The organism is Moorena sp. SIO3E8, from assembly GCF_010692445.1.
Classification (GTDB): Bacteria; Cyanobacteriota; Cyanobacteriia; order Cyanobacteriales; family Coleofasciculaceae; genus Moorena; species Moorena bouillonii.
Genome location: NZ_JAAHHM010000024.1, coordinates 57,672 through 100,132 on the forward strand (window position 1 = coordinate 57,672; position 42,461 = coordinate 100,132).

A 42,461-nucleotide genomic window follows, 5' to 3' on the forward strand; every position below is an offset into this window, starting at 1 on the left:
AACAGTGATTGATGGTTCAGACATAGATAAAGTTGTTATAAAGCTCCCTAATTGCTGTAATATTGCTATTTTTTTGTGTTAAATGCTGTTTTATTATCTTATCCCTGACGAGACTCAGATCCTTGGATCTATACTTGACTTAATAAAATAAGATAGATGGACCCTCATGACCAAAGCAGTATGTACCCTAATTCAGGAGTATTTTAAAACCTAAGTGACATTCTTGACTACAGTATTCAACTAGCTAGTCTTAATAAAACTATGGCGATAGAGTAATGTAAGCCCAGTGGAAATGAATCTAACAAACCGAGGGTGACTTGGATTAACCTCTTACTATAGAATATTGGTATTTCTAGCTTAGTAAATGAGCAGATCCCCTCAAGCATCTACTCCCGAATCCAACGATAACCTTCCGAAAAGGGCAACTGAAGCAGCAAAGAAAGTTGCGCCTGAGAATACTGACCATCGGACAGTGGACCGCAGTAAGCTGACACCGATGATGCAGCATTTTGCTCAACTAAAAGACCAATATTCCCATGCTGTGCTGCTCTACCGAGTTGGGGACTTCTATGAAACCTTCTTTCAGGATGCCAGGATAATTTCTGAAGCCCTGGAACTGGTCTTAACCAGCAAAGAAGCAGGTAAGGGAGTGGGACGGGTGCCAATGACAGGGGTTCCTCACCATGCTTTGGACCGCTACAGCACCATGCTAGTGGAAAAAGGCTATGCGATCGCAATTTGTGACCAAGTGGAAGATGCCTCAGTGGCAGCCAAAGAAGGACGTCAGGTGCGCCGGGAAGTCACCCGTGTCCTTACCCCCGGTACCTTGATGGAAGAGGAGATGCTCCATGCTCGTCGTAACAATTTCCTGGCAGCAGTAGTAATTGCTAAAAATCATTGGGGTTTAGCCTATGCAGATATTTCCACTGGGGAATTTCTGACTACTCAGGACCGAGAGTTAGACCTGCTGGTTCAGGAATTGATGCGCTTGCAGCCGTCGGAGGTATTAATTCCCACCAATGCTCCCGATTTGGGGAGTATGCTACGACCTGGTCAGACCTCTGAGAGTTTACCGGATTGTTTACCAAATTCATTTTGTTATGCACTCCGTCCCCAACGACACTTTACCTTGGCCGAAGCCCGACAGCGACTGTTGGAACAGTTCAGAGTGCGATCGCTAGAAGGGTTAGGGTGTGAACATCTCCCCCTTGGTGTCCGTGCTGCTGGTGGGTTGTTGGAATATCTCAAAGATACCCAAAAAGAAAATTATGTAGCGTTACAGATATTACGTACCTATACCATTGCTGATTATTTAATTCTCGACCACCAGACTCGTCGCAATCTCGAAATTACTGCCACTGTCCGAGATAACACCTTTAATGGTTCCCTGCTTTGGGCTTTAGATAGAACCAGTACAGCCATGGGAGGTAGAGCATTGCGGCGCTGGCTACTGCAACCATTACTAGAGATTAAGGGAATCCGGGCGCGACATGATACGATTGCCGAATTAGTGGAGAATACTGGACTGCGCCAGGACTTACAGCAGCTGCTTCGGAAAATTTATGACTTGGAGCGGTTGACAGGTAAAGCAAGTTCTGGTAGAGCTAATGCCAGAAATTTAGTCGCCTTAGGGGATTCTCTGTTGAGGTTACCGGAATTAGCTGACCTAGCGGCTTATGGCTCTTCTCCCTATCTGAAAGTAATCCAGAATGTACCGCCACAATTGGAAGAGTTAGGGCACACAATCCAGGAGCATCTGGTAGAGTCACCACCGTTGCATCTGACTGAGGGGAAATTAATTCGGCCTCAGGTCAACCAGCAGTTGGATGAAATGCGTGGTCAAGCCGAGGAGGATCAGCAGTGGATTGCCAATTTGGAAGTGACGGAGCGGGAAAAGACAGATATTCCCAAGCTGAAGGTAGGGTTTAATAAGACTTTTGGATATTACATTAGTGTCCCTCGTGCTAAGACAGCTCAGGTACCAGATAACTATATTCGGAAGCAGACCTTGGTTAATGAAGAGCGCTACATAACCCCAGAGCTGAAGGAACGGGAAGCACGGATTCTGACGGCGCGGGAGGATTTGAATCGTTTAGAGTATGAAATTTTTGTAGGTTTGCGCCATGAGGTAGCGCTGGAAGCTGACAGGATTCGGGGTGTGTCTCGGGCAGTAGCAGCGTTGGATGTGTTGTGTGGATTAGCAGAGGTCGCTGTTTATCAGGGATATTGTCGTCCCGATATGGATCAAAGCCGGGAAATTCGGATTATAGATGGACGGCATCCAGTGGTGGAGCAGTCCTTGCCCAGTGGCTTGTTTGTGCCGAATTCCGCGTCTTTAGGTCAAAACAAGTTGCAGGTTGACGGCGAGTTGAAGGTTGACGGGGAGTTGAATGTTGGAAGGTTGAAGGTTGAAGGTTCTTCTGAGTTTAACGTTGATGGGGAGTTTAACGTTGATGGGGAGTTGAAGGTTGACGGAGAGTTGAAGGTTGACGGGGAGTTGAAGGTTCAAGGTTCTTCCGAGTTGAACGTTGAAAATTCTAACGAGCAACCTTCTAACCTTCAACCTTCTAACCTTCAACCTGCTAACCTTGGCCAAAAGGCCACGCTACGCGAACAACCTTCTAACGAGCAACCTTCTAACCTTCAACCTTCAACCAACACTAACCTTCAACCTACTAACCTTCAACCTTCTAACCTTAAACCTGCCACCGAGACGGATAATCCTGATTTGATTATTTTGACCGGACCGAATGCGAGTGGGAAGAGTTGTTATTTGCGTCAGGTAGGATTGATTCAGTTGATGGCACAGGTGGGGAGTTTTGTGCCAGCATCGGAAGCAAGTTTGGGGATATGCGATCGCATTTTTACCAGAGTTGGTGCGGTGGATGATTTAGCAACAGGCCAGTCTACGTTTATGGTGGAAATGAACGAGACGGCGAATATTCTCAATCATGCTACTGATAAGTCTTTAGTGTTGCTCGATGAGATTGGCCGAGGGACCGCAACCTTTGATGGTCTTTCCATAGCTTGGGCGGTCGGGGAGTATCTGGCCATGGAAATTAAGGCACGGACGATTTTTGCCACCCATTATCATGAGTTGAATGAGTTAGCCTCGATTTTGCCCAATGTCGCTAATTATCAGGTGACCGTAAAAGAGTTAGCCAATGAAATCATCTTTTTGCATCAGGTACAGCCAGGAGGAGCTAACCGTTCTTATGGCATTGAGGCCGGACGTTTAGCGGGTTTACCAACCTCAGTGATTAAGCGGGCGAAGCAGGTGATGAAGCAAATTGAGAAGCACAGCAAAATTGCCCTGGGGTTGCGCAAGGGGATTGGCAAACAATTGTTAGCTAGGAAGACAACTGGCCAAAAGGTGAGCGACCAAGAGGTGACCATCGAGCAGTTGGATATTTTTGATGACTAAGCCACCATGATTGTGATCTGATTAACAGCAACACAGTCAACACAGCTGATCAGTTAACGCGGATGGGATGGGACCTAGGAGCCGCTACGCGAAAGCATTCCCGCCCCTGCCCTTACGGAAAAAAGATCCGATTGCATAAATTTTTAAGCTAGCCCTGATTAGTATATAGACCTTAACTAATCAATTTTGGGAGCAGCTCCGTGACTAGATACTACGCCACCTGTAGCTCTGGATAGGGATAAACCTTTAGTTTCTAAAGGGTAGCATCGTCGATTATAGCGCCATGTGAGCTATAAGTTTTGTGGATTTGTATTTTTTTTTAAGTTGTTGGATGAGCGAGGCTAATCATGAAAGTTAAAGACGTCTATCAGGATGAACAAGGAAATTCGCCTATCGACTATGGAGTTGATAATCTGATGGGGCTAGCCATTAGGAATGATTTAGGAAAGACACTGATCGGAGTTATTATTTCGATTCCCATGAGTTTCTTATTTTTTATGTTTTTAATTTCCGTTTTCGATGGCTTAATTACCTTAATTCCGCAGGTAGATACCAGTATTAAACAGATAGTTACTCAAGAAAATGGCTCTATTAGAATGATTATAGTAAATGAGTAGTTTAAAGGAGCGATTACCTCTTAAATAGCCAGGGATTCAATCAACTAAAAATACCTTGTCTTGATGCCAGGGCTATTTCATTGTAAAAAGTTGTTTAATCGTGTCTAGACCAAAAGAACAAGGTCGTTGTCTTGATGCAGTCCCCGATGAGACACTGCATCAAGAGATAGAATGGTTTTTTATAAATAACCCGTCCCATCAGACCTAGTCAGCAATAAGCGTGGTTTAATACAAACTATGTTTCGTAGAGCTATTAAATCACAGATAATTTAACGTTTTGATTCTAAATAAATTTTGAGTAAACAGTCACTATGAATATTCTCTCTAAACTTAAAAATCGGAAACTCGGATTAATAGAATTAATGTCAATGGGGTTTGAGGTTTATATAAAAAACTTAAAACCTATCCTACTGGTATTTTCTACAATTAATTTATCTTTCCTGATAATTATGTTAGCTATGCGATTTCTGCTTCCAAATAATCCTGAATTATCAATATTTGTTTTTAGAATATTTGGTTCTATAATATTTGGTTCTAGTTTATTTATATGCCAAATCATCTATTTTATACCCATAGCTATTATTACCAATAATTATGTTTATGGAAGACATAATAACTATCAGAGTGTAGTCAAAAAACTCTTAGCAAGCTTAGTTCCGTTGTTCTTGTTAAGTTTGCGATTTATTCTTAAAGTTTTTATGCTATATCTGGGAGCAATCATAACTGGTTTGTTATTATTTTTATTATTAAGTTTATTAAATTTGCAATTTCATATTTACTTTCATCCGGTATTTAGTGTACTTGTATCTCTGGTACTTATTGTACTTACTAGACCTGTTATAATTTATATTATAAATAATCAATACTATGGGCTTGCTTTTCTTCTGAGAGACCAAAGGGGAACAGCCGCTTTCGCTTACAGTCGCTCTATAGTTAAAGATAATTGGTGGAGAGTATTCTTCTTCAGTTTTTTAGTTATGCTTCTTGACTTTGGATTACAACAATTATTTTATATTCCTTTCATAATCGTACAATTTATCGCAATAGGTATTGTCATTGGGAGTACACTGCTATTTCTCAACTTAGATTTCCACAAAAAATTAGATAACTAATGACAGTGTCATCATGATTAGTTTTAACTAAGTTTTTCTTCAATTTTTTCAATCTTTAATTCAAGTTAATCAAGTTGACATGCTCCCAGTTACCGTCCTATTCGCTAATTATTAGACAGGTCAGGAACATCGTAAACCAATTTACTGAGTGGTGTTGATAATTAACTATTCCTTCCCTAATAAACTGGTGATAAAACGTAAGCATTCAGCCGTGAGCCTTGCCCAAAGGCCACCCTAGGCGAATGGCTCACCCTAATTGAGGTGTTTTGTAGCGTGCCCATAGGGCATCAGCTGATAACTGAGAGCTGAGAGCTGAGAGCTGAGAGCTGAGAGCTGATAGCTGACATAATTAAAACACCAAAAATTTACCTCCTAGCCCAACAGTGTGAAATTTTTTACCCCAGAAGTTGGTGGTATAGATACTGAAAAGGAAATAGTTTTGGTGACGAGTGTAGCTTTCGATCACTGGCTTAACTGCATCAGGTGGTAAAGGTTTACCGACAAAACAAGCTGCTTTTACCCCAAGAGGAAGGGATTTCTGCTGGCAGTAAGTATCATGTAAGTGCCATGACGCATGATCAAGATAAGCGTCTTTAGTGGGATTGGTGAGTGCCATAATGCTGGACACTAAAGCTAAGAAAACTGTGCTATTGATGCGCTGATACATAATTTTATCTTGAAAAATTGATTATTAGTAATCAGTAATTAGTTGCGTAGGGTGCGTTAGGGGCGGGCTTGCCCTCATTTTTCGCTCAAGCGCCAGCCTTGGGATAGTCCGCCCCGTAACGCACCGCCAGTGTTAGGTTGCTGCCCGGAAATTGAAACAGGCAAAATGCCCGTTCCACCAAGATGCCCGAAACAGGCAAGATGCCCGTTCCACCCACCGGGTCAAACTCAGCCATAGGATGATTAGTCAACTGGATTTAATCTAAGCTCGACCTAGGGAAAGCCCAGTTAAATTCCTTGGTTAAATCTTTTTTCGTTAGGTTGTGGGTCTATTCCGGAAAATCAAACCTCTTGATTGCTATTGCTGCTAAATCGGCTATTTTAAAAATGATTAACTGGACTTGATATAATTCTCTTTTCGCCGATATTAATTTACCCGTTATCTAGCTTAAATATGTTCGCGTAGCGTGCGCGTAGCGCATAAGCTTAAAATTCCAGTAAATAAAATATTTTTACACTTTATTTAGTGGTACAAATCAGTGGTTATTGAATTAGTACGAGGTTTCAATTTATGGCTCTTCTGGATTTATTGTTTATACTGTTACTATAAGCGACTAAAACGCCAGGGATACCTAAATGTTTTGCTTCAGTCGCTTATACTAAATTAAAATAATTTACCAAACTCTTGCTAGGAAACAATTTTACTATGTCGAATAACAAGAATGAAAATAGTGGATGTGGATGCGCAAATATTCCTATTTCTCTAATCTTACTGGTTTTAGGAGGTGGTTATTGGTGGTTGAACCATCAAGGAGGTTTCGCCATGATTAGCAAATTACCTCAAAATCTACCAATAGCTATTCCTCAAAATCTACCAATAACTATTCCTGGTTTAAATTCGACCACCTCCGAACCAGAACCTTCGGCTCCTACTAAGCCTCCTGTAACCACTGCACCTTCCTTACCAAATTCGTCAATTGTTAAACCTAATCATCAGCCAGCTTCACCAACACCAATAACAGCTCAAAAACCTCAAACACCTCAAACAGCTCAAAAACTTCAAAAACCTCAAACACCAATTGTTAAACCTAATCATCAGCCAGCATCACCAACAACTCAAACTCCTTTGGATAAAAAAGCAATCAGAGGAATTTATATAAGTCGTTATAACGTAACTAATAATGCCAGTGAAGAAAAGATTAGAAAACAAGTTCGTCATTATCATTCTCAAGGAATTAATACGATTATTCATGGTGTATGGGGTAATATTTGTCCTATGTACACTAGTGAAGTGATGCAAAAAACGTTTGGTTATAAAAGTTGTCCTAATCAGTTTCGCGACCGCTGGTTAACTTGGCTAATTGATGAAGCACACAAACACGGCATGGAAGTTCATGCTTATTTTGAAAAAGGTATCAAAATAGATAAAAATAGCCCGATTTTTGATTTAGCTATTGAACGGAAATGGGTTGTACCGGGCGTTGATCGCACCTATCCAGGAATCGAGCATTATATTCTTGATGTGGAAATTCCTGAAGTTGCTAATTTTTTTAGAGATATTTTAGTAGAATTTGTCCAAAAATATCCTAAAATTGATGCAGTCCAATGGGACGATTATCTGGGTTACCATGCCGAGTTGCCAGGTAAAGTAAATCGCACTAATAAGCTAACCACTTTTTCACAAGAAATGATCGGTGCTATGAAACAAGCTAACCCAAAGGTTAGTTTTGATCTTTGTCATCATAATCCTTATTGGGCTAAAAAATATTTTGCTGCTGACTGGCCAAAATGGAATGTAGATCGAGTTTTTATTCAAGCTTATAATGATAAAAATTTTACCAAAGAAGTAGATTATGCTGAAACCTATGATGGAATTGCTATTACTGATAAACAATTCCATCGCTTGCCAGAAATAGTTGCTAACAACAAAATTAAGGCTATTTTAGTATTTCCTGATCGGACAAATCCAGAGGACGTAGCGTCTAAGTTAAAGCAATTTTATGTTAAATAGACGTAAGCTCATATAGCGTTTATCATAGGTATGATGTACAGAATTTCGGGATTTTAGGGAACAGGGAACAGGGAACAGGGAACAGGCAAGAGAGAAGAAAGAAGAGGGAAGAGGGAAGAGGGAAGAGGGAATAGGGAATAGGGAATAGCGATGGGCTGCATCAAGAGGTGCGACCCGTGGCGAATTTAATTCTTAATAGGTCAAGCGCACCTAACAGGGAATCAACGTCAAAGAAGACTATACCTCATAACTGGCATAAACGCTATATAGCGATTTTTAATTAGGTGAGGTACAAATTTTTTGGCATTTTAGGGAGCAGGGAGCAGGGACTGAGGCCGTAGGCCACGCGGGGCGCGTTCGGAGCAATGAATTCATAAGAGGGAAGTCGGAAGTTGAAAGTCGGAAGTGGTAAAAAAATTTATGTACCTCATTAGAATAGAAATGCTATAGTAGTCGAAGTAAAGGTTAAAACATATTTCTGTTCCCTATTCCCAGATCCGCTGTTCCCTGTTCCCTAGCTATACAATGCCAAAATTTTCTCCTTCAATCACTGCTTCTGCTTGTAATGCGATCGCTCTCAATTTCTCTAAGGTCTCTGGTGCAACTGACTGCCACAATCCCCGCTGATTAGCTTCCAGTAACCGTTCTGCCATATCTCGCAATGCCCATGGATTCTTTTGTTGGACAAACTCTTGGACGTCTGGGTCAAATAAATACCCCTGAGCTACTCCTTGATACATATGGTCTGCGACACAATTAGCGGTAGCATCATAGGCAAACAAATAATCTACCGTTGCTGCCATTTCAAATGCTCCCTTGTAACCATGGCGCATCACTCCCTCAATCCACTTAGGATTCACGACACGAGAACGGTACACTCGGGCAATCTCTTCCTTTAGCTGTCGAACTTTGGGCTTTTCAGGGATAGAATTATCACCAAAGTAGGTTTGAGGATTTTTGCCAGTTAACCCCCGCACCGCTACGGTTAACCCCCCCTGAAACTGGTAATAATCATCTGAATCGAGTAAATCATGTTCCCGATTATCCTGATTGTGTAATACAACTTGCATTTGTTTGAGGCGCTGCTCAAAGGCTTCTGGGGCTCCCTTGGGGGAAGATGAGCTGTAGGCGTAACTACTCCAGTTAATGTAAGCGCGAGCTAAATCCTGCTCATCTTGCCAGTTTTGAGATTCAATCAAACCCTGTAACCCGGCACCATAGGCTCCTGGTTTTGAGCCAAAGATGCGGTAGTGCGATCGCATTTGGGCTTGGGACTGACTCAACCCTACCTGTAACCAATCGTCTGTTTCCTGTTTCACCTGGGCTGCGAGAGGATTGTCTGATGGTGATTCATCCAGGCTTGCCACAGCAACTACTGCATTGTGAAATAGGTCGATTAAATTGGGGAAACTATCTCTAAAGAAGCCAGAGATGCGCAGGGTCACATCCACCCGAGGACGTTGTAACACAGACACTGGCAATATTTCAAAGTCTACTACCCGCCGTGAGGACCCATCCCAAATCGGTCGCACTCCCAACAACGCTAGAGCTTCGGAAATATCATCTCCCCCGGTACGCATGGTCGATGTGCCCCATACGGAAATTCCTAGGGTTTTGGGATACTCACCATTTTCCTGGGTATAGCGCTCCACTAGCACCTCAGCTGCCTTTCTGCCTACATCCCACGCTGTTTCTGTGGGTATGGCACGGATATCAACAGAGTAAAAATTCCGACCTGTGGGCAGAACATCCGGTCGTCCTCTAGTCGGCGCACCAGATGGCCCACTCGGTACATATCTCCCCTCTAATCCCCTTAACAATTGGGTGAGTTCCTGATTAGTTTGTTGCAGTGCTGGTAACAGGCGATCGCGTATCCAATCTAATTCTTGTTTTGTTGTTTCAGTAATCGGTAATCGGTAATCAGTAATCGCTATTGGGGAATTCGTGATGATTTGTTCTACTAATTTAGACGCTTCTTCTTCTAATACTTCAACCAAATCACCAACAGTATATTTACCACTATAGCATTCCTCTGTTCCCTGTTCCTTATTCTCTGTTCCCTGTTCCCTTTCTATACTGCTTTTTGCTATCTCCTTAACCACTGAAAACTCTTCCGTTAGGGGGTCAAAACCCCAACCTAAATCCTGAGCTAAAGCACGAGTTAAGCCGATGCGATTCTTTCCTGGATGACGAGCAATTGCTACTATTAAATCCTGCAATTGACGTCCTTGGGGACATTGACTAAAGACATGTAATCCATCTCGAATTTGAGCTTCTTTCAATTCACAAAGATAAGCATCAATTTGATTAGTAATTTCCGATTCTCCAGCTTCGATGTCGTCTACCGCAATCCCCAAATCTTCGTGTAAATGCTCATCAAGGATAAGTCTAACAATGCGATCGCGAATAATTGGCAACCGAGATAAATCCAAACTCTGCGCTTCATAATACTCATCAACCAATCCCTCCAACTGTTGCAGAGGACCATAAAGTTCAGCACGAGTCATGGGAGGGGTTAAATGATCAATAATCACCCCTTGAGCGCGACGCTTTGCTTGAGCACCCTCCCCCGGATCATTGACAATAAATGGATACAAATGAGGCATGGCTGCTAAGGCCACTTCTGGATAACAGCACTCTGACAAGGCCAAACTCTTACCCGGTAACCACTCCAAATTCCCATGCTTGCCCACATGAACAATTGCTTGGGCACCAAAACACTTCCGCAACCAATAATAAAATGCCAAATACCCATCAGTGGGTTCCAAATCGGGAGCATGATAATTCAAAGCTGGGTCAAGATCATAACCCCGAGACGGTTGAATCCCTACAAACACATTTCCCAACTGAATCCCTGAAATGGGAAATCCCGAAATCTCGGTTATCTCTCCCTGGCCATTTTTGCGGTCTTTACCGTTACAGCCGTTTTCAGATGGATTGACCTCACTACCTTTAGCTGCAAGCCCCCTAAATCCCCCAATTCTGGGGGACTTTAACTCAATTTCCCCCCAAAGTTGGGGGGCTAGGGGGGCGAAACTTGCTGTAACATCAAACTCTCCCCAACGCTCACGGATTCCCTTTTGAACCCCTATCGGTAACCCTTGAAAATAGTCCCAATACTCCTGCCAACTCAACTCTTGTCGTACCAAACGTAACTGCCATCCTTCTGGATCATTGGTCACCCCAGCGGTCAACCACTCAATCAACTCATCCCCAGTTTCCGGAATCTTCTCAACCCAATACCCAGCATCCCGTAACCCTTTTAAAATCTCCACACAACTGGCCGGGGTATCTAATCCTACGCCATTGGCCAGCCTGCCATCTCGATTGGGGTAATTCGCTAAAATCAGAGCAACCTTTCTCTGATTCGGTAGGGTTTCTCGTAACCGTAGCCAATTCATGGCTAAATCTGCTACAAACTGAATGCGATCGCATACCGGTTCATAAACCACCACATCCGTTTCCAGAGCAGGATTCCACCGTTGCGCCGACTTAAAGGAAATCGCACGACTAATAATTCGCCCATCCACCTCCGGCAAAGCCACATTCATGGCAGTATCCCTGGGCATCAATCCCTGAAACCCAGACTCCCACTGTTCCACCGTGCCACTACTTAAAATAACCTGCAACACAGGCACATCCAGCCGTTCCCACAACTCCAACTGATGTACCTCAGCATCCAACTTAGCCACCGAGAAACTAGTCGTATTCAGCAACACTGCGATCGCGTAGCGTGAGCAAAGCTCAATCGCACTACTAGAGCTATCGGGAGTTTGGAAATACCCTAACAATTCCCTTTGTACCTCTAGATCCCGTAAAGAAGACACAAACACTGGCACCGGTTCCAAGCCCCGTTCTACCAAAGCCTGACATAACCCATCAATCGGTGCTGTATTTCCCGCTAAGTAATGGGCACGGTAGAACAGGATACCTACCTTCAACCTGCTAACCTTCAACCTGCTAACCTTCAACCTGCTAACCTTAAAGCTGTTAACCTTTATCCCCGATTGCCATGGATAAACCCCAACCCGAGGCACAGGTTTTGGTGCTGGTGGATTATTGGTTTGCTCCAGGCATACATCTGCCACAAATTTCAGAGCATTAGTGAAATTCTCTACACCGCCTTCTGTAAAGTAGCGCCATAATTGATTCACTATCGGAATAGTTTCTGTGGAGTGACTAGTTAAGGTAGGGTCTGGTCGGTCATCTCCTGGTAAAACCAATAACCTAGCACCAGTTTGTTCTACTGTCTCTTTCACCACTTCTAAGCCATAAGACCAGTAGGAGCGTCCACCCAATAATCTGATAATGATAATCCGTGCTTTGGCCAAGATATCCTCAGCATAGGTATCAATGGTTAGTTGTTGCTGCAACTGCAACAGGTTAGCGACTCGGATAGCTGGGAAATCTGGGGGAAGTTGAGATACCGATGCGGCTAGGGTTTGGATATCGGTGTCAGCAGCAGTCAGGAAAATAATCGGTGCTGGGGTTTGTTCGATGAAGATAACCCCTTCAGCTTCAGGGTTCCATCCTCCTGGAGTTGCGGCGATGCGATGCATAGTTTAGGGTGTGGCTCTAACCATTCTAGATGAGTTTATATGGACTCTGGGATATATGGCAAGGCTCTATTGTAACTCGTTAATAATCTCCAGGTTTTACCTGCCCATTGTCACCCTTTTAACATGGCTAGGGATGGCTGGGGTCTTGTTGGGTTTTGTCCTTCAAACCAACCTACGAATCGGCTTGATCATATCAAATCATTGAGTTATAAATTTAATTCCAGTTGTAATACCGTATTATTAGTAAATAAATTCATTGGTTGGCCTAAACACTGTGCTTGGTAAACTGCTTGAAGAAAACAGGCAATTCGATAAGCAAATTGTACAGGAACAGCGTTGCCAATCTGCTGGTGGACATGACGTTTATTTCCTCCATGAAATACCCATGAGTCTGGGAAAGTTTGAAGTCGGGCATATTCACGATTAGTAAAGCGTCGCAGACGGCTTGCACTGATACGCCATAGCTTTAAGCTAATATTTGGATTCCTTACAAATTGCCCATTGACGCGATCTTTTTCCTTTCTTTCTGCCACCACATTTCCCTGAGCCCACCCCCAAATAGTTCCAGTATCAATAGCAGGAAATGGGGCATCCAAAGATCTTATTGGATGTCCGTCAGATCCAGTTCGAGAGAATCTACATGGTACAGGGGTCTCAGTAGGATCAAATGCCTTTCCAGTCTCCTCATGAACACGGCTTTTGAACCCCCATTCAGGACAATGATTAGGAAGGGAAATGAATGGATTTGCAGCCAGATCAGCTAAATATGCTGATGCTGGTGTATCTGGCTCTGGCGTGGGCCAGTGAAAAGCTGAGGGAAATCGGTCGAAGCTGGCAATAAAAATAAATCTTCTTCTCGTTTGAGGCACTCCAAAACCAGATACTCTGAATACATTATATTTTATGTAGTATCCAAGACTCTTGAAATGCTCTGAAATTACGTCAACAAAAGGCTTTCCACTTTTGGGTTCTTTCATTGTCCTGAGATTGAGAACATTCTCAATTACGATAAAGCGAGGCTTCTTGATCTTTGCCATTCGGACAACTTCTTGAAACAGAAAATTCCTCTCGTCATTTTCCTTTCGATTCCCGCCCAGTGAAAAGCCCTGACATGGAACGCCTGCTAAAATTACATCACTATCAGGTAAATCTCTTTCTGATACTTCTCGAATATCAGCTTCTTCAACATCCCATTCAGGTCGATTATTACGGAGTGTTTTAACGCTCCATATATCAATATCTGTGGAGTAAAGATGTTTAAAACCAGCCATTTCAAAGCCGATATCTAAGCCACCTGCACCAGAAAAAAGACTTGTGAATGAAAGTTCCATATCAACGAAGAGTGACTGTTGGTCCTAAAGATTTTGCTGCACGAAAAACTTCAAATGTGTGTTTTTTTCCTGCGTTGGGATTATCTATATAGGAAGGTGTAAGCGTATGTTCAATCATATCAAAGTAATAACCCCTGATCAGCCTTGGAGTCTCTATACGTGTGATAGTACCCGAGTGTTTTAAATCTATACCACATTTAAAGCCAGTTGGAGCAATCAGAGTAACTTGGCGTTCTGTGCCATCCGTAAGGGCAAATGGTGTAGGTGCAACATACATTTTTCGGTCACGAATCATAATGTCTCCATAGCTACCGAAACCTTTAATATTCTTATTTTTATGGATATAAGAATGGTCTGCATTTAAGAAATTGCCATGACACATGACAAGATCATAGACTGGATAGTTCTTTTCCTTGGTTTTTGCTGGGTATCGTCCAAACACATAGTAAATTGTCCTGCCATTATGCAGACCTGAGGGCACTTGACTATTGCAGTCATAGTTTGCTTCCCTGCCTGGAAATCCTAATCCTTTTATCTCGAAGCCAAGGGGGAAATCAACAAGCCTGAAGTCTGGATAAGCATTTCTTGAAGGTTCATCGAAGTTCAAGGAAAGCCTTTCAAGACGAACAGCAAACCAATTTTGAAAGCTAAACTCTTTGTCCGTCGAAGAAACGCGACTTATCAACTCGCTGGCATCGATTGCGCGAACGCATTCTAAGAAAACCTTTGCTATGATTTGATCCATATTGATTTGTCTAGCCCAATGTTGCGATCGCTCTCACCTTTAGCTACACGCAACTGTAGTGCATTTGGTGCTTGACAATGGAAGCACATCCCAAAGACAAAGTCAATGTTAACAGTTCTGAAGACCATCTACTGATACTCAGCAAAGTCTAACGGCTAAGGTCAGCGGGGCGAAACCTTGCCATAAATGTCTAGAATTTCATTCACCGCAGCCTGGATACTTGCCTCATCGGTGATGTCCATACGCAGCGGGTGAGCACCCAACTCTCTAAGGTTAGCCATTTTCTCGACACTACGTGCCGCCACTACCACGGTCAGACCATCCTTCAGCAGAGATTTGGCCATTTCTTTGCCCATACCCGATGATGCCCCGGTAATAAGTGCAACTTTGGATTTACCATTTGCCATGATCTTGAAATTCCCTGTGTGTAGTGGACTCGTTAATATTAAACTGAGAAACTAGCAACCTTCACAGATTTTGTTAGTGCTACTGTCAAGCGATCGCGCTTAATACGGTCAATTTCTTTGAGAGTAAATGATGTTAAGTAACTCGTACCGCAACTAGGGCAGCTCACCATAGGTACATTTTCAATCACCAGTAGATCTTTTCCTTTCCCATAGGCTCGAGATCCGTAGCGAGTTCTAGCTTCAGGAAAACCACAAACATGGCAAACAGTAAAATCTTCAATTTCAGAGTGCATAGAGTTTGATGATTATAACCTTGCCAGATGAGCCTAGCTTAACAATTACTTCCACCAACTGCGATAAATCATAAAATTATGTAATGCTTGGCTTTTGCAACAGCCTTTGTCACACTTTCACTACCAAATACCTCCGTCGCCTGTGCCCCATGGATGGGGCACAGGCGACGGAGGTCAGAAAAAAACCCTAAGAGCGATTAGAAACTGACAGCCATCCAACCTATGGTTTCGGTTGTATGTTTTCCATCTGACAGAGCCTGCCTTGGACCACCCCGAACTAATTCGTTCATTTTGAACTTAAAGCCCTTCGTGGTTACATCTGCGATCCTGACACCAGGGGTATCTGCCCCATTAAAGGTTTGAACCATTGGAATCACGATCACATTTGAGCCTTCCCGAAATGGCTCTGCGAACAACACTTCTTTAAATGTGCTTGTGTCTTTACTTGCTGTTACCACTCGGCCTGGGGAAGACAGTTTAATAATGCCTGCTTGAATCGACGCATGAGCTGGGGTAGCAATGAGTACCAGTGCCGCCATCAAGGACATCAAAAATATCGCAACTCGCTTCATAATTTCCTCCTTAAAATGTGAAAAGCGAAAGAAGTCTTTTAGAGTTAACCTTGCTAAGAGTATCGTGAGCAGAACTGACACTGCCCATGTAATTTTGGCATGTTTTATGAAAAAAAAACGCAGAAATTGTTAAGTTATTGTTGCGTTATTACTGATTACTTTACCAATTTATGAATAATCATTAAGCTACTCTAAGCTCTCAGTGCCCTGTGAAAATTTGTCCCTACTCGCGAGGTCTAATGGTTGAATGAGCAACCAGCTTAACCAAAAGCTATAGCGATTTGCAACCTGCGCTAATTAAAATACCAAACAATAGTTCAGTTGCAGCAAATCTCAACATGTCAGAGGATACAGATACCAAGTCAGACTCACAGCAAACCCCGCTCTCCGCTTGGCGTGCCCAAGAACTACAACGACTCCGCAATAGTTTAAGACGGGGACAACAACCAATGGCCGACTGGCAAGGGGGAACCTTAGCTGTTTCTGCTGTCCCTGGTGCTGGGAAATCTACTGGCATGGCAAAAGCTGCAGCAATTGCGATCGCAAATTACCAACTCCATAGCAGATATCAATTGCTGGTAGTCACCTTCACTCGCTCTGCCGCTGCCAGTATTCGAGCTAAAATCCGCGATGACCTAAAAACCCTTAAGGTCCCACAAAATAGCTTTGTAGTCTATACCTTACATGGTTTAGCCCTCTACATTGCTAACCGTCATCCAGAATTATCGGGATTGAATCTAGACAGTAGTACTCTAGTAACTCCAAATCAAAGTCATCGCTTAATCCGTGCTTGTGTGGAACAGTGGATTGCTAATTATCCACGCCGGTATCTTACCTTGCTCGAAGGTCGAAGCTTTGATGGAGAAGAAACAGAACGGTTGCGCCGACAATCCGTATTGCGAACGGAAGTGTTACCTAACCTGGCCTACACCGTTATCCATGAAGCCAAAAGTTCTGGGTTATTACCAGCAGATTTGTGGCACCTCAGTGAACAGACAACGGATGAATATGGGATATTAGCGATCGCAGCAGGACTGTATCAACAGTATCAAACCATAGTGCGATCGCGTGAATTTATCGACTACGACGACATGATTCTAGCCGCGCTGAGAGTGCTACAAAACGATGCCATCCGTCAGCTCTGGCAAAATCAATTTTTTGCCGTCTTTGAAGACGAAGCCCAGGATTCCACACCCTTACAATACCGACTCTTGCAAACTCTAGCCACATTGCCAGCTAGTTCCGAACCAAACCTTGAACCTTGGCCTATTGGCCACGCTACGCGAACAACCTCCCAACCTTCAACCTCCCAACCTTCAACCAAACAACCTTCAACCAAACAACCTTCAACCAAACAACCTTTAACAAATCTGATCCGAGTTGGAGACCCCAATCAAGCCATTAACTCTACCTTTACCCCAGCTGACCCGATTTACTTCAATTGGTTTTGCCAAGAATGTCAGGCAATAGGACATTTAGCCACAATGGATCAAGCGGGTCGCAGTAGCCAGGTTATCATCGATGCTGCCAACTTTATCGTGAATTGGGTCAATAGCACCTATGGCAGCAAAAACTCTACCGAAACAGTACCACAGCCAGACTCTATCCCCCAAACTGAACCATCCACCGAGCTACCCTTTCGTCCTCAAACCATTCGTCGAGTAGATGCCAATGACCCTCAACCGGATGCCAACCCAAATCCAGAAGGGAAAGGCTTAGAACTTTACACTCCTAAGGACATTTACCACACAGTCGAGCTGATTGGAAAGCGAGTAGTAGAGCTATTTGCCAAAAACCAAAACCATAACGCTGCTGTGTTAGTGCGGGAGAATCGACAAGGGACGTTTGTGGTCGAACAACTGGAGTATCTCAAACGCCAGCATGGAATTGAAGTGTATGATGTCCAAAAACGCGATCGCGAATCCCACGTTCCCAGTCAAATCCTAACACTGCTGCAATTTCTCGACCGTCCCCATTCTCCGGATTACCTAAAAGCTGCCCTAGATGTCTTGGTAAAACGTCAGTTAATTCCCACCCAAGACCTCAATGCTCTATCGACTTATCCCGAACAATTCCTCTATCCTGGTCCATTGGATCCACCCCATACAAAACCAGTTATCAAAGCTCGCCGCTACTGCTGTGATTTACTACGTGCTCGTCTAGAACTCCCCAATTATCACCTCATTTCCTTTCTGGCTCAGACCTTAAACTATGACCAATCCGAGCTCGCCACAGCAGATAAATTAGCCGAACGGATAGCAAAACAGACCTTTGGCAACAGTTCTATCAGTGACACTCTAACAGTACTTCAGGAAATCGTTAGCTCAGAACGTTTTGAACCTGTAGACCCAGACAATACAGACTCCCCTTATCTGCGTTCCCATCAACTTACTGTAATCACCATGCACAAAGCCAAAGGATTAGACTGGGACTATGTTTTCTTGCCCTTTCTCCATGAAGACACCCTTCCAGGTAATCCGTGGGTACCTACTGCCGCTCAGTTTTTGGGAGAATTTACCCTAGCAGAAGTAGCCAGAGCTCAAATTCGTGCCCACCTTCACGGCAAACCCTTACCCATGGCACCTGAAGCTTGGGAACAAGCCGCACAGCTTAAGACTGCTGAAGAATTCCGCTTGCTCTATGTAGCCATGACCCGAGCTAAACGCTTGCTGTGGATGGCCGCCGCCGATTTGGGACCATTTCGGTGGAATACCTTTAGTGGTAAAGGAGATAACTTGCAGCAGAAGAAACCCTGTCCAGTATTGCCAGCATTGAAAGCTCAGTTTCCAAATTCTTTAATGGTTAATGATTAATGCTTAATGGTTAATTTAAAACTGACAATAGTAAAGTTTAAACTTTTCTAACCAAACCATATTTTAGATAAGCTTTCCTTAGTTGATCGGCAAGGTATTCGGTGGTTATTATCCCCTGAAATAGTGTTTTGGCTTTTTTTGATAATCAAAACAATCTAAATTTTAAAAACCTAACACCTTACCACAAATAATCAAAATTTCTATCCGAAAAAATTCGGATAATTCATTTTATTTTATCAGCCCATAAATCCCCAATCAAAATTGCCATTTTAAAAAAAAATGATTAACTTGTAAATGAAGATTGAATTTCACATCAATCAAAACCAAATATCTGATTTGCGTAGCTACTGTTTCTGCCTTAACCAGTATTGTGGCAACTACTACTGCAGCGTATAGTGCCACTATCGTTCAATCCGCATCAGTGCCACTGATGCCGACAAATATCACTGACGAGCTTCTGACACCTGTTATCAACCCCTTCGACACCAGTCTCGGTACCCTTGATGCCGTGACCATAGAATTTAACGGGCTAATGTCAGGGGACGCACGGAGCGAAAGCCTAGACGCAAAGCCAGCAACTCTGACTTGGAATCTGGAAGGCTTATTCACATTGGTCGGAGCAAATAATACAACCCTGTTCACACAGACAGCAAGAGTACGAGATTCAGCCGTTGTCGCTGCCTATGATGGCACATTAGATTTTCAGGGTGAGTCTGCAGTTTCATTTATCGGACTAACCGCTAATGTATCCGGTGAGAAGACGTTCACAAATGGTTCCGTGTTTAATGCATTCCTGGGCACTGAACCCGTAGACTTTTTCTTCTCTGCGGAAACCATATCCATTGTTAACGGAACCGCTAATATACTCAATGCGATCGCAACAAAAGCCCAAGCGGATGTTACGGTTACTTACGACTACACACCATCAGAACCAGAGCCAGTACCAGAAGCCTCGAGTGTCCTTGGCTTAGGTTTAGTCGCAGGACTAAAACTGTTCTGGAAACGAAAGGAATATTGTTAATTGTTAATATCCAATTTTAAAGTGCTTTAATTGATAGCTTTTAAAGCCACTTTATTAAGGCTGTTTCGGTTTCATTAGATGTGATTTAAAATCATCGATATAACGTTTTGATCCGGTATCATTCTTGAATAATTGATGGTTGTGGATTTGAATTATTTTACTAATATCATTCTGAAATTGCTCAGCCCTATATTGGCTTATGTCATTCTTATTGACTAGCCACAGGCGGCAAAATAAATGCTGATCAACTTCTCATTCTTCATTATCTAAAACATCAATAAGTGCTGAACCCTGATATTAATAAATTGTCCCTAAATCCAGGAGCGGAACCACATCCGCAGCTGATAACCTGACTCAGACAAGGGTAGACCTAAGTAAATTGGTAACCAGAATATAAAAGCTAGTACAACTACCAAGATGACAGTGAAACCAGCACTACGATACTGGTTTTTCTCACTGTGTAGCCAGCGGTCAACTAGCCACGCCAGTGCTAATCCAGAAAACACTGAAGCTCCCATGTAATGATAAAGAAACGTGCAGCGAGTCACTTTCGTCCAGGGCAATAGGTTAGCGGCGTAGTTTACGATCAAATAGAGGGTAATCCAGGTATAGGAGGTTGGTATAGATTTCCAGCCCACCCCTTCTAAGATGCGTTGGGTTAACAGCAGCAGCAGCAAAAAAATTGCTGTAGTCGAGAGCCACCATAGGAAAGGATTGCCCATGGCATGGACATCATAGATTACATTGCTCGCATCAGCCGATAAGAGGGAGTCAGTGGGAACAGCCTCAGGGCTGTGACTAGCAGTCTGATAGAAGTAAGCAACCGGACGCCACATTAACAGCCAAGTATACCACCGGGAACAGTAAGGATGGACATCAGTGCCACTGCCCACATTTTGATGGAAGGTTAAAATTTTGACTTGAGACTCCCAGAATCCAGGGCTAGGATTCATCAGTAAGTGAGGAATCCAAAGCAGGCTGTAAGTAACAACTGGTAAAATCACCAAGTTCAGCAGGATGTGCCCGATATTCAGTTGGGTCAGGTTTTGTAATGGATGGCGTCCCGATGGTATGGAGCGAGTACGGGTTGTCTGCCCAAAATAGGTTCTAAATAATTGCCATACCCAAGCCACAGCCCATACTATATAAATCCCTAACAAAAACCACAAGCCATTCCACTTAATCGCTGCGGAAGCACCAAAAAACACACCAGATAGGATTAGCATCAGCCAGGATTTGGCAGCCTGATGATTAAGAGCCAGCAGGAAAAACCACTGACCCAGTAATCCCAAGATCACTAAATATATATTGTTGAGGGCATAGCGGGATTCTACCAGGAATAAACCATCAGTAGCTGCGAACAGAGCAGCAATCAAGGCATAGCTGCGACGTCGATTGAGTTGATAAGCCAGAGCCGCCACTACGATCGGAATCAAAGAACCCGTCAGGGCATTCAGCCATCGGTAACTCCAGGTAGAGCGTAAGGAACCAGTCAGCTCGTTAACTGTATCCTGTCCAAAAGGTAGATGAGAGCCAATCCAGATGCCAATGGCAATGATGTACTGACTTAGGGGAGGATGGGGATTGAAAAAGGAAGTACCGGTTAAGTAGTTATTGGCAAATATAGCGTAGTAAACTTCATCGAATACTAGGCGATTAAATCGACCCAACCCCCAAAATCGCAGGGCGAGTGACAGTAAAACAATGGCAGTCATGCCAATGCTAAACCAGGGGATAGACGAATGAGACGGCTTTTTTGGCAAAATCATCACCATCGAGGCTTGGGTTATCGGTGAATGGCACACTCAATCTGGAGTAGAGGACACCTTGATCAGCAATACTTTTCTGGGGGAAGACTGGGAAGAGAGACAAGAGTGGAAAGACAACACTGCCCCTTTATCCCCCCTTGTCTACCTTCCCTAATTCCGAAAGTATAAAATATGCCCATTAAATGCACACTAGCTTAATCACCTGTAAGCTGATCACCTGCAACCTGTAACTTATACCTGCTCAGCATCTGTAGCTCGAATAAATGAAATTGGTATATAGCGCTACGCGCAAGGGCAAGAGGCAAGAGGCAAGAGGCAAAAGTTTACTACACAAGGTTTTGCTGCTTGTATCAATGTCCTAACTTTAATGCGTAGTGCTATAACTTCCCCCTCTTCTCCCTCTTAACCCTCTTCCTGCTATTAGCCCTTTCATCCCTTTAATCCCTTAATAGCTTTTGCGCGCCTTACCTCCCTTTGTGGCTGCATCTTGTCTATACAATTGTGATAACACTTGTGATATAACCAGAAAAATTGTCAGACAAGTATTCCGGATTTTCCTCTAAGTGGATTGAAAAACTAAGAATAAGCATCATCACTTGACCTTTCCTTATTATTATCAAATTCTTCACATTCTCCACACAAACTATCACTATTTTTAAACTGTTAGTAAAGATTGTTTATGGGAAATATTTTTAGTGTTAAAACCAATTTTATACTGAAAAAATGAGTTAGGATTTATCTGGTTTTTATGGACAAGGAGAAAAATATAGTTTTCTCTTTTAGGAGAGTAATTCCTGGGTGTGCTGCCACTCTAAACCCTCAGTAGCAGTAACTATTATTTTCTCGTTAATAGAGAAAAATATGCCTCTGCTCATGACTTAAAGGAAATGATTAAAACAATCAAAAACCACAGAGTTAGCACATACTAAACACTTATGAAAATCCGAGATATTAATCCACGAAATGTTAATCCACTACATGGCACAGACAAAGGGGACTGGCTCACAGGTACCCCAGAGCCAGATAATATCGACGCTCAAGGGGGGGCTGACACTGTATTTGGAGGTGGTGGAGGTGACTTTATCAACCTTGGTTATGATGATGATCGTGATCTGACCTGGTATAGTAACTTTTCCGAGAGGATGGACATCATTGAAGATTTCGATCCCAACGATGAAGATGTTGTGGTTATAACCTCTGGTTTCTTTTGGGATCTTTTTCACAACGAAGGTTTGAATTCAGATGCCAATGTTGGAGATTGGTTGACAATTGAGCAGTTTGGTTCAGATACTTATATTAGAGTAGATCCAGATGGTATTCAAGGGTACACCCCCTTCAGAACATTAGCTATCCTAAAAAATGTTGATAAAAACGATATAAATCTAGATATAGTTGATGGCGATTTTATCATCGCATGATTAACCACAGGTGATGCGCGGATTTTCACGATCAGCTTCGAGTTTAGGTGTGGAACCAATCAGCAATCTGGTCAGTCTTCAACCTAAGACTGTCAGATGGGTTAAGAGCGTCTACTCGGAAAAAATATCCACTTTGGAACTGGGAAGCATCTACCAATGACTAATCTCTAGTTCTCAACAAAGATAATCAATATGTTTGACCTTAAAAACTACAAGCGCTTCTCTTTGAGAACAGGTATTGTCAGCCTGATCGGTGTGGCCAGTCTATTTGATACTAATCCTGCCTCAGCCACCATCATCACTAATGGTAGTTTTGAAAATTATTTTACGGGCTGGGAAACATTGGGTAGTGCTTCTGTGCGCACTGCAGGTTTTGGTAGTCAACCTACTGACGGCAGTTTCTATGCCCAGCTAGATACATTCCTTCCCCAGGAACAAGAAAACTTCGTGGAGCTAGCCAATTTTCTAGAGCTGGACATTACAGTGCTGGATCAGATCGGCAAAGGAAAGGGGGAGGTGTTTGAAGGATCAGCAATCAGAACTACCTTTACAGCAGTTGCAGGAGATGTTCTTAATTTCGATTACAACTTCCTCACAGATGATTTCGGTTCTGAATATTTTAATGACTTCGCTTTTGTGGGAATTTCCGGTCAGTTGAATGGTTTGGCTGATACCTTCTCAGTATTAGCTGATTCCATGACACCGTTTGTGAATGAAACTGGTTTTAGCACCTACTCTCAGAAAATTGCTGGCTCTGGAACCTACACCTTGACCATAGGTGTAACAGATGTTGGGGATGGTGCCTTTGATTCAGGACTACTAATCGATAATGTCAATGTAGTCAGACTGGAACCAACTGATCCCCCCTCAGTGCCAACACCCACTGATCCCCCCTCAGTGCCAACACACACTGATCCCCCCTCAGTGCCAACACCCACTGATCCCACCTCAGTTCCAGAACCAACCTCTGTATTGGGGTTACTAGCCATTGGGGTTTTAGGGGTGAGAAGTCAGTTGAACAAACACAAACAAAAATGTGAGGGAACTAGTAAAACACAGACCTAGCTAATGGGGAAACCCGCGAAAAATGAAATACAGACTCAGACCAATGAACTAGAGCGATAAGCAGCGAGTTTTGGTTGCTCAGTAATTATAATCATGACAGAAGGCCATGGATGATTTATATTCTGCAATAGTTTCGCTTCACACCTATGCCAATGGCAGGACAATCTCTTTGTTTAGACTAATTACCTTAGACTAACCATTAGACTAACCATTAGACTAACCATTAGACTAACCATTAGACTAACCATTAGACTAACCATTAGACTAACCATTAGACTAACCATTAGACTAACAATGTTACAAATACTCATAAAATAAGAATTATGTTATTCTGAAATGATAGCTATTCGGCTAATCAGTCACCAAGGTAAAATCAATCTCCGCAACTTGTAATACCCTTGTAATAGCTCGGTGCTCTAGGGTCTGTGATCCTGGTTTTGTTATTTGAGATACTTTGATTAGATTTATTTGGCTTTCCCAAATCTTTTTAAAACTTAATATATAGTGATACCAAGTGGCGAGTACTCAGGTATCAGCTATTAGCCGTCAGCCCAGTTGCTCAGAACCGACCCTCAACCAATAAGCCATTTGCTCCGTGGGCAAGGCAAAATCAACCCCATTACTGCAACCCATGGAATGACATCAAGTAATGTGGTGTCAGTAGTCAGTTACCCAGTAGCAAAAACCCGAGAAAGCGTTTTCCCCTAACCCTAGTTTCGTAAATGTGCAAAAACTGTACTGTTGAAGCTTTAGAGTTAGGAATTATAATATACAGTGGGCGATATCTAAATCATATCCACAACCGCGCTACCACAAAGCCAAACATTTCTTATGGGGACAACTACAGTTTTACGAATAGGCGATCGCGTCATTAGTGCAGAAGAAATTGTTCCCCTGCTAGCTGGTTACCAATTGCTGCCACCGTTAATCCGTGAGATTATCATTGACGAGGCAGTGGCTACCGCAAGCTGCACACCAGAGGAGAAGGCTCAAGCCTATCAGCAGTTCTTGGAAAAAAATCAGCTCATTGACGAGACGGCTAAACAGGCTTGGCTAAAACAGCGTGGTATGAATCCAGCTCAATTAGAAGCCCTAGCGGTACGAAGTATTCTGATTGAGAAATACAAACAACAAACCTGGAGTCACAAACTGGAATCTTATTTTCTGGAACGGAAGGGACAATTAGACCGAGTGATTTATTCCCTGATTCGGACAAAAGACCCAGGGGTAGCCCAAGAAATATATTTCCGCATTCAAGAAGGAGAAGAGTCTTTTGCTGACCTAGCTAGGGAATATTCCCAAGGACCAGAAGCTCAAACTGGGGGATTAATCGGTCCAGTTGAACTGAGCGTACCTCACCCCGCCTTAGCCCAAATGCTTCGCCTGAGCCAACCCGGACAATTGTTCCCACCGACTCGCTTGGGAGAATGGCTGTTAATCGTGCGTTTGGAGAAGTTTATGCCAGCCCAGTTAGATGATTCGATGCGCCAGCGACTGCTGAATGAATGTTTCAGCACCTGGCTCAGTGAGCAACTGAATCAGCAATTAGCAGCGCTAGATTAACAACAAAACTCTAGAAATGAAACTAAACTCAAGAAACCTTAGACAGCGGCTTTGATTCCGGATTTGGGGGAACATGGGCGGGTATGGTCGTTCTCGGCATTATCATCTCGCGCCAGATGGAGAAGATTCCGATAAACCCGTCTAGCTTGGCATTTATGGTAATCCTGAAACTGTGCCGTGGCTAAATGATCATTAGTCTATGGTGATCGGGTAAATTTTTGTTGTTTAAGGCTAGTCTCAATAGATTTTCCCTATGCACCATCATAGCATAGCCAACTAGTTACATTTCTTAATGAAAGAAGCGCTAAGCAAGTCCTAGGGTGCTCTGCAGAGTCTTTACATAAAAAACCGACCTAATATTTATAGCATATCCTCATAAATACCCCATGAGAAGCTGTTATTAAATTTAAGCTAACTAATCTCACGCTCTTGCAAACTAATCTCAAATCCTAAGAGGCTCAATGACCTATACAACAACAATTCAAGAGTTTCTAGCTGGTATTTCGCCGTTCAATCAATTGTCAAGGGCAGCACGGCAAAAACTGTCCACTAGTTGCCAACTGTTGCGCTACCGCATGGGCCAGACAATTGTGGTCAGGGATAAAATGCCAGGCCAAATCTCGATTTTATTCCAAGGCAAAGCCCGTCTAATTGGCTATGACCAACGCCGTCAAACCCCCACAACCCTCAAATTACTACAACCAGGGGCGATTATTGGCTGGGTCAGTTTGGTCAGGGGCATACCGTGTGAAACTGCGATCGCATCGGTGGAAGCGGTTTGTGTCACCATCAATGTGGCTGACTTCTTAGGGCTGCTAGATACAGAAAAATCTTTCTCAGATGCCTTCAAAGCCCGTTGTGGTCTAGTGGAAATCTTTGATCTTTTGGGAACAGAGTTGGGGCGTCGGGCTGAGGCAGAGACTGACCTCAAAGCACTTGCCCTGTTAGCCTGGTCAGACGCTTTAGTTTATAACCTACCTCGGGGCAAGCAAATGTCAAGCCAACTCGACCCCAATCGAGTATGGTTTGTGAGTGGAGGAGCAGCCGCCAATTTACCAGTAGGGTCTTGTCTGAGTTCGGAAGCATTGTCTAGCTTACAGGTCAATGGTCATGGTGCAACGCGCTTGGTGGGAATTCCAGAAGCTATTTTCTCAGAAGCTACCGCTACTGACTCGGAAACCTTGGCTGAGCCTACCGATACAATTCGCACTATACCTCAAGACGATATTCCCCAGGCTCCAGACCGACCGGATGAGGCTCCCGAGACAATTTACACTGACCAGACTACTCCTACAAAATTCCCCTTTATACGGGGTAAAGGAGCGGTGCAGGAATCCTTGGCTTGTTTCCAAATGCTGAGTAAGTACTTTAAAATGCCTTTCCGCAAAGATAGTATACGGAAGGTGCTAAAAAACCAGCATGCTCGCACCGGTCAAATCTCCCTTCAGCACTGTGGTGCAGTGGCAGAACTGATGGGATTAACTGCCCAACTCGCAACAATACCAGCTAACGCTATTAAACGTTTACCGACCCCAGCGATGCTGTTGTGGCACGATAGCTTAGCTATTCTCTATGAAGCCAGTGAACGGCAAGTAGTGCTGGCGGTGCCACAGCTGGGAATTCAAAAGCTTAAACCTAAAGATTTTGAAGAAAACTGGGGAGAAGGCGGGCAGGTACTTCTGTTAAAACCGACCAAAGACACCCCTACCCAGCGCTTTGGTCTGAGTTGGTTTTGGCCTTCTATCGTTCGTTACCGCAAGGTATTGGCGGAAGTTTTAATTGCTTCTTTCTTTGTCCAACTGTTGGGTCTAGCCTATCCCTTGATTATCCGGGTACTCATTGACAAAGTGATATCCCAAAACAGTACCGATACCTTGCAAGTACTGGGAATTTTACTGTTGGTGGTGTCGGTTTTTGAGGGGGTTTTAATCACCCTGCGTACCTACCTGTTTGTAGATACGACCAACCGTATCGATATGTCTCTTGGTTCCGAGATTATCGACCACCTGTTGCGCTTACCCTTAAACTATTTCGAGAAACGACCCGTTGGGGAGTTGTCCACCCGCATCAATGAGCTAGAAAATATCCGCTCCTTTTTGACCGGGACAGCCCTAACCGTGGTGTTAGATTCAGTCTTTTCTATAATCTACATCGTGGTCATGTTCATGTTTAGTTGGGTGCTGACCGTGGTGACTTTGTCAGTGATTCCTTTGTTCATGCTCCTGACCCTGATCGTTTCCCCAATTGTCCGGCAACAGCTACGCAATAAAGCAGAACGGAATGCTCAAACCCAATCCTATCTAGTAGAGGTATTATCTGGTATTTCCACCGTCAAAGCCCAGAATATTGAATTGCGATCGCGTTGGAAATGGCAAGAGAAATATGGGCGCTATGTTAGTGAAGGCTTCAAGAATGTGCTAACCTCTACCGCCGCCAGTTCTATGAGCACCTTCTTGAACAAACTCTCTGGTTTACTTGTGCTGTGGGTAGGGGTCTATCTAGTACTAGATGGACAATTAAGCTTAGGGGGGTTGATTGCCTTTCGAATTATTGGGGGCTACGTTACCAGTCCCTTGCTGCGTTTAGCCCAACTTTGGCAAAACTTCCAGTCTACAGCCCTATCTCTCGAACGCCTCAGTGACATTGTCGATACACCGAAAGAAGTGGCTGAAGCAGACCAGGGTAATATCCCCTTGCCCTCTATCAGGGGAGACATTCGCTATGAAAATCTCTCCTTCCGCTTTGCCAAGAGTGGACCAATGCAACTGAATAACATTAACGTCGAGATTCCAGCTGGTTCATTTGTAGGGATTGTGGGTCAAAGTGGTTCCGGTAAGAGTACCATGACCAAACTTTTGGCTAGACTCTATGCTCCAGAGTCCGGTCGCATCATTGTCGATGGTTACGATATCTCGAAAGTCGAACTCTATTCCCTGCGGCGTCAGATTGGGATTGTGCCTCAGGAAACCCTGTTGTTTGAGGGAAGCGTTCAAGAGAATATTGCTCTGACCAATCCTGATGCAGACAGTGAGGAAATTATTCAGGCAGCAAAAATAGCAGTAGCCCATGATTTTATCATGGGTTTGCCTTTGGGTTACAATAGCAGCGTTGGCGAAAGGGGTTCAGGTCTTTCCGGGGGACAACGACAGCGTATTGCGATCGCCAGAACGATTTTGCAATCACCCCAGTTAATGATATTAGATGAAGCCACCAGCGCCCTCGATTATGACACCGAGCGGCAAGTGTGTTTAAATCTAGCGGAAGCTTTTCAACAAAGCACGGTATTGTTCATTACCCACCGCCTAGGAACCATTCGCAACGCTGATATCATTTTGATGATGGATCGGGGTTCAATAGTAGAGCAAGGCACTCATGATGAACTGATGGCTCAGAAAGGTCGTTACTATTGCCTCTACATGCAACAAGATGCTCAAATGTAGCTATGAAGGGTGAAGGATGAAGGATTAACCATGAAGGGTTAAGCATTAAGGATGAAGGGTTAAGCATTAAGTGTGTATTGTCTCGGTATTTGCTATTTGGTTTAACCCTTGGTGTCGGATAGACTAGGCTCAAGGATAAAAAAATACTAGTGGTCGGGTAGTTGCTTTTACAGCAAGCGTTTAATTGAGAGCGAGAAGTTTTTGCTAACTCCCCCTATAGTAAGTGATAAAAATGATCAATGAGTCAGTTTTTTTATTAGTTACTAAATTTAATTATTAAACCCGATAATTATCTCATTCGTCATCCTTTATCCTTCATTCTTTCTTTTTTATCCTTAATTCGTCATCCTTTATCCTTCATTCTTTCTTTTTGATCCTTGATCATTCATCCAATACCCAAGTATTAACGAATAGCAGGAGCTAATAACGATGAGCCAATATAATGGCAATGGTAATGGCAATGGTAATGGCAATGGTAATGGCAATGGTAATGGCAATGGTAATGGCAATGGTCCCAAACGAAATCCAAAAATCAACTTAGGTTCTGTGGGTACTATGAGCAAAACCACAGTGCCTCAAGACACCAGGGACAGACATCGTGCTTCTAATAGTCACCTCGAATTCGACCAGCCAGTTATTTTAGAACAATCGCCCCATTGGTCTCATGCCATTCTCTGGGCACTGTTGAGTCTAACAAGTTTTGGTATGGTGTGGGCTTACTTTGCCAAAATTGACTATGCGGTTCCCGCTCGGGGCAAGCTAGAGCCACAAGGTGCAGTTAAAGAAGTCCAAGCTCCTGTGGGTGGAGTGGTAACAAAAATTCATATTAAGGAAGGACAGCGGGTTAAAGAAGGGGATTTGCTCCTTTCGTTTGAGCCTAAGGCTACTCAGGCTCAACTGACTTCTCTCAATAAACGCCGGGCTACCTTAATCAGAGAAAACCAGTTTTATCAAGCTGCAATTAGTAATCCTAATTATCCACCTGTACCACCACCAGGTTTGGACATACAACTGTCCTCACAACTGCCTTCTCTGATCGCTAGTCGAAACACGGTACTGGCAGAAATTCGACTTTATCGCGCTCAACTGAGTGGAGGTTCTAAGAGCGCTAATCTTAGCCCTGAACAACGAATTCGTTTACAATATGGTACTTCTGCACTTGACGCTCGGATTGCTGAACTTGAGAGTAGAATTGGCTCCCTACAGGAACAGCTCAAACAAAATCAGATTCAACTTGCCAATGGCAGAGACATCCTAACAGTTGAGCAGGGTATTCTTGCAGATCTCAGACCCCTGTATGAACAAGGGGGCTTTTCTAAGATTCAGTTCTTGAGGCAGGAAAATGAGGTCAAAAATCGCCAAACTGAGATCAACTCTAGGATTGAAGAAGAACAACGCTTGCAAAAAGAAATTGCTGGGGTCAGAGCAAATCTACTCAATACTATTGCCTCTTCTCAACGAGAACTGACGGATTTGATGGCTCAGAATAATGAAAGAATTGATAGCATAAACACCCAAATAGCTAGCATTATAAGTCAATTAAATCAACGTATTGTTGATAACAATAAGCAGATGGCTGAAATTGATAGCCAGTTGCAGCAGGCTCAACTAACCCTAAGCTATCAAGAACTACGAGCTCCTGTTGATGGAACAGTCTTTGATTTGCAACCCTCAACTCCTGGTTTTGTTGCCAATACCACTGAGCCAGTGCTAAAAATTGTTCCGGGTAGCTCTCTGATTGCTAAGGTGTATCTTACTAACCGAGACATCGGGTTTGTGGAAGCAGGTATGGAAACCGAAGTCAGAGTTGACTCTTTTCCCTTTAGTGAGTTTGGTGATGTAAAAGGGAAGGTACTATCTATTGGTTCTGATGCCCTACCACCGGATCCTGCGGAATTGCGTCAAGACTATACTTTCCCTGCCAAAATCGAATTGGATAAACAGTTCATTCAAGCTTATGGCAAAGAAGTGCCATTGCAATCGGGTATGTCTATCAGTGCCAATATCCGGGTGCGTAAGCGAACAGTGATGAGTATTTTCACCGAGATGTTTTTGGATAAGACTGAAAGCTTGACCAAAATGCGTTAGCTATCAGCTATCAGCTATCAGCTATCAGCTATCAGCTATCAGCTATCAGCTATCAGCTATCAGTTATCAGCTATAAACTATCAGCTATCAGCTATCAGCTATCAGCTATCAGCTATCAGCTATCAGCTATCAGCTATCAGCTATCAGCTATCAGCTATCAGCTATCAGCTTTGTGGCACAGGCTTCTAACCTGTGCCACAAAGCTGTTTGGGTAGCGTGGCCAACGGCCAAGGGCAAATCCCCACACTTTTCTAGAACTATTAAATTCTCCCGTTCAAGGTTTATTTTAAGTAAGCTGACGGCTCAGGATAATTACCCTGTCTTGATGCAGTCGCTCATGGGGGAAACCCCCAAGACCGCGCTGCATCGCTTAATAAAAATCTCCCTATCTCCCTATCTCCCTATCTCCCTATCTCCCTATCTCCCCATCTCCCTATCTCCCCATCTCCCTATCTCCCTCTAATGATGGGTATTCAACCTGATTTGATATCAGCGATCGCTAATGGTTTTGGTTGCTGCCATTGGCGGCAACCACTCCTCAAGATTACGGTTCTACCGACTGCTGAGTTTAAGCACAGATGGGTACATTGATGGAAGTAAAGTACATAAAACTTTACACCAGGGTGATATTTCACCCACTGCTTAAATTCGGTAAGGTGAACCGGGGATGTTTGAACATTTTACAGATAAAGCGATCAAATCCATCATGCTGGCTCAGGAGGAAACCCGTCGCTTGGGACACAGCCTCGTAGGAACTGAGGAACTGCTGTTGGGTTTGATTGCACAAGGAACAGCTGTGGCAGCCAGAGTACTGAGTGATTTTGGTGTAACCCTCGAAGATGCTCGCTACTCGGTAGAAAACACTGTGGGTCGGGGTTCGAGAATGGTTAGCTCAGAACTTCCTTTCACCCCCAAAGCTAAACAAATTTTCCAGCAATCTTTCCAGGAAGCTAAGCAACTAGGACACAACTACATCGATACTGAACATTTGTTGCTAGCTATTATTCACTACAGGAATAGCGTTGCGAGTCAAGTACTGGTCAACCTGGGTGTAGACTTAACAGAATTACGCATCCATGTCATTAGTACGATAGCAGAATTAACAGCAGCAACGACTGCTAGGGGAAAAGGTTCCTCGTTTATGGGGAATACTCAAAACCAGAAAGCTACCTTAGAAGAATTTGGAACTAATCTGAGCAAGTTAGCTGCAGAGGGCAAACTAGATCCGGTGGTTGGTCGTCAGCAGGAAATCGAGCGGGTGGTTCAGATTTTAGGTCGTCGTAGCAAGAATAACCCGATCTTACTGGGGGAACCGGGAGTTGGCAAAACTGCGATCGCAGAAGGTCTAGCCCAACGGATTGTATCTCAAGATGTTCCAGACCTGTTGGCAGACAAACAAGTGATTAGCCTAGATATGGCTTTATTGGTTTCTGGTACTCGCTTCCGGGGAGACTTTGAAGAACGCCTCAAGCAGGTTGTGTCTGAAGTCCAGCAATCGGGGAATATTATCCTAGTAATTGACGAAATTCACACCTTAGTCGGTGCAGGCTCCTTAGAAGGGGGTATGGATGCGGCTAATCTCCTTAAGCCTGCTCTCGCTAGAGGTGAACTCCAGTGCTTGGGAGCTACTACTCTGGATGAATACCGGAAGTATATTGAGAAAGACGCAGCACTAGAACGTCGTTTCCAGCCAGTCATGGTCTCGGAACCCTCTGTAGAGGATACCATTGACATACTCCATGGTTTGCGATCAACCTACGAGGAGTATCACAAAGTCCAGATTTCTGACCAAGCGTTACTGGCTGCAGCTCAATTGTCAGACCGCTATATCTCGGACCGCTATTTACCTGACAAAGCCATTGACTTGATTGACGAAGCTGGGAGTCGGGTTCACTTGATGCACTCAAAGCCTTCCTCAAAGGCTAGAGCAGAATCAGAGTGGGAGAGTGAGGGAATTGAAGGTAAGTTATCCCCATCTCCAACTATTCCGATTGTGGATCAAGAAGACATTGCTCAGATTGTAGCGTCTTGGACTGGGATACCGGTCAATAAACTGACGGAATCTGAATCAGCTCTGCTGCTGCACTTGGAAGAAACCTTGCACGAGCGGATCATTGGTCAAGACGAAGCTGTTACTGCTGTGTCTCGGGCAATTCGTCGGGCAAGAGTTGGATTAAAGGATCCCAATCGACCGATTGCTAGCTTTATCTTCTCTGGTCCGACTGGAGTTGGTAAGACAGAACTGGCTAAATCCTTGGCTTCCTACCTGTTTGGGTCAGAAGACAAGATGATTCGCCTTGACATGTCGGAATATATGGAACGCCACACTGTTTCCAAGCTGATTGGTTCTCCCCCAGGGTTTGTGGGGTACGACGAAGGTGGTCAACTGACTGAAGCTGTCCGACGCCAGCCCTACTCGGTGGTACTATTTGATGAAATCGAGAAAGCTCACCCTGACGTTTTCAACGTACTGTTGCAATTGTTAGATGATGGTCGCTTAACCGATGCTAAAGGTCGTACTGTAGATTTCAAGAACACAATCTTAATCATGACCTCCAACATTGGTTCTAAAGTGATTGAAAAAGGAGGTAGTGCTTTTGGCTTTGAGTCATCAAATAACCAAGATGAGTCTAGGTACAACCAGATCCGCACTCAGGTCAATGACAATCTCAAAGACTATTTCCGTCCTGAGTTCCTCAACCGCCTTGACGAGATAATTGTCTTCCGTCAGCTCAAGAAGAATGAAGTTAAGGAAATTGCTGACATCCTGCTCCAGGAAATCTCTAGCTCTATACAAGAGCAAGGAATTATCCTGGAAGTCACAGAGGCTTTCAAAGACCACTTAGTCACAGCAGGCTACGAACCGAGCTATGGTGCTAGACCTCTACGACGGGCAATTATGAGCCTGCTAGAAGATAGCTTAGCCGAAGCCATGCTATCTGGTCAGATTCAAGAGGGTGATACAGCAATTGTTGATGTGGATGACCACGGTCAGGTTACCGTATTATCTGGTAACGCTCAAAAGAAGCTGCTGCAACCAGTTGGTGTTTGCTAGTGCCAAGTAGTGATGCCAAATTTCCTTAAAGCCTGGACTTTAAAGGCTGGATCTGTAGAGGGGTAGCCTTTAACCCCTCTAAGATATATCTACATCTACATATTTTTTATAGACGTAGATATATACAGCGCCATAGTTCACAAGGAAAAAGGCTCCCCCCCATGAAGTTAGTTATTCCCGTTGCTCTACCAGAACATTCCTATGATATTGCGATCGCACAACAGCTTCCTGATGGCAAAATGACCACAGGTGGCTTAGATGATATTGGGGTTTGGATGAGCCGTCTACAGTTGGGCAAAAAAGTTTTAGTGGTATCGAATCCAGCGATTTTCCGAAGATATGGGGAAAGAGCGATCGCAGCCTTGGAGTTAGTGGGATATCAGGTATCTAGCCTTACCCTCCCTGCTGGTGAACGATACAAAACTGTCAAATCTATCCAAAAGATCTATGATCTTGCCCTAGAAAACCGCCTAGAACGTTCCTCGACTCTAGTGGCATTGGGCGGTGGGGTAATTGGGGATATGACAGGATTTGCTGCTGCCACTTGGCTAAGGGGAATTAATTTCGTTCAGGTTCCCACATCGCTGTTGGCCATGGTTGATGCTTCAGTTGGTGGCAAGACTGGGGTCAATCACCCCAAGGGCAAAAACTTGATTGGTGCCTTCCATCAACCACGATTTGTCTTAATTGACCCTTCGGTATTAAAAACATTGCCAGCCCGAGAATTGCGAGCAGGGATGGCAGAAGTGATTAAATATGGGATTATCTGGGATGAAGAGCTGTTTGTGAAACTAGAGGAATCGAACCGACTTGACCAATTGCGTTACCTGAAGAAGGATTTATTAGAAACAATTCTCTCTCGGTCTTGTCAAGCTAAAGCGGATGTGGTCAGTCAGGATGAGAAAGAAGCTGGGATCAGAGCAATTTTGAACTATGGTCACACCATTGGTCATGCCGTAGAAAGCTTAACTGGCTACAAGTTAGTCAATCATGGGGAAGCCGTAGGGATTGGAATGGTAGCGGCAGGCCAGATTGCTGTGGCACTCCAGATGTGGCAGCCAGAAGATGCCGAACGCCAGGATGCTTTAATCAAAAAAGCTGGACTACCTACTCAGTTACCCAGTGGCCTAGATATTGATGCCATTATTGATACCCTGCAAACGGATAAGAAAGTTAAAGACGGTAAGGTCCGATTTGTTTTGCCTACCAAGATTGGTGAAGTAACCTTGACAGATCAGGTGCCAACTGATGTGATTAGGGAAGTGCTTCGGCAAATACAGCAATAGGAAAGGGAATAGGGAGTAGGGAATCGGGAATCGGGAATCGGGAATCGGGAATCGGGAATCGGGAGTCGGGAGTCGCTTACAAGGGTAGGTTTTTGACAAAGGGGCGAGTAGGTACTTTTATTGGCGTTGCGTCAGTCTTTGAATGAATAGAAGTAGAGTGGGCATCCTGCCCGCCCGAAAATAAGCATGAAACTGGCAAGATGCCAGTTCCACCAAGATGCCGATTCCACCAAGATGCCCATTCCACCAAGATGCCAGTTCCACCAAGATGCCCATTCTACAGGTGCGACCCGTGGCGAATTAAATTCGCTACAGGTCGCACCGCTCCCGACTCCCGACTCCCGACTCCCGACTCCCGACTCCCGATTCCCGATTCCCGACTCCCGACTCCCGATTCCCGATTCCCGATTCCCGATTCCCAACTCCCGACTCAAATGTCAAGGTTTGATAACTTGCTCTTAATATATATCGAAGATGCTATCAAACAATGGATAACTGGCTAAAGGGTATGACCCCTCATGTAACTCAATCCCTTACTGGGTAAGACTATCCCAAGGTTACCCTAGGGGGCTGAAACGATTTGCCCACACCATTATCCATAGCCATTAAGGAAAGTTCATCGAGAAATCGCAAAATTTTGAAAATGAGCTAGGGTAGACATTGGCACCAATCTAGTTTTCAATCTAGGGTTAGGTCGCCATTGACACACGAAAATTCCCCAAAACTATGGGCAAAGGGCTTATTGCCCCACGTTAAGGGTGAAATTAATTAAAAAATATGCGACCTTAGCAGTAGTGGCAATTTGTTGTAATTCGGTTCCAGTTGAGAGGCAATATTAATGAGTGATGGTATGGCATTCCTGACGGGGGCTGCCTTTGCCGGTATGGCAGCATTGTTTCTCCTCAAAGGAGGAGGCAATATGGTGGCGAATAACCTTCCCTCTTCCCAACCCTTCCAAATTTCCCCTAACAATCCCTATAATTCCCCTTACGCAGATCAAGCGCCAAACCAGGCTCTAGCTTCGCCGAACTTAAATAATAATTTAAATAATATGCTCAATGTTGAACAGCAGCGGCGGGACACTGAGCAGCTCAAAACTATGGTTGAGCAACAACGAGCTGAAACTGAACAGCTCAAAGCCCAACTTCACAATCAGCAGTTACTGCTAGACAATCTAACTGCTCAGGTTGATGCCAGTGTGATCAGGGCTCCTGAGCAACTAATCCCTAATCGTAAAACTAATAATGAGACGGCAAATACCCTGATGTCAGGGATACTTTGGGGACTTGGCGGTATGGCAGTAACCATTGGTGGTGGTGCCGTTGTGATTGGGGGGTTAGCCTTGCTATCACGACCACAGCGTCCTCCTCGTACAACTTATGTGGTGCAACACCCCTACTCTGGTGTTCCTCCTTCCCTACCAGCTAGACGGCGCTCTGAGTTTATGTCTCATCAATATGATGATAGACTTTATGACCGGATGGACTACGATTAAATTCTCCAAGTCTACTCATCGTAGTATAGGTCATCCTCATAGTCTAGGATTTTCCAGGATTGTCCCAAAAGCTGCCACACTAGAGGTGCGATCGCTCCCCCAAGAAGACCAATACCAACGCTAATAGCCAAGACAACACCGATTGGCAGATCAATCGACTCGAAGACTAAAAACTTCACGGATACTTCCGTGATATTTTGGATCGAAAAAATAGCGATCGCGCCAATCCAAATAGCAACTATCAGAGATGTCAGAAGTAAGCCAAGTCCTCTGATTAGGGAATAGTTCATGATGGTGACTAGTTTCTTGTGACTAGTTAGCTCTCTGTATTCTTTTTTCTAGCACATTCGCCAATAGCATCCTTTCCTCAACCCAACCTACAAGACTCTGGTGTAGGGTGGGCAAATAATTATAGTTTCACTATTTGATTAGTTATCATCCACCTTTGCCCACCCTACTGACTGACTCTGGTGTAGGGTGGGCAAATAATTATAGTTTCACTATTTGATTAGTTATCATCCACCTTTGCCCACCCTACTGACTGACTCTGGTGTAGGGTGGGCAAATAATCATAGTTTGACCATTTGTACAGTTTTCATGTCCATTTGCCCACCCTACTGACTCTGGTGTAGGGTGGGCAAATAATCATAGTTTCACTATTTGTACAGTTATCATCCACCTTTGCCCACCCTACTGACTGACTCTGGTGTAGGGTGGGCAAATAATCATAGTTTGACCATTTGTACAGTTTTCATGTCCATTTGCCCACCCTACTGACTATGTCACAATAGCCGGTAAGGATAGCCCGAGGTGAGAGGGATGCCCCCACTACTCGACCAAACCACCGACCAACGCATTGTTCATGATGGCACCTGGGAACAGTTTAAGTTCATCCAGAAGGGATTTGATGGTTCTCCTGGAGTACGGCTGTTCTACTATGATGGGATAATCGAGATTCTGATGCCAGGACGGGAACACGAAATTTTTGCCAGTATCATCGGTTACTTAATCACAACCTTTCTGACGGAAAAGGGTATTTTCTTTCAGCCAACTCGTTCCATGACTCAGGAAAAAGAGGGAGTCGCCTCTGCCCAAGCTGATGAGTCTTATTGCATCGGAAGTGTTAAGCCGATTCCAGATTTGTCCATTGAAGTAGTTTTTAGTAGTGGTGGCATCAGCAAGTTAGAACGCTATCAAGCTTTAGGTGTTCCAGAGGTTTGGTTTTGGGAAGATGGATTACTAAAGCTTTATCATCTTACTGATGGTAGTTATGTCCCAATTGAGCGTAGCTTGCTACCCGGACTGAGTGAACTAGATCTTGATTGGTTCAGACACTGTGTTTTGATGGCGGAAACCGATGCGGGAGAAGCCATTAGAGCATTTCGTCGGCAGATTTAGCTATCAGCTATCAGCTATCAGCTATGAGTTGGGTAGGGTGGGCAAATAATCATAGTTTCACCAAAAGTACAGTTATCTGTCCATTTGCCCACCCTACGCCACTTGCATCTTAAAATCATTCCATTATTAAGCAACGCCAATAATGATATAGCAATTCTTTTTCCCATGAGGTACAAACGGATCCCCCTAAATCCCCCTTAACAAGGGGGACTTTGAGGTTGATAAGTGTACCTCATACATGCAATCAACGCTATAGTTTTACCAAAAGATGAGTTATCATCCACCTTTGCCCACCCTACTGAGTAATATCATGTCCGGATAATTAGTTATAAAAAACCTTCTCCGATTAAACCTTACTCCTTTACTTCTGCCTTCTGCCTTCTGCCCTCTGCCTTCGATTCCCCAAAGTGTAAGTATTCAACCTGACATGATATAACCTCTAGACTGGCCCCACCACATGGCTGTCGTAAAAGCTAATTATGTTTCCTGAAGGTTCAGAGACATCAAACACACTGTGTATTCGGCCTTCGCGAATTTCGCTCGGTGCATAGCCAGCCTCTTGCAGGGCGACCTGTTGAGCCTTCAAATCATTAACCATCAGATCAAAACTCGCTTGTCCTGGTTCTGCTTCAGGTTTATTTCTAACCACCAGATGGGTTCCCCCTCTCAACTCCAGCACTGCTAAGTCTTGAAATTCAGCAACTTTTCGCATCCCCACAAACTTGAAGAAGTCGAGAGATTTTTTGAAGTCTGAAACGTTTATGCTAACATGCCCAATCCAAATAGGAGGGCGTTCATCTTGCTGTGGATTATTTGGGGTCATCGTTCTTACTCTAAAACTGTTGGATATTGTTCAAATCCCTGTGAAGTGGTGTAGGGTGGGCTGCGTCATGATAGTTTCACCATTTGAGCCGTTATGATATCCATTTGCCCACCCTACTGACTAGGGCTTCGCTAATATACTTCATCATGAGTACCTAAATTAAGCAACAAAATAGCTTCTTCTTGATCTTCTGAATTTTCGATAAATTCAAATAAAATACGGTAGCTGTAGTCAATTGAACATGACCAGATATTGGATAAATCACCTTTAAGTTTGTGGGTATGTAAGCTAGGATGAAAGGGATCTTCTGCTAACTGACGCAGGGTTTTTTCAATTAGCGGTCTAAAATATGGTCTTTTACGAATTATTCGTTTAAAACCTCTTAGGGATTGGGGTGTCCAAGCTATTTTCATGGTTGATCGAGTTCTTCTAGGAATTGATCAACTGAACCAAATGTTACTTTGCCTTCTGCTAATTCTTGGTGAATTTCTTGGATTTCTTGGGATATTATGGCTCTACGTTGTAGATGGAATCGTTTCAGAAGAATATCGAGTAATATCTCTTGCTCTTCTAAGGACAATTTTTCAACGGTTTCAATCGCTTGCTGAAAGGCTGAGGTTTTGAGCATGCTTTCTTGATCATTTGCTGGTTTTTTCTATTTTATCTTTATCAGTCATACCCTCAACCCAACCTACAAGATCGGCGTACGCACTCAGTCAGCAGATTTAGCCGTAGGGTGGGCTGCGTCATGAGAGTTTCATCCTTTGATCAGTGATCATCAACATGCAGCCCACCCTACAAAAGCGATTGGCCTACGGCCACGCTACGCGATCGCACTACAAAAGTGATCTGATCACCTTCAACCTGATCACCTTCAACCTGATCACCTTCAACCTACTAACCTTCAACCTGATCACCTTCAACCTACTAACCTTCAACCTACTAACCTTCAACCTGATCACCTTCAACCTGATCACCTTCACGCTAATTTCAACCTCATAACCCCAAAAAAAATAGCCGCAGAAATACTTTCCACGGCTAGGAATTTTCGCTTATGCACTCAATTTTCTCACCTATCCGATTTTGATCGGATCCTTTGTCCAGGGGGGAAACCCCCCCAGAAATTTAAGGTCTTAACGCTGAGGGGGCGACGAAATAATCTAAAACGCAGACTCTATAAGTAATCTAGCCCTTAGACCTCGTTGATAATACTTTCGTTGTCTTGATGCAGTCGCTCATGGGGGAAACCCCCAAGACCGCGCTGCATCGCTTATTAGGACCCACGTCTCATTAATTCGGTTACTAATTCTAGACAAACATCTTTGAAGTTAACCCAGGTTTGACCATATAAACCAACGTAAAAACTGCTATGTCTTCTCTCCAATCGGCCAGATTCTTTTACACGAGACACATAGTTTTGGATTCCTTTACGTTTAATGTTATGACCTTGAATAGTTGCCGAAGTATAAGCTATAATCATCAATAAAACTAGAGAAATAAAGCGTTTACCTTCAACGTTAGTCTTTTCTAAATTATAACCACCTGTCTTAAAATCTCTAAACATTTCCATGCCTCGCTTCGCTCGCCAGGCTTCGCCAACGAATCAAATCTTTGTTTGTAGGCTGAAATCGCCGAATTTAAGCTATCCAAATTTGTCAAAATAAACCATCCTTCTTTTGGGGCTACTCCGTTAAGTTTACGTTTCCATTTAGCGGCAATATTAAAACTTAGGAAACCACGAGTCTTCGTGACTTTAATTCCTTTAATAAATAAAGACACTCCAGGTACTAGACCTAAATCATTTAATTTAATCCAACTCTTTTTTTGATATTCAACTAACTCATTCTTTTTTAAACGCAAACAAAAATCTCTACCCAATTCCTGAAGATGATTTGCTAACTTTACCGAACAAAATTCTCGTTCGCGAAGCGTGACCAAAGGTCAATCTCCCAATACACAGATTTTAGAGTTTTTTAAAATCGGGATAACTTTTGATAAAATACTTTGTTGTTCTTTTAAATTACTACTACCTAACTTGGGTAACAAGGTAAAATATAGTGGAAACGCTCTGTCTTGATGCAGTCGCTCATGGGGGGAACCCCCAAGACCGCGCTGCATCGCTTTTATCCCAAATGAGGCTAACCATGAATAAATTGATATAACACCAATTCGTTCTATCAATTGCTAAATAAATTAGTTTTTCATCGGTAAAGTATCTTTTCAAGCATTCTTCAACTATTGGAAACCACAAGTCTTCAATTGTTAACTTTGGTAACGATAAAAATCTTTAGGTGCGACCCGTGGCGAATTTAATTCGCCAACGGAAAGCGCACCTTCGGATTCTTTTTCTTCTACTTTCAAATTTAATGGGTAAAGGGAGAGCATTGGCTAATTTTTCTAAATTAACTTTTTTAATTGACTGTAATAGATTTATAAAAATTTTTAAGAAAATATATTCAGCTAGACTCAATTGACTTTTGAGATGGTTTTGGTAGAATTCTGGTAACATTGTCTATAGGTAGGTCTTGTTGCAAATTGAGAGACCTACCTTTTTATACCACAAAATCCTACAAACTTTACATACCAAGCATTTCAGACTGTTTCGTCGCCCCCCCAGGTCTTAACGCCAAATCCAATACCTCATCATAATCGTAATAAATTCTCCTGGATTTCCCGTCGGTTGAAGAGGACCCCAGTCAGTAAGTTGAGCGTAGCCCAGGCCATTAAGGATATATACGGTATGGGTTATTTGCTCGCGAGACCCTTTTAAAATGTACGGAACAACAAATCCGTTTGAATTATCGTTTGAATTTGGCTGAGAGTTTTGAAGCATAGTCGATTAATTGTTTTTATGTTTAAAATATAATTATAATGATTATAAATAATTTGTTCAAGGGTTTTTAGATTTTTTGTGTTGAGGGGGAATTGAAAGAAAGGTGAGCTAACAGCTATCAGCTATCAGCTATCAGCTATCAGCTATCAGCTAACAGCTATCAGCTATCAGCTATCAGCTATCAGCTATCAGCTATCAGTTTAATGCTTAAAATTATGCTCGTTTGCGTAGCGTGACCGATGCGCAAATGGTATAATTTAATTGCTTTAATTTTGGATATATTATGAATAATATTTTGGGATTTTGTAGGGTGCGTTAGGCGGTTTTGTTGAGACGATTATATGAGAGAACAAAGGGTTGAAGCCGTAACGCACCATGGTATTGCGTTAGAAAGGTTTGGTTTCAATTTGGATATTGATGGTGCGTTACATTTCAGGCTTCGCACCCTACAAGAGCGATTGACCTTTGGTCACGCTACGCGAACGCACTACTATAGCTTGCTATGAATCGCTCGAATCGGGGTAGGGTGGCAGGGTAATCGCATCTTAATTTTGTATAAAATGTACTTGACAAATAGTTAGGTGTGTGGGTCTACCTCCCAGAAGCCCAAGCAGTTAACCTGAGGATCAACAAAAGTTTCTATTTCCCCATCGTTGG

General features: G+C 43.5%; 33 protein-coding genes and 1 pseudogene (1 of these 34 only partly in view). 19 read left to right on the forward strand and 15 right to left on the reverse strand.

The genetic code is table 11. The features are described 5' to 3' along the window. A protein-coding gene (locus F6K46_RS13280; RefSeq protein WP_293060870.1) for a MoaD/ThiS family protein crosses the window boundary here: on the reverse strand, nt 1–24 show its 5' end (the start). The gene continues 237 nt to the left of window position 1, outside the view; only the first 24 of its 261 coding nucleotides appear in the window; its start codon is at nt 22–24; its stop codon lies beyond the left edge, outside the window. Nucleotides 25–364: 340 nt separating this feature from the next. On the opposite strand from F6K46_RS13280, the gene mutS reads away from it, so the two are divergent. From mutS to F6K46_RS13295, 3 genes are all read left to right on the forward strand, one after another. Further along, a complete protein-coding gene (mutS, locus tag F6K46_RS13285; protein WP_293060868.1) occupies nt 365–3,424 on the forward strand; it encodes a DNA mismatch repair protein MutS in 3,060 nt (1,019 codons plus the stop codon). A gap of 347 nt (nt 3,425–3,771) precedes the next feature. Continuing rightward, a complete protein-coding gene (locus F6K46_RS13290; RefSeq protein WP_293060866.1) occupies nt 3,772–4,041 on the forward strand; it encodes a hypothetical protein in 270 nt (89 codons plus the stop codon). 311 nt (nt 4,042–4,352) lie between these two features. Then, on the forward strand, nt 4,353–5,153 hold the full coding sequence (locus F6K46_RS13295; protein WP_293060864.1) for a hypothetical protein: 801 nt from the start codon (nt 4,353–4,355) through the stop codon (nt 5,151–5,153). A 349-nt stretch (nt 5,154–5,502) separates the two neighbouring features. On the opposite strand, the gene F6K46_RS13300 is transcribed toward F6K46_RS13295, so the two are convergent. Beyond that, the gene (locus F6K46_RS13300) at nt 5,503–5,820 is read right to left on the reverse strand and encodes a DUF4359 domain-containing protein (protein ID WP_293021803.1); all 318 of its coding nucleotides are present in this window, start codon (nt 5,818–5,820) and stop codon (nt 5,503–5,505) included. A gap of 705 nt (nt 5,821–6,525) precedes the next feature. Here F6K46_RS13300 and F6K46_RS13305 point away from each other — a divergent pair. Further along, nucleotides 6,526–7,830, forward strand: a complete 1,305-nt coding sequence (locus F6K46_RS13305; protein WP_293060862.1) for a family 10 glycosylhydrolase — start codon at nt 6,526–6,528, stop codon at nt 7,828–7,830. A gap of 518 nt (nt 7,831–8,348) precedes the next feature. Here F6K46_RS13305 and cobN read toward each other — a convergent pair. The 6 genes from cobN to F6K46_RS13335 all read right to left on the reverse strand — a co-directional run bounded on the left by cobN (nt 8,349) and on the right by F6K46_RS13335 (nt 15,737). Then, a complete protein-coding gene (cobN, locus tag F6K46_RS13310) occupies nt 8,349–12,389 on the reverse strand; it encodes a cobaltochelatase subunit CobN (protein ID WP_293060860.1) in 4,041 nt (1,346 codons plus the stop codon). Between the two features lie 206 nt (nt 12,390–12,595). Then, nucleotides 12,596–13,720 (reverse strand): DNA cytosine methyltransferase, encoded by a 1,125-nt coding sequence (gene dcm / locus F6K46_RS13315; RefSeq protein WP_293060858.1) that lies wholly within the window; start codon nt 13,718–13,720, stop codon nt 12,596–12,598. A 1-nt stretch (nt 13,721) separates the two neighbouring features. After that, nucleotides 13,722–14,465: a hypothetical protein gene (locus F6K46_RS13320; RefSeq protein ID WP_293060857.1), complete on the reverse strand. Its 744-nt coding sequence runs from the start codon at nt 14,463–14,465 to the stop codon at nt 13,722–13,724. 161 nt (nt 14,466–14,626) lie between these two features. After that, a complete protein-coding gene (locus tag F6K46_RS13325) occupies nt 14,627–14,872 on the reverse strand; it encodes an SDR family NAD(P)-dependent oxidoreductase (protein ID WP_293060856.1) in 246 nt (81 codons plus the stop codon). Between the two features lie 38 nt (nt 14,873–14,910). Beyond that, complete coding sequence (locus F6K46_RS13330) at nt 14,911–15,165, reverse strand: YgiT-type zinc finger protein (RefSeq protein ID WP_075903302.1); 255 nt, start codon at nt 15,163–15,165, stop codon at nt 14,911–14,913. A gap of 197 nt (nt 15,166–15,362) precedes the next feature. Continuing rightward, on the reverse strand, nt 15,363–15,737 hold the full coding sequence (locus tag F6K46_RS13335; RefSeq protein ID WP_293060855.1) for a hypothetical protein: 375 nt from the start codon (nt 15,735–15,737) through the stop codon (nt 15,363–15,365). Between the two features lie 338 nt (nt 15,738–16,075). Between F6K46_RS13335 and F6K46_RS13340 the strand changes: the two genes are divergently transcribed. Both F6K46_RS13340 and F6K46_RS13345 read left to right on the forward strand, forming a co-directional pair. Next, complete coding sequence (locus F6K46_RS13340; protein ID WP_293060854.1) at nt 16,076–18,550, forward strand: ATP-dependent helicase; 2,475 nt, start codon at nt 16,076–16,078, stop codon at nt 18,548–18,550. 301 nt (nt 18,551–18,851) lie between these two features. Further along, complete coding sequence (locus F6K46_RS13345) at nt 18,852–19,571, forward strand: choice-of-anchor E domain-containing protein (protein ID WP_293060853.1); 720 nt, start codon at nt 18,852–18,854, stop codon at nt 19,569–19,571. A gap of 311 nt (nt 19,572–19,882) precedes the next feature. On the opposite strand, the gene F6K46_RS13350 is transcribed toward F6K46_RS13345, so the two are convergent. Together F6K46_RS13350 and F6K46_RS13355 are read right to left on the reverse strand one after the other, a co-directional pair. After that, entirely contained in the window at nt 19,883–21,286 is a 1,404-nt protein-coding gene (locus F6K46_RS13350) for a phospholipid carrier-dependent glycosyltransferase (RefSeq protein WP_366510741.1), read from the reverse strand. 7 nt (nt 21,287–21,293) lie between these two features. Then, on the reverse strand, nt 21,294–21,443 hold the full coding sequence (locus tag F6K46_RS13355) for a hypothetical protein (protein WP_293060874.1): 150 nt from the start codon (nt 21,441–21,443) through the stop codon (nt 21,294–21,296). An 832-nt stretch (nt 21,444–22,275) separates the two neighbouring features. On the opposite strand from F6K46_RS13355, the gene F6K46_RS13360 reads away from it, so the two are divergent. From F6K46_RS13360 to F6K46_RS13405, 10 genes are all read left to right on the forward strand, one after another. Further along, on the forward strand, nt 22,276–22,758 hold the full coding sequence (locus F6K46_RS13360) for a hypothetical protein (RefSeq protein WP_075903298.1): 483 nt from the start codon (nt 22,276–22,278) through the stop codon (nt 22,756–22,758). 192 nt (nt 22,759–22,950) lie between these two features. Further along, the gene (locus F6K46_RS13365; RefSeq protein WP_293060848.1) at nt 22,951–23,823 is read left to right on the forward strand and encodes a PEP-CTERM sorting domain-containing protein; all 873 of its coding nucleotides are present in this window, start codon (nt 22,951–22,953) and stop codon (nt 23,821–23,823) included. Nucleotides 23,824–24,654: 831 nt separating this feature from the next. Continuing rightward, nucleotides 24,655–25,386, forward strand: a complete 732-nt coding sequence (locus F6K46_RS13370; RefSeq protein WP_009149356.1) for a peptidylprolyl isomerase — start codon at nt 24,655–24,657, stop codon at nt 25,384–25,386. Between the two features lie 461 nt (nt 25,387–25,847). Continuing rightward, nucleotides 25,848–28,826, forward strand: a complete 2,979-nt coding sequence (locus F6K46_RS13375) for a peptidase domain-containing ABC transporter (protein WP_293060846.1) — start codon at nt 25,848–25,850, stop codon at nt 28,824–28,826. A 429-nt stretch (nt 28,827–29,255) separates the two neighbouring features. Beyond that, nucleotides 29,256–30,914: an HlyD family efflux transporter periplasmic adaptor subunit gene (locus F6K46_RS13380; protein ID WP_293060844.1), complete on the forward strand. Its 1,659-nt coding sequence runs from the start codon at nt 29,256–29,258 to the stop codon at nt 30,912–30,914. Nucleotides 30,915–31,239: 325 nt separating this feature from the next. Next, nucleotides 31,240–31,377 carry a hypothetical protein gene (locus F6K46_RS13385; RefSeq protein ID WP_293060842.1) on the forward strand — a complete coding sequence of 46 codons (138 nt, stop codon included), beginning with the start codon at nt 31,240–31,242 and terminating at the stop codon, nt 31,375–31,377. Nucleotides 31,378–31,581: 204 nt separating this feature from the next. Further along, nucleotides 31,582–33,969, forward strand: a complete 2,388-nt coding sequence (locus tag F6K46_RS13390; RefSeq protein WP_293060840.1) for an ATP-dependent Clp protease ATP-binding subunit — start codon at nt 31,582–31,584, stop codon at nt 33,967–33,969. A 161-nt stretch (nt 33,970–34,130) separates the two neighbouring features. Next, on the forward strand, nt 34,131–35,255 hold the full coding sequence (gene aroB / locus F6K46_RS13395; RefSeq protein ID WP_293060838.1) for a 3-dehydroquinate synthase: 1,125 nt from the start codon (nt 34,131–34,133) through the stop codon (nt 35,253–35,255). 200 nt (nt 35,256–35,455) lie between these two features. Then, a complete protein-coding gene (locus F6K46_RS13400) occupies nt 35,456–35,758 on the forward strand; it encodes a hypothetical protein (protein WP_293060836.1) in 303 nt (100 codons plus the stop codon). Between the two features lie 335 nt (nt 35,759–36,093). Further along, complete coding sequence (locus F6K46_RS13405; protein WP_293060834.1) at nt 36,094–36,750, forward strand: hypothetical protein; 657 nt, start codon at nt 36,094–36,096, stop codon at nt 36,748–36,750. Between the two features lie 11 nt (nt 36,751–36,761). Here the strand turns inward: F6K46_RS13405 and F6K46_RS13410 are convergent, their stop codons facing one another. Then, nucleotides 36,762–37,040: a LapA family protein gene (locus F6K46_RS13410; protein WP_293060832.1), complete on the reverse strand. Its 279-nt coding sequence runs from the start codon at nt 37,038–37,040 to the stop codon at nt 36,762–36,764. A 529-nt stretch (nt 37,041–37,569) separates the two neighbouring features. Between F6K46_RS13410 and F6K46_RS13415 the strand changes: the two genes are divergently transcribed. After that, on the forward strand, nt 37,570–38,148 hold the full coding sequence (locus tag F6K46_RS13415) for a Uma2 family endonuclease (RefSeq protein ID WP_293060830.1): 579 nt from the start codon (nt 37,570–37,572) through the stop codon (nt 38,146–38,148). 439 nt (nt 38,149–38,587) lie between these two features. On the opposite strand, the gene F6K46_RS13420 is transcribed toward F6K46_RS13415, so the two are convergent. The 3 genes from F6K46_RS13420 to F6K46_RS13430 all read right to left on the reverse strand — a co-directional run bounded on the left by F6K46_RS13420 (nt 38,588) and on the right by F6K46_RS13430 (nt 39,599). Then, nucleotides 38,588–38,971, reverse strand: coding sequence for a VOC family protein (locus F6K46_RS13420; RefSeq protein ID WP_293060828.1), 384 nt, complete (start codon nt 38,969–38,971; stop codon nt 38,588–38,590). A 131-nt stretch (nt 38,972–39,102) separates the two neighbouring features. Further along, nucleotides 39,103–39,384 (reverse strand): type II toxin-antitoxin system mRNA interferase toxin, RelE/StbE family, encoded by a 282-nt coding sequence (locus F6K46_RS13425; RefSeq protein ID WP_293060826.1) that lies wholly within the window; start codon nt 39,382–39,384, stop codon nt 39,103–39,105. Beyond that, nucleotides 39,381–39,599, reverse strand: a complete 219-nt coding sequence (locus tag F6K46_RS13430) for a hypothetical protein (protein WP_293060824.1) — start codon at nt 39,597–39,599, stop codon at nt 39,381–39,383. Before F6K46_RS13430 ends, F6K46_RS13425 begins: the two co-directional genes overlap by 4 nt. Nucleotides 39,600–39,742: 143 nt before the next feature. Here F6K46_RS13430 and F6K46_RS13435 point away from each other — a divergent pair, with 143 nt between their 5' ends. Then, the gene (locus tag F6K46_RS13435; RefSeq protein ID WP_293060822.1) at nt 39,743–39,973 is read left to right on the forward strand and encodes a hypothetical protein; all 231 of its coding nucleotides are present in this window, start codon (nt 39,743–39,745) and stop codon (nt 39,971–39,973) included. A gap of 298 nt (nt 39,974–40,271) precedes the next feature. On the opposite strand, the pseudogene F6K46_RS13440 reads toward F6K46_RS13435, so the two are convergent. Further along, nucleotides 40,272–41,480, reverse strand: a pseudogene (locus F6K46_RS13440) (IS4 family transposase); the annotation flags it as partial. Between the two features lie 665 nt (nt 41,481–42,145). Between F6K46_RS13440 and F6K46_RS13445 the strand changes: the two are divergent. Continuing rightward, entirely contained in the window at nt 42,146–42,310 is a 165-nt protein-coding gene (locus F6K46_RS13445; RefSeq protein ID WP_293060820.1) for a hypothetical protein, read from the forward strand. The last annotated feature ends 151 nt before the right edge of the window (nt 42,311–42,461 follow it).

Coding starts and splice junctions, on each gene's coding strand:
- mutS (WP_293060868.1), top strand. CDS start 365: ATGAGCAGATCCCCTCAAGCATCTACTCCCGAATCCAACGATAACCTT.
- F6K46_RS13290 (WP_293060866.1), top strand. CDS start 3,772: ATGAAAGTTAAAGACGTCTATCAGGATGAACAAGGAAATTCGCCTATC.
- F6K46_RS13295 (WP_293060864.1), top strand. CDS start 4,353: ATGAATATTCTCTCTAAACTTAAAAATCGGAAACTCGGATTAATAGAA.
- F6K46_RS13300 (WP_293021803.1), bottom strand. CDS start 5,820: ATGTATCAGCGCATCAATAGCACAGTTTTCTTAGCTTTAGTGTCCAGC.
- F6K46_RS13305 (WP_293060862.1), top strand. CDS start 6,526: ATGTCGAATAACAAGAATGAAAATAGTGGATGTGGATGCGCAAATATT.
- cobN (WP_293060860.1), bottom strand. CDS start 12,389: ATGCATCGCATCGCCGCAACTCCAGGAGGATGGAACCCTGAAGCTGAA.
- dcm (WP_293060858.1), bottom strand. CDS start 13,720: ATGGAACTTTCATTCACAAGTCTTTTTTCTGGTGCAGGTGGCTTAGAT.
- F6K46_RS13320 (WP_293060857.1), bottom strand. CDS start 14,465: ATGGATCAAATCATAGCAAAGGTTTTCTTAGAATGCGTTCGCGCAATC.
- F6K46_RS13325 (WP_293060856.1), bottom strand. CDS start 14,872: ATGGCAAATGGTAAATCCAAAGTTGCACTTATTACCGGGGCATCATCG.
- F6K46_RS13330 (WP_075903302.1), bottom strand. CDS start 15,165: ATGCACTCTGAAATTGAAGATTTTACTGTTTGCCATGTTTGTGGTTTT.
- F6K46_RS13335 (WP_293060855.1), bottom strand. CDS start 15,737: ATGAAGCGAGTTGCGATATTTTTGATGTCCTTGATGGCGGCACTGGTA.
- F6K46_RS13340 (WP_293060854.1), top strand. CDS start 16,076: ATGTCAGAGGATACAGATACCAAGTCAGACTCACAGCAAACCCCGCTC.
- F6K46_RS13350 (WP_366510741.1), bottom strand. CDS start 21,286: ATGACTGCCATTGTTTTACTGTCACTCGCCCTGCGATTTTGGGGGTTG.
- F6K46_RS13360 (WP_075903298.1), top strand. CDS start 22,276: ATGAAAATCCGAGATATTAATCCACGAAATGTTAATCCACTACATGGC.
- F6K46_RS13365 (WP_293060848.1), top strand. CDS start 22,951: ATGTTTGACCTTAAAAACTACAAGCGCTTCTCTTTGAGAACAGGTATT.
- F6K46_RS13370 (WP_009149356.1), top strand. CDS start 24,655: ATGGGGACAACTACAGTTTTACGAATAGGCGATCGCGTCATTAGTGCA.
- F6K46_RS13375 (WP_293060846.1), top strand. CDS start 25,848: ATGACCTATACAACAACAATTCAAGAGTTTCTAGCTGGTATTTCGCCG.
- F6K46_RS13380 (WP_293060844.1), top strand. CDS start 29,256: ATGAGCCAATATAATGGCAATGGTAATGGCAATGGTAATGGCAATGGT.
- F6K46_RS13385 (WP_293060842.1), top strand. CDS start 31,240: ATGCAGTCGCTCATGGGGGAAACCCCCAAGACCGCGCTGCATCGCTTA.
- F6K46_RS13390 (WP_293060840.1), top strand. CDS start 31,582: ATGTTTGAACATTTTACAGATAAAGCGATCAAATCCATCATGCTGGCT.
- aroB (WP_293060838.1), top strand. CDS start 34,131: ATGAAGTTAGTTATTCCCGTTGCTCTACCAGAACATTCCTATGATATT.
- F6K46_RS13400 (WP_293060836.1), top strand. CDS start 35,456: ATGCCAGTTCCACCAAGATGCCGATTCCACCAAGATGCCCATTCCACC.
- F6K46_RS13405 (WP_293060834.1), top strand. CDS start 36,094: ATGAGTGATGGTATGGCATTCCTGACGGGGGCTGCCTTTGCCGGTATG.
- F6K46_RS13410 (WP_293060832.1), bottom strand. CDS start 37,040: ATGAACTATTCCCTAATCAGAGGACTTGGCTTACTTCTGACATCTCTG.
- F6K46_RS13415 (WP_293060830.1), top strand. CDS start 37,570: ATGCCCCCACTACTCGACCAAACCACCGACCAACGCATTGTTCATGAT.
- F6K46_RS13420 (WP_293060828.1), bottom strand. CDS start 38,971: ATGACCCCAAATAATCCACAGCAAGATGAACGCCCTCCTATTTGGATT.
- F6K46_RS13425 (WP_293060826.1), bottom strand. CDS start 39,384: ATGAAAATAGCTTGGACACCCCAATCCCTAAGAGGTTTTAAACGAATA.
- F6K46_RS13430 (WP_293060824.1), bottom strand. CDS start 39,599: ATGCTCAAAACCTCAGCCTTTCAGCAAGCGATTGAAACCGTTGAAAAA.
- F6K46_RS13445 (WP_293060820.1), top strand. CDS start 42,146: ATGAGAGAACAAAGGGTTGAAGCCGTAACGCACCATGGTATTGCGTTA.